The organism is Enterococcus sp. DIV0294 (genome assembly GCF_050558155.1).
Taxonomy (GTDB): Bacteria; Bacillota; Bacilli; order Lactobacillales; family Enterococcaceae; genus Enterococcus; species Enterococcus faecalis.
The window spans coordinates 1,052,843-1,110,513 of sequence record NZ_CP187889.1; the positions used below are offsets into that span (position 1 = coordinate 1,052,843).

General features: G+C 37.0%; 58 protein-coding genes (2 of these 58 running past the window's edge). 50 read left to right on the forward strand and 8 right to left on the reverse strand.

All coding sequences use genetic code 11. The features are described from left to right. The 8 genes from IGJ20_RS05270 to IGJ20_RS05305 all read left to right on the forward strand — a co-directional run. Positions 1-456, forward strand: partial view of a class II fructose-bisphosphate aldolase gene (locus IGJ20_RS05270; RefSeq protein ID WP_002357972.1) — the 3' portion only. The gene continues 414 nt to the left of window position 1, outside the view; 456 of the gene's 870 nt are visible here — the last part of the coding sequence; the start codon falls outside the window, past its left edge; its stop codon occupies positions 454-456. 173 nt (positions 457-629) lie between these two features. Beyond that, positions 630-1,922: a UDP-N-acetylglucosamine 1-carboxyvinyltransferase gene (locus IGJ20_RS05275; RefSeq protein WP_002357969.1), complete on the forward strand. Its 1,293-nt coding sequence runs from the start codon at positions 630-632 to the stop codon at positions 1,920-1,922. Next, positions 1,919-3,211, forward strand: coding sequence for a transcription termination factor Rho (gene rho, locus IGJ20_RS05280; protein ID WP_002357968.1), 1,293 nt, complete (start codon positions 1,919-1,921; stop codon positions 3,209-3,211). Before IGJ20_RS05275 ends, rho begins: the two co-directional genes overlap by 4 nt. Before the next feature lie 100 nt (positions 3,212-3,311). Then, a complete protein-coding gene (locus IGJ20_RS05285; protein WP_002357967.1) occupies positions 3,312-3,581 on the forward strand; it encodes a type B 50S ribosomal protein L31 in 270 nt (89 codons plus the stop codon). A gap of 237 nt (positions 3,582-3,818) precedes the next feature. After that, the gene (locus IGJ20_RS05290) at positions 3,819-4,883 is read left to right on the forward strand and encodes a DUF916 and DUF3324 domain-containing protein (RefSeq protein WP_048737768.1); all 1,065 of its coding nucleotides are present in this window, start codon (positions 3,819-3,821) and stop codon (positions 4,881-4,883) included. Beyond that, the gene (locus IGJ20_RS05295) at positions 4,876-5,088 is read left to right on the forward strand and encodes a hypothetical protein (protein WP_002357965.1); all 213 of its coding nucleotides are present in this window, start codon (positions 4,876-4,878) and stop codon (positions 5,086-5,088) included. The genes IGJ20_RS05290 and IGJ20_RS05295 overlap by 8 nt, the downstream gene beginning before the upstream one ends. Positions 5,089-5,314: 226 nt before the next feature. Then, positions 5,315-6,193: a fructokinase ScrK gene (gene scrK, locus IGJ20_RS05300; protein WP_002363736.1), complete on the forward strand. Its 879-nt coding sequence runs from the start codon at positions 5,315-5,317 to the stop codon at positions 6,191-6,193. Positions 6,194-6,283: 90 nt separating this feature from the next. Continuing rightward, positions 6,284-6,532, forward strand: a complete 249-nt coding sequence (locus IGJ20_RS05305; protein ID WP_002357962.1) for a YtxH domain-containing protein — start codon at positions 6,284-6,286, stop codon at positions 6,530-6,532. Between the two features lie 57 nt (positions 6,533-6,589). On the opposite strand, the gene nfsA is transcribed toward IGJ20_RS05305, so the two are convergent. Both nfsA and IGJ20_RS05315 read right to left on the reverse strand, forming a co-directional pair. Continuing rightward, a complete protein-coding gene (gene nfsA, locus IGJ20_RS05310; RefSeq protein WP_202522455.1) occupies positions 6,590-7,324 on the reverse strand; it encodes an oxygen-insensitive NADPH nitroreductase in 735 nt (244 codons plus the stop codon). Between the two features lie 83 nt (positions 7,325-7,407). Continuing rightward, entirely contained in the window at positions 7,408-7,866 is a 459-nt protein-coding gene (locus IGJ20_RS05315; protein ID WP_002357960.1) for an S-ribosylhomocysteine lyase, read from the reverse strand. Positions 7,867-8,072: 206 nt separating this feature from the next. Between IGJ20_RS05315 and IGJ20_RS05320 the strand changes: the two genes are divergently transcribed. The 17 genes from IGJ20_RS05320 to IGJ20_RS05400 all read left to right on the forward strand — a co-directional run bounded on the left by IGJ20_RS05320 (position 8,073) and on the right by IGJ20_RS05400 (position 25,469). Then, positions 8,073-9,140, forward strand: a complete 1,068-nt coding sequence (locus tag IGJ20_RS05320; RefSeq protein ID WP_202522456.1) for an aspartate-semialdehyde dehydrogenase — start codon at positions 8,073-8,075, stop codon at positions 9,138-9,140. A 33-nt stretch (positions 9,141-9,173) separates the two neighbouring features. Continuing rightward, the gene (gene dapA / locus IGJ20_RS05325) at positions 9,174-10,046 is read left to right on the forward strand and encodes a 4-hydroxy-tetrahydrodipicolinate synthase (RefSeq protein WP_002361644.1); all 873 of its coding nucleotides are present in this window, start codon (positions 9,174-9,176) and stop codon (positions 10,044-10,046) included. Between the two features lie 30 nt (positions 10,047-10,076). Continuing rightward, the gene (locus IGJ20_RS05330) at positions 10,077-11,765 is read left to right on the forward strand and encodes a ribonuclease J (RefSeq protein WP_002357956.1); all 1,689 of its coding nucleotides are present in this window, start codon (positions 10,077-10,079) and stop codon (positions 11,763-11,765) included. 124 nt (positions 11,766-11,889) lie between these two features. Further along, on the forward strand, positions 11,890-13,272 hold the full coding sequence (locus tag IGJ20_RS05335; RefSeq protein WP_202522457.1) for a bifunctional metallophosphatase/5'-nucleotidase: 1,383 nt from the start codon (positions 11,890-11,892) through the stop codon (positions 13,270-13,272). 34 nt (positions 13,273-13,306) lie between these two features. Then, on the forward strand, positions 13,307-13,936 hold the full coding sequence (locus IGJ20_RS05340; RefSeq protein ID WP_002357954.1) for a YutD family protein: 630 nt from the start codon (positions 13,307-13,309) through the stop codon (positions 13,934-13,936). Between the two features lie 5 nt (positions 13,937-13,941). Beyond that, positions 13,942-14,712, forward strand: coding sequence for a TIGR01457 family HAD-type hydrolase (locus IGJ20_RS05345; protein WP_002357953.1), 771 nt, complete (start codon positions 13,942-13,944; stop codon positions 14,710-14,712). Beyond that, on the forward strand, positions 14,700-15,353 hold the full coding sequence (locus IGJ20_RS05350; protein ID WP_080279888.1) for a TIGR01906 family membrane protein: 654 nt from the start codon (positions 14,700-14,702) through the stop codon (positions 15,351-15,353). Before IGJ20_RS05345 ends, IGJ20_RS05350 begins: the two co-directional genes overlap by 13 nt. A gap of 126 nt (positions 15,354-15,479) precedes the next feature. Then, a complete protein-coding gene (locus IGJ20_RS05355) occupies positions 15,480-16,049 on the forward strand; it encodes a DUF1836 domain-containing protein (RefSeq protein WP_202522458.1) in 570 nt (189 codons plus the stop codon). Further along, on the forward strand, positions 16,042-16,902 hold the full coding sequence (locus IGJ20_RS05360) for a DegV family protein (RefSeq protein ID WP_002357950.1): 861 nt from the start codon (positions 16,042-16,044) through the stop codon (positions 16,900-16,902). Before IGJ20_RS05355 ends, IGJ20_RS05360 begins: the two co-directional genes overlap by 8 nt. Before the next feature lie 117 nt (positions 16,903-17,019). After that, the gene (locus IGJ20_RS05365; RefSeq protein WP_202522459.1) at positions 17,020-17,721 is read left to right on the forward strand and encodes an MIP/aquaporin family protein; all 702 of its coding nucleotides are present in this window, start codon (positions 17,020-17,022) and stop codon (positions 17,719-17,721) included. Positions 17,722-17,894: 173 nt separating this feature from the next. Continuing rightward, entirely contained in the window at positions 17,895-18,599 is a 705-nt protein-coding gene (yycF, locus tag IGJ20_RS05370; RefSeq protein ID WP_002357947.1) for a response regulator YycF, read from the forward strand. Between the two features lie 6 nt (positions 18,600-18,605). Next, positions 18,606-20,435 (forward strand): cell wall metabolism sensor histidine kinase WalK, encoded by a 1,830-nt coding sequence (walK, locus tag IGJ20_RS05375; protein WP_002419179.1) that lies wholly within the window; start codon positions 18,606-18,608, stop codon positions 20,433-20,435. Continuing rightward, positions 20,432-21,742 carry a YycH family regulatory protein gene (locus IGJ20_RS05380; protein ID WP_002385989.1) on the forward strand — a complete coding sequence of 437 codons (1,311 nt, stop codon included), beginning with the start codon at positions 20,432-20,434 and terminating at the stop codon, positions 21,740-21,742. Before walK ends, IGJ20_RS05380 begins: the two co-directional genes overlap by 4 nt. Beyond that, complete coding sequence (locus IGJ20_RS05385; RefSeq protein ID WP_002365516.1) at positions 21,742-22,596, forward strand: two-component system regulatory protein YycI; 855 nt, start codon at positions 21,742-21,744, stop codon at positions 22,594-22,596. The genes IGJ20_RS05380 and IGJ20_RS05385 overlap by 1 nt, the downstream gene beginning before the upstream one ends. Before the next feature lie 56 nt (positions 22,597-22,652). Continuing rightward, on the forward strand, positions 22,653-23,459 hold the full coding sequence (locus IGJ20_RS05390) for an MBL fold metallo-hydrolase (protein ID WP_002357943.1): 807 nt from the start codon (positions 22,653-22,655) through the stop codon (positions 23,457-23,459). A gap of 210 nt (positions 23,460-23,669) precedes the next feature. After that, positions 23,670-24,584, forward strand: coding sequence for a permease (locus IGJ20_RS05395; RefSeq protein WP_002379342.1), 915 nt, complete (start codon positions 23,670-23,672; stop codon positions 24,582-24,584). 18 nt (positions 24,585-24,602) lie between these two features. After that, positions 24,603-25,469 (forward strand): TIGR03943 family putative permease subunit, encoded by an 867-nt coding sequence (locus IGJ20_RS05400; protein WP_202522460.1) that lies wholly within the window; start codon positions 24,603-24,605, stop codon positions 25,467-25,469. Between the two features lie 51 nt (positions 25,470-25,520). On the opposite strand, the gene IGJ20_RS05405 is transcribed toward IGJ20_RS05400, so the two are convergent. Together IGJ20_RS05405 and IGJ20_RS05410 are read right to left on the reverse strand one after the other, a co-directional pair. Beyond that, entirely contained in the window at positions 25,521-26,021 is a 501-nt protein-coding gene (locus IGJ20_RS05405; RefSeq protein ID WP_002382172.1) for a threonine/serine exporter family protein, read from the reverse strand. Positions 26,022-26,026: 5 nt separating this feature from the next. Next, on the reverse strand, positions 26,027-26,779 hold the full coding sequence (locus IGJ20_RS05410) for a threonine/serine exporter family protein (RefSeq protein ID WP_202522461.1): 753 nt from the start codon (positions 26,777-26,779) through the stop codon (positions 26,027-26,029). A gap of 435 nt (positions 26,780-27,214) precedes the next feature. Here IGJ20_RS05410 and ireB point away from each other — a divergent pair, with 435 nt between their 5' ends. From ireB to IGJ20_RS05430, 4 genes are all read left to right on the forward strand, one after another. After that, entirely contained in the window at positions 27,215-27,484 is a 270-nt protein-coding gene (gene ireB / locus IGJ20_RS05415; protein ID WP_002357937.1) for a regulatory phosphoprotein IreB, read from the forward strand. Then, positions 27,481-27,903 carry a Holliday junction resolvase RuvX gene (ruvX, locus tag IGJ20_RS05420; protein ID WP_002357936.1) on the forward strand — a complete coding sequence of 141 codons (423 nt, stop codon included), beginning with the start codon at positions 27,481-27,483 and terminating at the stop codon, positions 27,901-27,903. The genes ireB and ruvX overlap by 4 nt, the downstream gene beginning before the upstream one ends. A 37-nt stretch (positions 27,904-27,940) precedes the next feature. Next, on the forward strand, positions 27,941-28,246 hold the full coding sequence (locus IGJ20_RS05425) for a DUF1292 domain-containing protein (protein WP_202522462.1): 306 nt from the start codon (positions 27,941-27,943) through the stop codon (positions 28,244-28,246). Between the two features lie 500 nt (positions 28,247-28,746). Next, entirely contained in the window at positions 28,747-29,595 is an 849-nt protein-coding gene (locus IGJ20_RS05430) for a helix-turn-helix domain-containing protein (RefSeq protein ID WP_002382173.1), read from the forward strand. Between the two features lie 72 nt (positions 29,596-29,667). On the opposite strand, the gene IGJ20_RS05435 is transcribed toward IGJ20_RS05430, so the two are convergent. Both IGJ20_RS05435 and IGJ20_RS05440 read right to left on the reverse strand, forming a co-directional pair. Next, complete coding sequence (locus tag IGJ20_RS05435) at positions 29,668-30,837, reverse strand: NAD(P)-dependent malic enzyme (RefSeq protein WP_202522463.1); 1,170 nt, start codon at positions 30,835-30,837, stop codon at positions 29,668-29,670. Between the two features lie 31 nt (positions 30,838-30,868). After that, on the reverse strand, positions 30,869-32,194 hold the full coding sequence (locus IGJ20_RS05440; RefSeq protein WP_002357930.1) for a 2-hydroxycarboxylate transporter family protein: 1,326 nt from the start codon (positions 32,192-32,194) through the stop codon (positions 30,869-30,871). 147 nt (positions 32,195-32,341) lie between these two features. Between IGJ20_RS05440 and IGJ20_RS05445 the strand changes: the two genes are divergently transcribed. The 3 genes from IGJ20_RS05445 to IGJ20_RS05455 all read left to right on the forward strand — a co-directional run bounded on the left by IGJ20_RS05445 (position 32,342) and on the right by IGJ20_RS05455 (position 36,093). Then, positions 32,342-33,892 (forward strand): Spo0B domain-containing protein, encoded by a 1,551-nt coding sequence (locus tag IGJ20_RS05445; RefSeq protein WP_430605264.1) that lies wholly within the window; start codon positions 32,342-32,344, stop codon positions 33,890-33,892. Then, a complete protein-coding gene (locus IGJ20_RS05450; protein WP_202522465.1) occupies positions 33,873-34,565 on the forward strand; it encodes a response regulator in 693 nt (230 codons plus the stop codon). The genes IGJ20_RS05445 and IGJ20_RS05450 overlap by 20 nt, the downstream gene beginning before the upstream one ends. Positions 34,566-34,749: 184 nt before the next feature. After that, positions 34,750-36,093 carry an NADH peroxidase gene (locus IGJ20_RS05455; protein ID WP_202522466.1) on the forward strand — a complete coding sequence of 448 codons (1,344 nt, stop codon included), beginning with the start codon at positions 34,750-34,752 and terminating at the stop codon, positions 36,091-36,093. A gap of 52 nt (positions 36,094-36,145) precedes the next feature. On the opposite strand, the gene IGJ20_RS05460 is transcribed toward IGJ20_RS05455, so the two are convergent. Continuing rightward, entirely contained in the window at positions 36,146-37,057 is a 912-nt protein-coding gene (locus tag IGJ20_RS05460; RefSeq protein WP_002397190.1) for an LCP family protein, read from the reverse strand. A 277-nt stretch (positions 37,058-37,334) separates the two neighbouring features. Here IGJ20_RS05460 and alsS point away from each other — a divergent pair, with 277 nt between their 5' ends. The 3 genes from alsS (at position 37,335) to IGJ20_RS05475 (ending at position 40,943) form a co-directional block, all read left to right on the forward strand. Then, entirely contained in the window at positions 37,335-38,987 is a 1,653-nt protein-coding gene (alsS, locus tag IGJ20_RS05465) for an acetolactate synthase AlsS (protein WP_202522467.1), read from the forward strand. Positions 38,988-38,998: 11 nt separating this feature from the next. Then, positions 38,999-39,703: an acetolactate decarboxylase gene (gene budA, locus IGJ20_RS05470; RefSeq protein ID WP_202522468.1), complete on the forward strand. Its 705-nt coding sequence runs from the start codon at positions 38,999-39,001 to the stop codon at positions 39,701-39,703. A 157-nt stretch (positions 39,704-39,860) separates the two neighbouring features. Next, positions 39,861-40,943, forward strand: a complete 1,083-nt coding sequence (locus IGJ20_RS05475) for a PA2928 family protein (RefSeq protein WP_202522469.1) — start codon at positions 39,861-39,863, stop codon at positions 40,941-40,943. A gap of 113 nt (positions 40,944-41,056) precedes the next feature. On the opposite strand, the gene IGJ20_RS05480 is transcribed toward IGJ20_RS05475, so the two are convergent. After that, on the reverse strand, positions 41,057-41,818 hold the full coding sequence (locus IGJ20_RS05480; RefSeq protein WP_016615732.1) for a WxL domain-containing protein: 762 nt from the start codon (positions 41,816-41,818) through the stop codon (positions 41,057-41,059). A 230-nt stretch (positions 41,819-42,048) separates the two neighbouring features. Here IGJ20_RS05480 and IGJ20_RS05485 point away from each other — a divergent pair, with 230 nt between their 5' ends. The 15 genes from IGJ20_RS05485 to IGJ20_RS05555 form a co-directional block, all read left to right on the forward strand. Continuing rightward, entirely contained in the window at positions 42,049-42,429 is a 381-nt protein-coding gene (locus IGJ20_RS05485) for a hypothetical protein (RefSeq protein ID WP_002392180.1), read from the forward strand. 207 nt (positions 42,430-42,636) lie between these two features. Further along, entirely contained in the window at positions 42,637-43,473 is an 837-nt protein-coding gene (locus IGJ20_RS05490; protein ID WP_016615734.1) for an ABC transporter permease, read from the forward strand. Then, a complete protein-coding gene (locus IGJ20_RS05495) occupies positions 43,466-44,245 on the forward strand; it encodes an ABC transporter permease (protein WP_002357916.1) in 780 nt (259 codons plus the stop codon). The genes IGJ20_RS05490 and IGJ20_RS05495 overlap by 8 nt, the downstream gene beginning before the upstream one ends. A gap of 38 nt (positions 44,246-44,283) precedes the next feature. Then, a complete protein-coding gene (locus IGJ20_RS05500) occupies positions 44,284-45,324 on the forward strand; it encodes an ABC transporter ATP-binding protein (RefSeq protein WP_116593061.1) in 1,041 nt (346 codons plus the stop codon). Between the two features lie 26 nt (positions 45,325-45,350). Further along, the gene (locus tag IGJ20_RS05505; protein WP_002357914.1) at positions 45,351-46,415 is read left to right on the forward strand and encodes an ABC transporter substrate-binding protein; all 1,065 of its coding nucleotides are present in this window, start codon (positions 45,351-45,353) and stop codon (positions 46,413-46,415) included. Next, positions 46,391-48,175, forward strand: coding sequence for an adenine deaminase (locus tag IGJ20_RS05510; RefSeq protein WP_202522470.1), 1,785 nt, complete (start codon positions 46,391-46,393; stop codon positions 48,173-48,175). Before IGJ20_RS05505 ends, IGJ20_RS05510 begins: the two co-directional genes overlap by 25 nt. Beyond that, positions 48,159-49,487 (forward strand): amidohydrolase, encoded by a 1,329-nt coding sequence (locus IGJ20_RS05515; RefSeq protein ID WP_142957213.1) that lies wholly within the window; start codon positions 48,159-48,161, stop codon positions 49,485-49,487. Before IGJ20_RS05510 ends, IGJ20_RS05515 begins: the two co-directional genes overlap by 17 nt. Positions 49,488-49,671: 184 nt before the next feature. Next, a complete protein-coding gene (locus IGJ20_RS05520; RefSeq protein ID WP_002382193.1) occupies positions 49,672-50,562 on the forward strand; it encodes a helix-turn-helix domain-containing protein in 891 nt (296 codons plus the stop codon). 219 nt (positions 50,563-50,781) lie between these two features. Next, a complete protein-coding gene (locus IGJ20_RS05525) occupies positions 50,782-51,717 on the forward strand; it encodes an FAD:protein FMN transferase (RefSeq protein WP_202522471.1) in 936 nt (311 codons plus the stop codon). A gap of 26 nt (positions 51,718-51,743) precedes the next feature. After that, complete coding sequence (locus tag IGJ20_RS05530) at positions 51,744-52,352, forward strand: NADPH-dependent FMN reductase (protein WP_002357907.1); 609 nt, start codon at positions 51,744-51,746, stop codon at positions 52,350-52,352. 18 nt (positions 52,353-52,370) lie between these two features. Continuing rightward, the gene (locus IGJ20_RS05535; protein ID WP_202522472.1) at positions 52,371-53,627 is read left to right on the forward strand and encodes an NADPH-dependent oxidoreductase; all 1,257 of its coding nucleotides are present in this window, start codon (positions 52,371-52,373) and stop codon (positions 53,625-53,627) included. 411 nt (positions 53,628-54,038) lie between these two features. Continuing rightward, entirely contained in the window at positions 54,039-55,529 is a 1,491-nt protein-coding gene (locus tag IGJ20_RS05540) for a helix-turn-helix domain-containing protein (RefSeq protein WP_002361663.1), read from the forward strand. Next, positions 55,480-56,154 (forward strand): hypothetical protein, encoded by a 675-nt coding sequence (locus IGJ20_RS05545; RefSeq protein ID WP_161971885.1) that lies wholly within the window; start codon positions 55,480-55,482, stop codon positions 56,152-56,154. The genes IGJ20_RS05540 and IGJ20_RS05545 overlap by 50 nt, the downstream gene beginning before the upstream one ends. A 257-nt stretch (positions 56,155-56,411) precedes the next feature. After that, on the forward strand, positions 56,412-57,302 hold the full coding sequence (locus IGJ20_RS05550; RefSeq protein ID WP_202522473.1) for a metallophosphoesterase: 891 nt from the start codon (positions 56,412-56,414) through the stop codon (positions 57,300-57,302). A gap of 291 nt (positions 57,303-57,593) precedes the next feature. Beyond that, a protein-coding gene (locus tag IGJ20_RS05555; RefSeq protein WP_002382199.1) for an ABC transporter permease crosses the window boundary here: on the forward strand, positions 57,594-57,671 show its start. Its footprint extends 834 nt past the window's final position; the window shows 78 of its 912 coding nt (coding positions 1-78); the start codon lies at positions 57,594-57,596; its stop codon lies beyond the right edge, outside the window.

The window sequence follows — 57,671 nt, forward strand, 5'->3', positions numbered from 1 at the left end:
TCAATCGGTGGTGAAGAAGACGGAATCATCGGTACTGGCGAATTAGCTGATATCGAAGAATGTAAACAAATGGTTGCTACAGGTATTGACTACTTAGCATGTGGTATCGGTAACATCCATGGTCAATATCCAGAAAACTGGAAAGGTTTAGCATTTGATCACTTACAAGCGATTGCTGAAGCTGTCGGTTCTGATGTACCTCTAGTATTACACGGAGGTTCTGGTATTCCTCAAGAACAAATTGAAAAAGCAATTTCAATGGGTATCTCAAAAGTTAACGTAAATACAGAATTCCAATTATCATTCGCTAAAGCAACGCGCGAATATATTGAAGCTGGTAAAGATTTAGAAGGTAAAGGATTTGACCCTCGTAAATTATTAGCACCAGGTAAAGCTGCAATCATCAAAGATGCAGAAGAACACATTGATTGGTTCGGTTCAGCTAACAAAGCTTAATCAACTAGTTACGTTAAAGACAGCCACAGCACGTGGCTGTCTTTTTTATTTTTTGTTATTTTTTCATTCTATTAAAATACCTGAGAAGTTTTCTTTTTTCTTAAGCTTGATTATGATAGAATGATTGGGTAGTTTATTTAGAAAACGTATATTACAGATAGGTGAGAATATAAATGAAAAAAATCGTAATCAATGGGAATCGTCCATTAAAGGGCGAAGTAACCATTAGCGGCGCTAAAAATAGTGTGGTCGCTTTAATTCCAGCTGCTATTTTAGCAGATTCGCCCGTGACTTTAGATGGCGTTCCTGATATTCAGGATGTTCACTCATTAATTGAAATTTTAGAAATTATGGGTGCTAAAATTACTTTTGAAAATAATACATTAATTATTGATCCAACAGAAGTTGTTTCTGTGCCAATGCCAAAAGGAAAAATCAATAGCTTACGTGCGTCCTATTATTTTATGGGCTCACTTCTTGGTCGATTTGGGGAAGGCGTTGTCGGCTTACCTGGCGGTTGTTACTTAGGACCTCGTCCAATTGATTTACATATCAAAGGATTTGAAGCATTAGGCGCTCATGTAACCAACGAACATGGGGCGATGTACTTGAGAACAGACGAAGCTGGCTTACAAGGAACCCGAATTTTTATGGATATGGTATCTATTGGCGCTACAATCAATGTCATGTTAGCCGCAGTTAAAGCCAAAGGCAAAACGATTATTGAAAATGCTGCGCGTGAGCCAGAAATTATTGATATTGCTACATTATTAAATAACATGGGTGCAAAAGTCCGAGGAGCTGGAACGGACGTTATTCGGATTGAAGGTGTCGAAGAATTACATGGTTGTCGTCACTCGATTATTCCAGATCGAATTGAAGCTGGGACTTATTTAGCTATGGCAGCAGCTATGGGTGAAGGAATCAAGGTTCGAAATGTTATTTATGAGCATTTAGAAAGCTTCATTGCGAAATTACAAGAAATGGGCGTTAAGATGACAATTGAAGAAGACATGATTGAAGTTCATCCGTCACATGATCTGAAAATGACGACGGTGAAAACCTATCCGTATCCTGGGTTTGCCACAGACTTGCAACAACCGTTAACGCCATTACTTTTAAAAGCGCAAGGAACTGGTGAAATTATTGATACGATTTATGCTCAACGAAATAAGCATATCCCTGAGTTGGTGAGGATGGGGGCCGATGCTTCGGTTGAAGGCAATATGATTATCTTAAATGGCCCAAATCAATTGCACGGTGCAGAAGTAGTCGCCTCTGATTTACGGGCAGGCGCTTGCTTAGTCACTGCCGGCTTGATGGCTGAAGGTACGACCACAATTTATAATGTAGAATATATTTTACGTGGGTACGACCACATTATCGAAAAGTTAACTGCTTTGGGCGCTGATATTCAAATGCTAGAAACCGAAGAACAAGAAGGTCCGTTTGAGGTGGATCAATGAGCGACTATTTAACAATGGCTGAATTGGAAAACAGTACGTTAAAAGATATTTATGCGTACGCGAAAGAGTTTAAAATTCCTTATTATAGCCAAATGAACAAAAAAGAATTGTCTTTAGCTGTGATTCGTGCACAAGCTGAGAAGCAAGGGTTTTTCTTCATGGAAGGAATTTTAGATATTGTTTCTCAGGATGGTTATGGCTTTTTGCGGCCAATTAATTATGGACCAAGTGCAGAAGACATTTATATTTCTTCTTCTCAAATTCGTCGTTTCGGATTGAGAAATGGGGACAAAGTAGCTGGCAAGGCGCGTCCGCCAAAGGAATCAGAACGTTACTATGGACTCATGCATGTTGAAAGTGTCAATGGGAAAGATCCTGAAGAAGCGAAAGAGCGGCCACATTTTCCAGCGCTAACGCCGTTGTATCCTGAAAAACAATTAACGTTAGAAACAACGGCTGGCAGATTATCAACACGAATGATTGATGTATTTGCACCAATTGGTTTTGGGCAACGTGGTTTAATTGTAGCGCCGCCAAAAGCGGGAAAAACAAGTGTTTTAAAGGAAATTGCTAATGGGATTACAGAAAATCATCCTGATGTGGAATTGATTCTGTTGTTAATTGACGAGCGTCCTGAAGAAGTGACTGATTTAGAGCGAAGCGTTAAAGGAGATGTGGTTTCTTCAACTTTTGATCAACAACCACAAAATCATACGCGAGTTGCTGAATTGGTTCTGGATCGAGCAATGCGCTTAGTTGAAGACAAACGGGACGTAGTTATTTTAATGGACAGCATCACTCGTTTAGCAAGGGCCTATAATTTAGTGGTCCCGCCTAGTGGTCGAACCTTGAGTGGCGGAATAGATCCAGCTGCGTTTTTCAAACCTAAACGATTTTTTGGCGCTGCCAGAAATATCGAAGAAGGGGGCAGTCTAACTATTTTAGCCACGGCATTGGTGGATACAGGTAGCCGAATGGATGATGTCATCTATGAAGAATTTAAAGGCACAGGCAACATGGAGCTCCATTTATCTCGTGAATTAGCAGAGCGCCGTATTTTCCCAGCAATTGATATTAAAAAATCAAGTACGCGAAAAGAAGAGTTGTTAATGACACCAGAACAACTAGAAGAAACGTGGAAATTGAGAAATAATATGTCAGGAGACTCGCTGGAATATACGGATCAATTCATAAAAATGTTGAAACGAACCCAAAATAATCAACAATTATTTGAAGTTTTCCATGATGTTTCGTTTGGCAAACAAATTAAAAGAAATCCAAAAAGATAATTGCATACCAACTGAAAACATGGTAAGATAGCATTGTTGTATACCGACAAAATAACTCTGATACAGCAAATGGATCAGGGCAAAGGAGCGAAAAAAACGTATGAAACAAGATATCCATCCAAATTACCAACCAGTAGTATTCATGGATTCAACAACAGGTTTCAAATTCCTTTCAGGTTCAACTAAAGGATCTTCAGAAACTGTTGAATGGGAAGATGGCAACACTTATCCATTATTACGTGTTGAGGTTACTTCAGACTCACACCCATTCTACACTGGTCGTCAAAAATTCACACAAGCCGACGGACGTGTGGACCGTTTCAACAAAAAATACGGTCTCAAAGACGAAAACGCAAATCCAGACGCATAGTCTTTCAAAACATTGTTATGACAAGGTTTATAGAGGTTTTCCACTGTGGTGGGAAACCTCTATTTTTGCGTTAAATATGTAGTTTTAATTCAGAGAAAAGAAATAAAGCAACTTACCAATCTTTTCTTCTTTCTTTTCAAGATTATCCTTCCCAAAAGTCAAAGATTGATCAGCATTGTTTCGCTGATTTGTTAGACTAGTAAGTACATTCAGCTTTATAAAGGAGATCTTGAAGAAATGAGTAGAAAAAAAGTCGGTGTTTTCTGTCTATTTCTGTTTTTCACATTTTTTATTATTGTTCCAAAAGTAGAAGCTACAGAAGAAATGAAGACTAAATTTACAGTAACGCCTGTTTTACCAGAAAATCAAGTGTCAGGAACATCTAGTTATTATGATTTAATTCTGGCACCAAAGCAATCTTCCACTATTGTCTTAGACATAAAAAATAAGACAGACGAAAAATTGTCCATTGTATTGACTCTAGCAAATGCATCAACAAATGATAATGGGTTGATTGTGTACAATGATTTTGATAAATCACTTGATTCATCGTTAAAGGTTCCGCTGACAGACTTGGTTACTTTAGAAAATGAGGAAGTGAGTGTGCCGCCTCATCAAACAGTATCAGCAAAGATGAAGGTGAAGGGACTTGATCAGCCTATCAAAGGAGTTGTGTTAGGCGGGGTTTATGCGCATCTCAAAGATGAAAAAACAGAGGAAGAGAACCAAACAACGGGATTAACCAGTCGCTACGGGTTTAATGTTGCGATTGCCATGAGGAGTGCTGAGAATGCTCCTTTAACAGAGGTGAACCAACTGAAATTAGCGAAAGTAACACCTACAATTGCTTTAGGGGCCAAATCGCTAAAGGCGGTCATTCAAAATCCGTATGCTGCTATTTTTCCAGAAGTTCGTTTAGAAGGTCAAGTGATAAAAAAAGGATCCTCTAAAAAAATTGCACAACGGACACTAAAAAATGTTCGCTTTGCCCCAAATAGTTCCATGAATTTTCATCTTGATTTGGGCAAACAACCGCTAGATGCTGGGACTTATATATTTACAGGACGTGCTATTTTACAACAAGATGAACAACAGTCTTGGCCTTTTCAACAAGAATTTACGATTAACACTCGTGAAGCAAAAAAATTGAATCAAGAAGCTACGGTCAAATGGGTCCTACCTACATGGTGGTTACCGACTTTCTACACGTTGTTAGTAATCACAATTGGGGCAATTTATAGTGTCATTTGGCGCAATAATTATCAAAAAACAAGCGAAAAGGAGAGTGAGAATAATGGCTAGTTGGTTTTGGTTGTCTGGCGGTTTAGCGGTCATTTGTTTTATGTTTTTCCTCTTTTCTTTGTTGACTAGTATGAGTTTTATTCAGCATGCAAAAGAACCCAGAAGTATTCTAAAAGAAACGCTTTTAAGTTGGTTAATGCTTTTACTTAGTGGTGGGTGGATTACAATAGGACTATTGTTATATTTTTCGCTAAAGAATCAATAAACAAAAAACGAGCATTCAATGTTAGATAACCGTGAATGCTCGTTTTTTTGTTTTAGGAAAATGCTCTTTAGCAACTTGCCAGATTTCATTGGGCAACCTGACTGAAATTGTTAAATTGTTCTGTCGAAACGACAAAAAAGTGGTAAACTAAACGTGTATGTTAGTTATTTAATCAAAAGTAATGTATCCGCTTACTTATAAAATGGAAACGAAGGAGCATATTGCAATGACAGAAAAACTTTTAGGAAGTATCGAAGCCGGTGGCACAAAATTTGTATGTGGCGTTGGGACAGATGATTTGACCATTGTGGAACGTGTCAGTTTTCCCACAACAACCCCAGAAGAAACAATGAAAAAAGTAATAGAATTTTTCCAACAATATCCTTTAAAAGCGATTGGGATTGGTTCGTTTGGTCCGATTGATATTCACGTTGATTCTCCTACGTATGGTTATATCACTTCTACACCAAAATTAGCTTGGCGTAACTTTGACTTGTTAGGAACTATGAAACAACATTTTGATGTGCCAATGGCTTGGACAACGGATGTGAATGCTGCGGCATATGGTGAGTATGTTGCTGGAAATGGGCAACATACATCTAGTTGTGTATATTATACAATTGGAACTGGTGTTGGCGCTGGAGCGATTCAAAACGGTGAGTTTATTGAAGGCTTTAGCCACCCAGAAATGGGGCATGCGTTAGTCCGTCGTCATCCTGAAGATACGTATGCAGGAAATTGTCCTTATCATGGAGATTGTTTAGAAGGGATTGCAGCAGGACCAGCAGTTGAAGGTCGTTCTGGTAAAAAAGGTCATTTATTGGAAGAGGATCATAAAACTTGGGAACTAGAAGCTTATTATTTAGCACAAGCAGCGTACAATACTACTTTATTATTAGCGCCAGAAGTGATCATTTTAGGTGGCGGCGTCATGAAACAACGCCATTTGATGCCGAAAGTTCGTGAAAAATTTGCTGAATTAGTCAATGGATATGTGGAAACACCGCCTTTAGAAAAATACTTGGTGACGCCTCTTTTAGAAGATAATCCAGGAACAATTGGTTGCTTTGCCTTGGCAAAAAAAGCTTTAATGACTCAAAAATAACCATTTATTCGCAGTTCATGCATTATATTTGAAGGAAATGGCTAAGAATGATACTCTTATTATGTAATTAATTATTTAGGAGGGATTAGCATGGCAGATTTAAAAGGACGTTTTGACGATGCAAAAGATAAAGTAGAAGGTACTGCAAAAGAAGCGCAAGGCAAAGTTACGGATGATAAAGGCAAAGAACTTGAAGGAAAAGCTCAATCAACCTTTGCTGACGTAAAAGACAAAGCACGTGATGCCGGCGACGACCTTAAAGAAGGCGCTGAAAAATTAACTGATAAAGTTAAAGAAGGCTTTGAAGACTTAAAAGACAAATTTAGTAAAGATAAATAAAAATTAACAAAAGAGCGTGGGCTTACGTTATTTCAACGTAAGCCCACGCTCTTTTGTTTAGACATCAAATCCTTGTTTTTGCAAGAAAATTTTTACTTCTGGGCGACGATTATAAGAAAAATAGGACAAAGATTTCTGTGACCAATCCGCTGTTTGGGCGTTACTTGAGCGGCTGGCATAATAATCTTTTAATAATTCATCATATGTGTGCATATCTGTCAATTTGTCTGATTGGTAGTGATTTTCGCTTAAAATATTTTCAAAAGGCATCCGTGTTTTTACACCATTTAACGTTTCTGGTACACCGATTGTTAATCCGAAAAGTGGTACAGTTAATTCAGGCAAAGATAAGCGTTTGGCTACTGTGTCTAAGTCATTTCGAATGCCGCCAATATAACAAATCCCTAAATCCATAGATTCAGCCGCAATGGCCATGTTTTGCGCAGCAATCGTTGTATCAACGGCAGCTACTAATAATGATTCTGGTGTCTTTAAGGGTTCTAATGATTGCCCCTCTTTTGACAAAATCGTTGCATGACGATACAAATCAGCAACAAAAACATAGAACACACCAGTGTTAACGACATAGTCTTCACAATTCGCTAAACGTCCCAATTCTCTGCGTAGCTCAGGATCTTTGATTTCTATAATTGTATAAGCTTGTAAAAAATTGGAGCTTGATCCTGCTTGAGCTGCAGTAATTAACTGTTGTTTCTGCTTGTCCGTTAACGCTTGCTTTTTAAAATGACGAACGGAACGGTGACTTAGTAATTGTTCGATTGTTTGATTCATAAAAAACCTCCGTTTAAATTAAGAAAGAGAACAGAAAAACCCACAGCTTAATAGTGGGTTTCTCTGTCGTTAATTGCTAAAGATTACAGAATACGTTCAAATGGATCTAAACTAATTCCTTGGTCTAAGACGATTTTTGCGTATTCTTTCGCTGCAAATAAAGAATGATCTTTGTAGTTTCCACACTCTTTTGCAGAGACTGCTGGAACAACTTCTGTATTGATTACTTTGTTTAAAACGTTGACTAATGCATCACGGATTTCTTGTGGTGAATGTTGATCCCACATAATCATATAAAAACCAGTGCGGCAACCCATTGGCGAAATGTCAATGATTCCTTTTAATTCATCACGCATGTTAACTGCTAATAAATGTTCCAACGTGTGTAATGCGCCTGTTGGTAGGGCATCTTTGTTTGGTTGTAAGAAACGTAAGTCATATTTTTCGACTAACGCATCACCATTTTGTTCTGTGCCAGCAAGGCGAACATATGGTGCTTTTACTGTGTTGTGATCTAATTCAAAACTTTCTACGCGTGCCATGAAATTTCGCTCCCTTTATAATTAAATTCGTTTTAACTATAACAAATTTAAGTCAAAAGTCAATGGATAGTCCTTTGATGGGTAATAGTTTTAAAATATCATGGGAAAATAAAAAAATCATTTTTTTGACTATGTAGGTTTTTTCAATACTATGGTAAAATAGGACAAGTAGCTTTTACAAGAAGGTAAGAGGGGAGTATGAAAATATGGGAAAAGAATATCATGTTGCCGTGGTAGGAGCAACAGGTGCTGTCGGGACAAGAATGATTGAATTGTTAGCAGAAACAAGTTTGCCAATTGCCAGTTTGAGGTTATTGGCGTCTAAGCGTTCTGCTGGACAAGAGATTCAGTTTAAAGGACAACCTCTTATCGTGGAAGAATTAGTCCCGGAATCATTTGAAGGAATCGATTTAGCACTATTTAGTGCTGGTGGGAGTATTTCCGAAAAGTTTGCACCAGAAGCAGTTAAGCGCGGAGCTGTTGTTGTTGACAACACTAGCCATTTTAGAATGGCAAAAGATGTTCCTTTAGTTGTTCCAGAAGTGAACCCGGAAGCCTTGAAAAATCATCAGGGAATCATCGCAAATCCCAATTGTTCTACAATTCAAATGATGGTGGCCTTAGAACCAATTCGGCAAGCGTTTGGCTTAGAACGAATCATCGTTTCAACGTATCAAGCTGTGAGTGGCGCAGGTATCCGTGCAATTAATGAGCTAAAAGAACAAGCTGAAGATTTTTTAGAGGGAAAACCTGTCAGCGAATGGTCAGCTGAAATTTTACCAGCTGGCAGTGATAAAAAACATTATCCAATTGCTTTTAATGCGTTGCCTCAAATTGATGTTTTTTCAGAAGCAGGGTATACCTACGAAGAATGGAAAATGATGAATGAAACAAAAAAAATCATGGGAGACAACAAGCTAAAAGTCGTTGCCACCTGTGTCCGTATTCCGGTAATTTCAGGACATTCTGAGTCTGTTTATATAGAAGTGAAACAAGCAGATGCATCGGTCTCAGCCATCCAAGAATTAATGGCGCAAGCTCCAGGTGTAATTTTGCAAGATGAGCCAAGTGAACAACTATATCCACAAGCGCTAAATAGCGTCAACCAGAAAGAAACATTTGTCGGCCGTATTCGTCAAGACGTTGACGTGAAGAACGGTTTCCATTTATGGATTGTGTCAGACAACCTATTAAAAGGAGCTGCTTGGAACTCGGTCCAAATTGCTGAAACGCTACACGAAATGAATTTGCTTCGTGTACCTGAAAACGACTAGAAGGTTTGTATTGTATACTCGGGAGGGAATAGGATGGATTTAACGAATGCAACAATTATTACGGCAATGGTTACGCCGTTTCAAGAATCGGGAGAAATAGATTTTGATAAACTACCGCAATTGGTAGACTATTTATTGGCCAATCATACAGAAGGCGTTATTTTAGCAGGAACAACTGGTGAATCACCCACGTTAACTCATGAAGAAGAATTACAATTATTCCAGCGAATTATTGAACTGATCGATGGACGTATTCCGATTATTTGTGGTGTAGGTACGAATGATACACGTGACTCAGTCGCTTTTGTGAAAGAGTTAGCGACAATCGCTGGTATCGATGCTGTTTTGGCGGTTGTTCCTTATTATAATAAACCAAATCAAGAAGGTATGTATCAACATTTTAAAACCATCGCAGAAGCAAGTGAACTACCAATTATTTTGTACAATGTTCCTGGTAGAACGGCTGCATGTCTAGAAGTGGAAACTACTTTGCGCTTAGCACAATTGGAAAAAATTGTGGCGATTAAAGAATGTGCAGGGTTAGATGCAATTACTGAGTTGATTGAAAGAGCGCCAAAAGACTTTCTAGTGTATACTGGAGAAGACGGGTTGGCTTTTGCCACCAAGGCACTTGGCGGACAAGGGGTTATTTCGGTAGCCAGTCATGTCTTCGGTTCGTCAATGTATGAGATGTATCAAGCGCTGGAGCAGGGGAACTTGCCGGAAGCGGCTAAAATTCAACGACAGTTATTACCAAAAATGAACGCCTTGTTTTCAGTGCCTTCGCCGGCACCCGTGAAAGCGGCCTTAAATCATTTAGGTATTCCTGTTGGAAATTTACGTTTACCTCTAGTTGCTTGTACACCAGAAGAAGAGCAAAGAATTATTCGCACGTTAGAGATTTAAAGAACGTGTAATCATAGAGAGGTGAAAAGAGTGAGTACAATAAAAATCGTTCCATTAGGCGGCGTTCGTGAAAATGGAAAAAATATGTACGTTGCTGAAGTGGAAGATGAAATTTTTGTACTGGATTGTGGATTACAATATCCAGAGAACGAACTTTTAGGAATTGACGTCGTCATTCCGGATTTTACGTATTTAGAAGAAAATAGTGAACGAATTGCAGGGGTCTTTTTAACACATGGCCATGCAGATGCAATTGGGGCCTTACCGTATTTGCTTTCAAAAATTCAAGTGCCTGTTTTTGGGACAGAATTAACGATTGAACTAGCAAAACTAAGTGTCAACAGTCATGCGGAAACGAAGAAATTTAAAGATTTCCATGTGATTGACCCGCATACAGAAATTGATTTTGGTCAAGCAACGGTGAGCTTCTTTAAAACAACGCACACCATTCCAGATTCGATTGGTGTTAGCATCAAAACAAAAGAAGGTAACATTGTTTATACTGGTGATTTTAAATTTGATCAAAGTGCGATTGAGATGTATCAAACCGATTATGGCCGCTTGGCTGAAATTGGGAAAGAAGGCGTCTTGGCGCTACTTAGTGATTCATCAAATGCTGAAAACCCAGCCCAAGTTGCATCGGAAGCCCAAATCGCTGATGAAGTGTTCGACACGATTCGCTATTGGGAAGGACGAATCATCGTGGCATGTGTGGCAAGTAATTTGCAACGGGTTCAACAAGTATTGAATGCAGCGGATCGTTCTGGTCGTAAAGTCGTTTTGACAGGCCAAGATTTTGAACGGATTATTCGGACGGCGATGAAATTGGAAAAATTACAATTGCCAAGCGAAGATCTATTAGTGAAACCAAAAGAAATGAAAAAATATGCACCCGAACAGTTATTAATTTTAGAAACAGGCCGGATGGGAGAACCGATTAAGTCACTTCAAAAAATGGCTAATAATACACATGGTGTCGTTCGAATTGAAGAAGGCGATTTAGTTTATATTACAACAACGCCGACAACGGCCATGGAAACAACGGTTGCCAAAACAGAGGATATTGTCTATCGGGCCGGTGCTACGGTGAAGCAAATTTCCGACAATTTACGTGTGTCTGGTCACGCTAATCCGAATGACTTGCAATTGATGTTGAACTTAATGAAACCAAAATATTTCATTCCTGTCCAAGGTGAATACCGCCAGTTAGCTGCGCATGCGGACTTAGCACACGAAATTGGCATGCCTTATAAAGATATCTTTATTACAGGTCGTGGGGACATTCTAGAGTATACAAAAGGTAGAATGTCGGTAGCTGGCAGCACAACGGCCGAAAATATTATGATTGACGGAATTGGTGTCGGCGATATTGGTAATATCGTTTTACGGGATCGTCGTATTCTTTCCGAAGATGGTATTTTTGTGGCTGTTGTGACAATTAATCGTCGAGAAAAACGAATTGTTTCACCAGCTAAAATTACTTCTAGAGGTTTTGTTTACGTTAAAACAAGTAAAGACCTAATGAAAGAAAGTAGCAATATTGTTACAGAAATTGTTGAAAAACATTTAGAAAGTGACGATTTTGAATGGAGCAAACTGAAACAAGAAATCCGCGAAAACTTAAGCCGTTATTTATTTGAACAAACCAAACGTCGTCCTGTGATCTTACCAGTTATCATGGAAGCGACGCAACGCAAGCGTCCCAAAAATAACGCATAGTTCGTCCTGATAAAAGCAGGTGATTTTAGGAGAAATTCTTCTAAAGTCATCTGTTCTTTTTTGTAACTTTCTTCTATAAATATGGTACTATTAATCAGAGCGCTGAATAAAGGAGGCGATTTTAGTGGAAGAGATTGTGTTGTTCCATACCAATGATCTTCATTCTCACTTTGAAAATTGGCCCAAAATACGGCGTCTGGTTAAAGCCAAACGTTCGCTGTACCAAAAAGAGGGCAAAACAGTCGTAACCATTGATTTAGGTGACTTTTCAGATCGGTGTCATCCTTTGGCCGAAGCAACAGATGGTCGAGCAAATGTAGCTATAATGAATACATTAGCGTATGACCTGGTTACAATTGGAAATAATGAAGGAATCGGCAATTCAAAGAAACAATTAGAGCATTTATATGATCAGGCAACATTTGAAGTGGTCTTAGCTAATTTAGAAGATCCAAAAACCCAAATGTTACCAGATTTTTGTCAAGCATATAAAATTATGACAACTAAAGAAGGCACAAAGTTAGGGTTTATTGGCTTAACCGCACCATTTCCTTTAACGTATAATCCCAATGGCTGGACAATCAAACAAGTGGAAGCAGTCCTTCCTCAACTGATTACAGAAGTTGCGTCTCAATGTGATGTTCTCATTTTGCTTAGTCACTTGGGGATAGATACTGATTTTATGATTGCGGCGAATTATCCTGAAATTCAAGTGATTTTAGGTTCCCATACACATCATTTATTTAAAGATGGTGAAAAAATTAATCATGTGCAACTAGCAGCTGCTGGCAAATATGGACAGTATATTGGTGAAGTGCATCTGTTTGTGGATGCCGACACGAAGCAAGTCACAAGTTATGCAAAAACGATGGAAACAGCAAGTTTAGAAGAGCAAGCAACTGATGCCAAGGAAATTGCGGGTTACTTAACGGAAGGTCATCGACTATTGCAAGCGCAGCAAATTGCACAAATCCCTGAAACCTTGTCAACGGACTTACGGCAACCGCATGCCTTTATAACTGTTGCCTTGAAAGCGTTAAAAGAAGCGGGGCAGACCGAAGCGGCTGTGTTAAACAACGGGTTATTTTTAGCAGATTTACCAGAAGGAATAATCAATGCAGACCAATTACATGAGGCCTTGCCTCATCCAATGCATTTAATCAAGGTTACCTTGAAAGGGTCAGACATGAGCCGTTTGATTCGTGAAATGGAAAAAAGTCGTCAATTTCTGCGGAAATTTCCGATTCGCGGGATGGGCTTCCGCGGGAAAATTTTTGGCGAATTATGTTATGATGGGATTCGTTTTGAGCGAAATAGCCAGACCGTTTTTTGGCAAGGGAAACCTATTCAGCCAGAGCAGAAGTATACGCTGACAACAGTGGATCACTTTCAATTTGTTCCGTTTTTCCCAACGATTGAGTTAGTTGGAGAAGTCGAATTTTTATTTCCAGACGTTTTAAGAACTGTCGTGGCGAACTATCTGCATGCCCACTATCCAATCAAATAAAAACAAGGTATAATAAAAACTAGGTGGTGAAAAAATGACAGACAAAAAGACAACCGAAAAAAAAGAAACAGAAACTGCTGCAACCTTTACAGAAGAACTAACAGCAGTTCTTGAAGAAATAAAAGAAGAACCTGTAAAAGAAAAGAAAAAAGGGGAAATTGTCACCATTGTGAATGAAACAGATATTCAAATTGGTGAAAGAGAGTACCGAATTGTTAAAAATCATCGTGATGCCTTTGATCCTGAACGCTTAGGTGAACGGTTTAGTGAAGTATTAGCGCGTTATGATTATATCGTAGGAGACTGGGGCTATGAACAGTTACGCTTGCGTGGCTTTTTTGATACTTCTAATCGTCGGGCAGCGCCGGATCAACGCATTGATACACTAGAAGACTATTTGTATGAATATTGTAATTTTGGCTGTGCCTATTTTGTAATTGAACGAACAGGGGAACGTAAAGAAAAAACAACGCATCGTCGTCGTCGCCATAAAAAGAATAATCGTTCTAACGCGTTTGTCGAGGAAAAGAGTGCGCCCGCTAATAAAAATAGCAAGCCAGTGATTCGTACGCGAAAAGAAGAAAATAAAAAAACGACTACACCCAAACAGCCTAGTCCCAAAAAATCTGGCAAAGGCTTTACGATTCGTCAACGTGAGGAGTAAACAGAGTGAAAAAAGACTATCAAGGATATTTAATTGATTTAGATGGAACGATTTATTTAGGAAAAGAACCAATTCCAGCTGGAAAACGTTTTGTCGAGCAGTTACAGGAAAAAGATTTGCCTTTTTTATTTGTAACGAATAATACCACTAAATCTCCTGAAACAGTGGCACAACGTTTAGCAAATGAATTTGATATTCATGTCCCAGCATCCCTTGTTTATACAGCGACTTTAGCGACGATTGATTACATGAAAGAAACCAATCGGGGCAAGAAAGTCTTTGTCATCGGCGAGGCTGGTTTAATTGACTTAATTTTAGAAGCAGGTTTTGAATGGGATGAAACAAATCCTGATTATGTTGTCGTGGGACTTGATACAGAATTATCTTACGAAAAAGTGGTTTTAGCTACCTTAGCCATTCAAAAAGGGGCGTTGTTTATTGGAACCAATCCAGATAAGAACATTCCGACAGAAAGAGGCTTATTACCTGGTGCAGGTTCAGTTGTGACGTTTGTGGAGACAGCTACTCAAACAAAACCAGTTTATATTGGCAAACCAAAAGCGATTATCATGGAACGAGCGATTGCGCATTTAGGCGTGGAAAAAGAGCAAGTGATTATGGTTGGAGATAATTATGAAACCGATATTCAATCAGGGATTCAAAATGGTATTGATAGCTTGTTAGTTACATCAGGTTTTACCCCTAAGTCAGCTGTTCCAACTTTGCCAACGCCGCCAACCTATGTTGTTGATTCCTTAGATGAATGGACTTTTTGAGTATGATGAGGTCGAAATTGCGTTTAAGGGAAACGCTTGGACTCATTTGTTTGTTTTTAACGATTGTGGCTTTAAGTATCACGATCACGATTAATTTTCGTCCATTGTATCTTTTTGATATCCAACACTTAAATATTTTAAAAGACGTAGAGGTTGATCGTGTGACCTTGATTAAAAATTACGATCATTTAATGATGTACTTAAACAATCCTTTTGAAAAAACATTAGTATTTCCTGATTTTCCAATGTCTGATAGCGCGGCTTTTCATTTTTATGAAGTAAAAAAATTGTTTTTATTGTGCTATGGCGTATTACTAGTTACGTTGTTGCCTAGTATCCTTTATTTAAAATATTTGGTAAAAAATCAGCGTTTATGGACATTGATACGGCCATTTCAGTGGGGAATGTTTTTGCCTGTGCTCTTTGGCTTTTTCATGCTGATTGGCTTTGATCAATTTTTTATTGCGTTTCATGGATTATTTTTTAACAACGATGCTTGGTTATTTAATCCGCTGACTGATCCGATTATCAATGCCTTGCCTGAAGCCTACTTTATGCATTGTTTTATCTTGTTTTTTGTTTTATTAGAAGTCCTGTTTTTGATAGGTGTTTTAATCGGAAAACGTTCTTTAAAAAAATAAAGAGAGAAAAGTGAACAATTCCAAAATTGCTCGCTTTTCTTTTTTATTCAATCTAGTTTTAAAAACTAGATTGAATAATTGTCAAAAGTATGATATTCTTTTTTAGAAATGGTTAGGAGGGTTTTTATGGACGAGATAGAAAAATCACTACAAGATTGGGGCCAACAATTGGAAAACGTTCATTTGCCAAGATGGCATGAGTTACCAGACATTGAATTATATATGGATCAAGTGATTACTCTGATAGAAAAATACTTATCCCCATTGATTACACTGGAAAAACATACTTTGTTAACGTCCTCAATGGTTAATAATTATGTCAAACACGGGTTAATCCCGTCCCCAGTGAAAAAGCGCTACAATCAAAAGCATTTAGCGTTTTTAATTGCGATTACGTTGTTGAAACAAGTGTTAACATTGCCAGAAATTAAGCAAGGCATTTTATTCCAAGGAGCCACGGTTGGTATTCGTGAAGCGTACAATTTATTTTGTCAAGAACAGGAACGAGCGATTTATGTGATTGCTGCTCAAGCGCAAGAAAAAGAAGTTCAGGCCAAATCACAAGAACCTATGGGGATTGAATATTTGGCTGTAAAAGCAGCGACAATGTCTTTTGCTACTAAAATGTTTAGTGAAAAAGTGATTGAATTGGAACAAGAATACTTAAAAGAAATGGATGAGATGACACATGAATAAAGAAAAGATCGCACTACTGGTTGATTCTGGGACAGATGTTCCAGAGGCATTAGTCAAACAATACGGCATGTATGTCTTGCCCTTACAGATTATTTATCCTGAAAAAACCTATACAGATAAGGTAGATATTACACCAGAAGAAGTGTATCAACGTTTAGAGAAAGAAATACCTAGTACTTCATTACCTGATGGTGCAACAATCCAAGCTATTTTTGACAAAATTAAAGAAGCGGGTTACGAAAAAGTCTTAGCGGTGACCATTTCTAGTGGTTTAAGTGGAACCTATAATGTGGTTCGCTTGCTTGGAGAACAAACCGAAGGACTAGATGTATTTGTTTTAGATACAAAGAACATTGGTATCGGGGCTGGCATTCAGGCGATACGAGCAGCAGAATTAATTGAAACAGGATTAGGCTGGCAAGAATTACAACAAAAATTAACAGAAGAAGTAGCCAACGCAAAAGTATTTTTTAATGTAGCCACTTTAGAATATTTACAAAAAGGTGGACGAATTGGTTTAGTCACTTCTATTTTAGGGAATGCGCTAAAATTAAACCCCATTATTTCTTGTAATGAAGAAGGCATTTACTATACGGTGGCTAAGTCTCGCGGCCGTAAAAAAAGTCTTGATAAAACGTTTGAGTTGGTGACGAACTTTATAGGTGAGGCACCCCGTTTTCGTTTGGCAGTCGCTCACGGTGCGGCAGAGGAAGAAGCAAAAGCAATGATGGAACGCTTGAAAGCGGCTTTTCCACAAGCAGAAGAAATTTACTTTGGAACGATTAGTCCGGCATTAGTTGTTCATACAGGACCAGGACTTTTAGGTGTTGGCATACAGTTATTAAATGATTGATTAAATGAAAAATCCTCTCAAATTTTTTTGAGGGGATTTTTCATTTAAGATTTCTCTTTTTCATAGAAATATCATTTTACTGGAAAAACAACGAAAATTATATTGAAAATTTCACGAATGTGTTACAATTCATCTACAAAGGGGGAATTTTTTGTGAAAAAAGCAATAGCAGAATGTTTAGGAACATTTATTCTTGTCTTTTTTGGGACAGGAACAGCCGTTCTAGGAAATGGTATGGAAGGGATTGGAACAACGGGGATTGCCTTAGCATTTGGCTTAACAATCGTTGCTGCTGCCTATAGTATTGGCACAATTTCAGGTGCACATCTAAATCCAGCTGTTTCTTTAGGAATGTGGCTTAATAAACGAATAACAACAATGGAACTAATCTACTATGTAGTGGGACAAATTGTTGGTGGCTTGATTGCCTCATTTGCATTATTAAGCATTCTAAAAGGTGCTGGTAAAAGTATTGAGAACTTAGGTCAAAATGGCGTAGGGGAATTAAGTGTTGCTGGTGCATTGACAGTCGAAATTATTTTAACATTTATTTTTGTTTTAGTTGTCATGACAGTTACAAGTGCTAAGAAAGGCAATGCTTCATTAGCAGGAATCGTAATTGGGTTAACACTAACAATGATTCACTTAGTCGGCATTCCTTTGACAGGAACTTCTGTCAACCCAGCTCGTAGCATCGCGCCAGCCGTTTTTGCGGGTGGTTTAGCGTTATCTGAGTTGTGGATTTTTATCGTTGCGCCATTAATTGGTGGATTATTAGCCGCTCTTGTAGCAAAATTCGTCTTAGATACGGAAGAATAGATTAGCGGAAGAAGAATCTTTGATAACAAGCGTCAATTGTTGTCAGAGATTCTTTTTTTGTTATACTAGGAGAACCTGAAGGCGCATTTTTAGCTAAAGATGAAAACATCATCAAAATAAGGTATAATAGGAAAGTATCAAATAAGATTAGAAGGAAAAAGAGGTGTCTCTTTGTGAAGAAAATTTTAGTAGTTGATGACGAGAAGCCAATTTCAGAGATCGTTAAATATAATTTGGTTAAAGAAGGATATGAAGTATTTACTGCTTATGATGGAGAAGAAGCACTTGAAAAAGTGGAAGAAGTGGAACCAGACTTAATTATTTTAGACTTAATGCTCCCTAAAATGGATGGCTTAGAAGTCGCGCGAGAAGTGCGCAAAACACATGACATGCCAATCATTATGGTGACTGCCAAAGATTCTGAAATTGATAAGGTTTTAGGATTAGAATTAGGCGCTGATGACTATGTAACGAAACCATTTTCAAATCGTGAATTAGTTGCTCGTGTAAAAGCCAATTTACGGCGAGGTGCAACCAATGCGAAAGAAGCCGAGGTGACAACGCAATCTGAATTAACGATTGGTGATTTAACCATTCATCCTGATGCATACATGGTCTCAAAACGGGGTGAAAAAATTGAATTAACCCACCGTGAATTTGAGTTACTTTATTACTTAGCAAAACATATCGGACAAGTCATGACTCGTGAACATTTATTACAAACCGTTTGGGGTTATGATTATTTTGGGGATGTGCGGACAGTGGACGTAACCGTACGTCGTTTAAGAGAAAAAATTGAAGATAGTCCAAGTCATCCAACGTATTTAGTTACTCGTCGTGGGGTTGGTTATTATCTAAGAAATCCTGAACAGGAGTAATCAGGTATGAAGAAAAAAGTTCACTTTTTTCAATCTGTTAATTTTAAGATTGCTTTATCATTTATTCTGCTGTTACTGATTGCGATTCAAATCATTGGTGGCTATTTCATTCGTGAATTGGAAGCCACCACGATTTCCGATTTTAAGAAAAATATGGATTCTCAGGTTGTCCAATTGTCAAATACGTTAAGTACGCAGATGAGCAACAAAGATCTCGAACGTAGTGATGTTGATGCAAATTTAAAAAAAGCGTTATCGGATTTTTCAAATGCAGATATTTCTGAAGCGAGAATTGTCGATGATAAAGGGATTATTCGGGCAACCAATGATTTAAATCAACAAAATATTATTGGGAAAAAGAATGATTATCGTGATTTAAATGACTTTACGAGTAAAAAATATCAAGCTTTAGATAATGATAAACGCGTGTATGTGAATGTCCAGCCGATTCAATCGCCTACTGGAGAAACAGTGATTGGTGTCCTTTATGTGAAAAGTAATTTAGAAAATAAATACCAAGAAATTACCAACACAGCAAGTATCTTTTTCACTGCTTCTATTATTGCCGCAGCAATCTCGATTATTGTGACCTTACTGATTGCACGATCAATCACGAAGCCGATTGGGGAAATGCGCGAGCAAGCCCTTCGAATCGCTCGTGGTGATTACGCTGGAAAAGTAGAAGTCCATGGAAAAGATGAATTAGGCCAATTAGCAGAAACATTTAATCAATTATCAGAACGGATTGAAGAAGCACAAGAAACAATGGAAGCAGAAAGAAATCGTTTAGATAGTGTCTTAACGCATATGACAGATGGCGTCATTGCGACGGATCGCCGCGGAAAGGTGATTACGATTAATGAAATGGCTCTTTCATTATTAAATGTAAAAAATGAAAATGTGATTGGGACCTCGTTATTAGAGTTGTTAGATATTGAAGAAGATTACACATTGCGGAAGCTGTTAGAAGAGCCAGATGAACTGCTGATTGATCGCTCAACGTCTGATCGTGAAGAAGACCAAATGATTATCCGGGTAGACTTTACGATGATTCGTCGGGAATCAGGATTTATTACTGGCTTAGTTTGCGTACTTCATGACGTCACAGAACAGGAAAAAAACGAACGGGAAAGACGGGAATTTGTTTCCAATGTCTCTCATGAGTTGCGAACGCCTTTGACAAGTATGCGTAGTTATATAGAGGCTTTAAGTGAAGGGGCTTGGGAAAACCCTGAGATTGCGCCGAACTTCTTAAAAGTCACGTTAGAAGAAACCGACCGGATGATTCGTATGATTAATGATTTGTTGAATTTATCTCGGATGGACTCTGGGAATACACATCTTCAATTAGAATATGTGAATTTTAACGAATTGATTAATTTTGTCTTGGATCGCTTTGATATGATGATTGAAAATGAGCAAAAAAATTACAAAATTCGCCGTGAATTTACTAAACGCGATTTATGGGTAGAGTTAGATACAGACAAAGTAATTCAGGTTTTAGACAACATTTTGAACAATGCGATTAAGTATTCGCCAGATGGCGGCGTCATTACCTGCCGACTAGTTGAAACACATAATAATGTCGTCTTTAGTATCTCGGACCAAGGTTTGGGCATCCCTAAAAAAGATCTCGGGAAAGTCTTCGAGCGTTTTTATCGTGTGGATAAAGCACGTGCGCGAGCACAAGGTGGGACTGGTTTAGGTTTAGCAATTTCTAAAGAAGTAATTCGGGCCCATAACGGGAGTATTTGGGTGGAAAGTACAGAAGGTGAAGGATCGACTTTCTATATTTCACTACCATATGAACCTTATGAAGAGGATTGGTGGGAATGATGAAATTATCAGAATGGATTACAAGAATTGGCTTGATTTTGATGGTCATTTTAAGTATATATTTTTCAGTCAATATCTGGCTGAATTCTGCCAAAAAAATACCAGAAATGAAGTCGGGAAGCCAAGTCACAACAGCTGTCAATGAAAAAGCCATTGGCGATGTCTATTTACCTTTGCAATTGATTCGAATAACTGATGGAAAAGCGATGCAAAGTAATCGTGAAACATTAATTAGTAATGTTCAAAATGATATTAAAATGGCTACTTTTGGTAAATTGACACAAGTTGTGACAAAAAATGCAGAGCAACTTAAGCGCTACAACCAAATGGAACAAGGCATTGAACTTCTTTATCAAGGTCCCTTTTTAATCTCGGACTATGCTTCGATTTATAATCTATCCATTAATTTTACTAACTTTAATGAGTTGACGGACCAGTATTTTACGAAAATTCAATTGGATTTTAACGAAAATAAGATACGTTTTTTAGATTATGATCAAGCCAACGTCTATGAAGCGCCCATGACTGTCAATAAGGCGCGCTTAATGGGAATTATCAATAAAGAGGGATTGCAATATCAAGACGTTTCCGAAAATACGCTAACCAAACAAGGACAATGTTATTTAACCAATGATATGAAGTTGAAAAAGTACAGTTATATCTTAGCTTCGCAACCAGTTACTCGTTTTAGGAATGCTTTTTTCAATGAAACGGAAGATATCCAAACCAATGAAGACAGTCAAGACTTAACCTATACGAGTAAAGAAGAACGATTGTTTGCAGAAGAAAAACTGGGGAAAATCGATTTTAAAGGGACCTTGCCAGAAGAGAATAAACGGGACTCAATCTATAATCAAAGCTTTTCTTATGTAAAACGTTTAGGAACCAATATGGGGAATTTACGTTACTTTGATCGAACGAAAGATAGTGTCAATTATCGGACTTTTGTGGAAGGTTTCCCAGTGTTCAGTAATGATTTAAAAGGCCAAGTGGATATTCGCATCACGAACAACGATGGTGCTGCGCCAAGCGTAACCATTAACACAAGTGTGAATACGATCCAAGTGCCGATCCCTTCAGAAGAAGAAGTGACGCTGGAAAGCACGGAAAAATTGATTAAGCGTTTAGAAACAGCTGGTGCTAAAAAGGAAAAAATCCAATCGGCTGTTATCGGTTATACGTGGCAGACAATTGAAGAAGTCAAACAAGTCGTTGATTTAAGTCCGGAATGGTATGTCCTTTATAACAACAATTGGTACACTGCAACGGACTTGGTAAAACAATTACCAAGCTTGGAGGTGGGCTAATGGATTTTAAACGAATTGAGTGGATTTTCTTCTTAGCATTTTTAGGATTAAATATCTTTTTATTTGGAATTTATCGGGAAGGTCAACAAGAGGAGAGCAACGTCTCTTCTTCCAGCCAAACAGAATCGATTGAAAGTCGGTTGGAAAAAGATAACATCTCGTATAAAGGGACACTTTCTTCAGAACGATTGGAAGGCTATTATTTAAGTGGCGAACAAACCAATTTTTCTGCTGCTTTAAAAATCCAACGTGAAAAGAATAAAAACTTTTTGAGAAATGGGCTGCAAATTGCGGATAATACTTTAACGAGTGTGCCTAGTAAAAACTATTTTATTGATCCTAAGAAAATTGATAAAGATTTAAGTACTTTTTTAAATGAAAAAAATGCTTTATTATTCGGAGACGAATATCAATACTTACCAGAATTTTCTCATTTAAAAGAGCCGACGGCAGAAATTGTGGCTGCACAATCGTATAAAGGAATTCCCTTTAGAGATGACACGGCAAAATTAAGTATTTTAGCAGATACGTCAGGTGAATTATGGAAAATTAGTAAATATTCGCAAACGCACATTGAAAATATTGAAGAATTACGAGACAAAACGGATTTATATTCCAATCGTGATGCGATAGACACGCTCTATATGAATAACCGCATTCCTAGTAATTCCAAAATAACATTCATTAAATTGGCCTATTCAAGAATTTATAAAATTCGTGAGAAAAATGTATACGTTCCAGTCTGGTTTGTAGGAATTTCTACTGGTGAAGATTCAGTTGAAATTGAACAGGTGAATGCCGTAAGTAATACCATCATCACAAATAATACTGTGCCAAAGGTGGAAAAACATTAAGGTCCGTTGTATAATGAAACACGTTAATGTTGTAATGTAGAAGGGAAGAGTTTTAAATGGATTCAGAGTTTGCTTTTAATATCAGTGTTCTTGCCAGTGGCAGTACAGGCAATTCCCTTTTTATTGAAACCAACCAAAAGAAAGTATTAGTAGATGCGGGTTTAAGTGGCAAAAAGATCACTTCACTGTTAGCAGAAGTCAATCGCAAACCAGAAGATTTAGATGCGATTTTAGTTACACATGAACATCGGGATCACATTCATGGCGTTGGCGTGTTAGCGCGAAAATATAAGTTAGATGTCTATGCCAATGAAAAAACGTGGCAAGCGATGGATCCCATGATTGGCAAAGTCGATGTCGCTCAAAAACATATTTTTGAAATGGGCAAAGTTTTGACCTTGGGAGATATGGACATTGAAAGTTTTGGTGTCTCACATGATGCGATTGCGCCTCAATTTTATCGTTTTCATCGCAATAATCGTTCCTTTGTTGTTCTAACGGATACAGGTTATTGTAGCGATCATATTCGTGGTACGATTGAAAATGCAGATGCTTATTTAGTCGAAAGCAATCATGAAATTGAAATTTTGCGAGCAGGACCTTATCCATGGAGTCTTAAACAACGGATTTTAGGAGATAAAGGCCATTTATCCAATGATGATGGTGCTCTTGTGATGGCGGATGTGTTAGGTGATAAAACAAAACGCATTTATTTAGGTCATCTTAGCAAAGAAAATAATACGAAACTTCATGCGCGAATGGCAATGGAGTCTACTTTGAAGCAAAAGGATTTAGGCGTCGGTGAAGCATTTAAGGTATATGATACAGACCCCGATTCAGCCTCAGAGTTATTTCAAATTTAGAATAATGGTGGTTTATCAGTTTTTGAGCGTGGAGCAAAAATCCAAAGTGATTTTTGTCCCATGCTCATTTTTTGTTCTTTTATCCAGTTGGTTTGACAGAGACATCGGTGATAATACTTTTAAACTCTTAGTTAATTTTTTGACAAATACTTGTGTTTGTCTGGTGTTAGGAGTATAGTTAACTAGATTTTTACTAGTGGGAGGTCTATGATGTTTCAATTTTTACCAAACTCTGTTTTACAGATGAGCACTATTTTTCTTTCGATTATTATCGAAGCATTGCCTTTTGTCATGTTAGGTTGCTTGATTTCAGGTGCTTTACATGTTTTTTTAACACCAGAACGAGTAAAAAAAGTGTTACCTAAAAATAAATTTTTATCAATTTGTGTAGGGAGTTTCCTAGGTTTTTTCTTCCCTTCTTGTGAATGCGGGATCGTCCCAATTGTGCATCAATTTGTTAAAAAAGATGTACCAACACATACCGCTTTTGCTTTTATGTTAACGGCACCAATCATTAATCCAATTGTGCTATTCTCAACATACGTAGCTTTTAGTGGCGCAACAAAATTTGTGATTTGGCGAGTTTTAGGCAGTATGATTGTCGCGTGGGTTATCGGCATTTGGTTAGCTTATTTTCGAAAAGAATCAATTTTAACAGAGAAAGAGTTGGCGCAGATTAAAGAAGAGCAGGTTGCTCATACGCATGAACACGTTGATGAAGTTCGTTCATTTTGGAAAAACGGCTGGTCAGCGTTAACCCATAGTATTGATGAATTTTTTGATACGGGTCGTTATTTAATTTTTGGTTCTTTGTTAGCAGCAATCATGCAAACCTATATTCCAACTGGTGCGCTTATGCAATTGGGCCATTCAAAGATTTTAGCGATTCTAGTCATGCTAGTCATCGCTGCCACTCTATCACTTTGTTCAGAAGCAGATGCATTTATTGGTTCTTCTCTTTTGAGTTTGTTTGGAACAGGACCAATTGTCGCCTTCCTAGTTTTTGGTCCAATGGTAGATATTAAAAATTTATTGATGATGAAACGTTATTTTAAGATGTCATTCATTGTACAATTTGTTTTGATAGTGGCGCTTGTCGTAACTATTTATGCGGCAGTAGTTTAGAAAGGAGGCCTACAATCGATGATACGATTTATTATTTTAATTGGATATATGGGGTTGATGATGTATCTTCAAATTTCAGGTGAACTGAACCAATATATCAATATTCATTATAATTACTTAGCTGTTTTATCAATGGTTTTAGCTTTTATTATGGCGATTGTCCAATTGATTTTGTGGAACCAAGCAGATCCATCAATGCAAAAAAAACATGAAGACATGCACCAACATGGGGGACATGAACATCATGGCCATCAGCATAATTTGGAAAAACCCAGCCAAAGAGGGCTTGCCTATTTACTACTTTCTTTACCGTTGATTGTTGGCTTATTATTTCCGACAGTTAGTTTAGACACAACAATTGTTGAAGCAAAAGGATTTAACTTTCCAGTAAGTAAAGAATCAGTAGGGGATCCTGATATGCAAACGCAATATTTGAAACCTGATACAAGTATGTATTTCAATAAGACGGATTATGACAAGCAGATGGCAAAATCCATGAAACAATATGATGGCCAATCTGTGATTTCAATTACGGATGAAAACTATTTGGAAATTATGGAACTAATCTATAATTATCCAAGTCAATTTGCAGGGAAAAGGATTTCTTATAAAGGCTTTGTCTATAATTCAAAAAGAGAAGAAAGTGTTGACCAGTTTGTCTTCCGTTTTGGGATTATTCATTGTGTCGCTGATTCTGGCGTTTTTGGCTTGTTGGTTCATTTTCCTGAACATACCCAATTTCAAAACAATGATTGGGTAACGATTACCGGCACGGTTGAGTTGTCCTATTATCCACCGTTTAAACGACAAATACCAACTGTGCAAGTGGAGAAAGTCAAAGCAGATCAAGCACCAAAAAATCAATATGTCTATCGTTCCTTTTAAAAAAAGTTGGTTGCTTCCTTATCAAATGGAAGCAACCAACTTTTTTGCTGTCTATTTTTTAATTTTGTTGCGTTTACGACGAATAAAACCCAAAGATTCTCTTTTTTCCCGAAAGCTGCGGATATTCTGATTGAAAACCTCAGAAGCGACTAAGCCTAACGCAATTGCCCCAGCAATCATTACAGCTTGCACGGTAAAATAGGCACCTTTTTCATAATTGCCAATTACAATATTCCGAACAGCTTGATAAGCTAAGCCACCAGGTACCAATGGAACAATACCAGGAATATTAAAAATCGTGACAGGCATTTTCAATATTTTTGAGAATAGGTAGCTTACTGCCGCAACACCGACAGCACCGATGAGGGAACCTAATGCTGCATTTCCACTAAAAACTTCAACGATTACCCAATAAAGCATCCAGCTTACACTACCAGTTAGACCACAAGCCACCAGTGATCGTCGAGGAACATTAATAATAATCGCAAATGCCGCAGAAGCTAAAAAACTAAAGATAAATTGTACCAAAACGATTCCTAGCAAGTAAGTCACTCCTTTTAATAGAAAAGTTGAAAGACAAAAGCAATGCCAAAACCAATCATTCCTGAAGTCATTAATGCTTCAGTCCCACGAGAAACACCCGATAAGTAGTGTCCAGCTAGCAAATCGCGAAGAGCATTGGTAATTTGCACACCAGGCACTAAAGGCATGACACAACCAATGATGATTAAATCTTGTGATTGTCCGAGTCCCAATTTGACTGAAAGAATAGCGGCTGCACCAATGAACAGCGAAGCTAAAAATTCAGATAAAAATTTAATCTTGAGAAACTTTAAACTAAAATAATAAAGACTATAGCCGCAACCACCAATCAGAAAAGTCAAGAATAAATCGGACCAGACGCCACCAAAAAGAATCATAATTGTAGCGCTGACAACGGCCGCACTAACAATGCGTGCGCTAATTGGAAAATGGCGGTGTTCACTATCAATCACTTTTAGTTTATTCAGTAATTCCTCTAAAGAAAAATCACCAGCCACATAAGCACGAGACAGCTGATTCACACGAGAGATTTTTTCTAAATCAATACCACGTTTCATTACTTGAACCATACGAATCGTGGAGGTTCCATCTATGCCAACAAATAGCCCGGTTTGTGTCACATAGCTAACCATTCGATAGTTGCCAGAAGTAAGCGCAATTCGGCTCATTGTATCTTCAACACGGTACATTTCTGCATCGCTTTCTATCATAATTTTACCAGCTAACAAACAGGTTTCTAAAAGTAAATCCAAATGAGCAGGAGTCATTGAGCAAGCCTCACTTTATGTATTTTCTTCTAGTGTACTACAAACGAACCAAAAAGAGGAAATAAATAACAGCTGCAATCGAAAATTTACATCGTAAACAGATTGTTAGCGAATTGTAACATTAAAAGGCTGATATTATTTAATCATAGATATTTAAAAGTTTTCAAAAGAAAAACGTAGATTTTTTCGCAAAATGAATTGAAGGGAAAGGTGATATTCTGGCGTTTTAGCAGACCTTTATTCTTGTTTTATAAAGTTGTGTATTTGTTTTTATAATTTTAAAATTATCGATGGCTGTCATTTTTTTGCGGAGTCTTTATTAATAAAAGACTAAGAAATAACAAAAAAGAGAGAAGGAGAAGAAATTTTGTTTGTAGTTTCGGTTCTTTTCTAGTAAAATGAAATTGTATAAAAGTAGAAGTGAGGTGTAGTAAAATGGGTTTTACAGACGAAACAGTACGCTTTGATTTTGATGATAATCGAAAAAAAGCAATCAGTGAAACGTTAGAAACCGTATATCGGGCATTAGAAGAAAAGGGATACAATCCTATTAACCAAATAGTAGGGTATTTACTTTCTGGGGACCCGGCTTACATTCCTCGTTATCAAGATGCTCGAAACTTAATTCGTCGTCATGAACGTGATGAAATCATGGAAGAATTAACCAAATATTACTTAGCGAACCACGGAATCGATATCAAATGAGGATCATGGGGCTAGATGTAGGTTCACGGACAGTCGGTGTGGCTGTTAGTGATTTATTAGGTTGGACAGCACAAGGCATCGAAATTATTCGCATCAATGAAGAGGAAGAGAACTTCGGTTTTGAGCGATTAGGTGAATTGGTGAAAGAATACGAAGTCACGAAATTTGTCGTAGGTTTACCGAAAAACATGAATAATTCCATCGGTCCTAGAGCTGAAGCATCCATGGCATATGGTGATAAGATTCAAGAATTATTTCAATTACCTGTTGACTATCAAGATGAACGATTAACAACTGTCCAAGCAGAGCGTTTCTTGGTGGAGCAAGCAGATGCTTCAAGAGCCAAAAGAAAAAAAGTCATTGATAAACTAGCGGCAGTAATGATTCTACAAAATTATTTAGATGCACATAGCCGATAATTATCGAGCTTTGAATACATCAAGGGAGAGAAGAAGAATGACAGAACACAACCACGATCATGATCACGAAGGACATGAACACATTACTTTAGTAGACGAACAAGGAAATGAAACATTATACGAGATCTTACTAACTGTTGACGGTCAAGAAGAATTCGGTAAAAATTATGTTTTATTATATCCAGCAGGAATTCCTGAGAATGAAGATGTTGAATTGCAAGCTTACTCATATGTGGAAAACGCAGAAGGTACAGAAGGCGATTTACAGCAAATCGAAACAGATGCTGAATGGGATATGATTGAAGAAGTTTTCAATACATTCATGGCTGAAGAAGAAGAGTAAAACTGTAACGAGAGAAGCGCTACTTCTCCTATTGAGAAGTAGCTTTCTTAATAATAATTGTTATAATGTACATGTTGTTTCTATCATAAGATACTATCGCTATCATTGAGTGTGGTGAATAAAGAAGAACAGTAATGTCTAGTTTTACAAGATGTTGTAAAAACGTAACATCCTTGTAATGACGTTAATTTGGTAACTATCTAGCATAATTTATAATTTGTGTTATACTAAGTATGAGGTTTTGGAAATACTGTTAATTTTATAATATTAAATAAAAAAATGGCTCCACCTACTGGCATAGGTAGAGCCGTCAGAAATTCAGTTAAACAAACACGTAATTATTGGTGTGGTGCATTGCCACGAACTGAAATTCCAGTTAATAAAGCAAGTAAATCAAACATATATTTCACCTCCTTTATTATGATAGCTTCATTATAACATTATCTGTAAAATGATGGTATGTTTAATACAAAAAAAATAGAAAGATTGGAGTTTTGACTGTGAGAGTAGCGGGAGAAAAAATCAAAACAGCGCGTAAAAAGAAAAAATTATCGCAAGCTGAATTGGCAAAAGGAATTTGTACACAAGCAACAATTAGTAACATTGAAAACAAAAATGTGTGTGACAGTTTAGACATTTTCTCATCTGTATGTCTACGTTTAGACTTACAAGTAGAAGAATGTATCGAAGGTTCTAGTGAGAAAAAACTCGAAAGCTTATTAAATAAAGTAGAAGAATTATGCTTTTACTTTAAGCACGATGAAGCCTATGATTTGTTGAAAGACTATCCAGATGATATCGAAAGTTCAAACAGAATTTTAGAAACAAAATTTTTCTATTATAAAGGAATTACGAGTTTATTAGGTAAGAAAAATAATAGCGAAGCATTGTTCTATTTACATCGTGGTTCTGAAATTAGTCGTGATATTAATATTTATAATATTTTGAGTATGAATGCGATCGGTATTTTATATGAATTAGAAGATGATATTGAAAAAGCAAAAGTTTATTACGATAAATCTTTACAATTGCTAAGCGAATTCAAATTAGATTATCCATTAGAGCAATGCCGTATTTATTATAATACCGCAAAATTCTATTCATTAATTAAAGACTATGCAAAGAGCATTGAATTAAGTGATAAAGGAATCGAAATTAATCGGACACACAGTTCTATTTACTCTTTAGATTGCTTATTATACGAAAAAGCGTTTAATAAACAAATGCTAGGACTAGATGCTGTTGAAGATTATCGTATTGCGTACTACTTTACACGTTTCTTTGAAAATAAAAAATTACTTGCTTATATTGAAAAAGATATGCAAGAGTTTAACATCAGTTTTAAATAATAAATTATTGTTTCAGATTTTAAAAAGAACAACCTAACTCAAGAGGAGTTAGGTTGTTCCTTTTTTCTCTTTTTAATTTGTTTCTTTGACAGCGTTACGGACGCTTTCGGCGACGACTTTTGCGACTCCTTCTTGGAATGGATCGGGAATAATATTAGTCGGCGTGAGTTCATTATCGGGAATCAATTTTGCAATACCTTTGGCAGCGGCAATTTCCATTTCAATCGTAATCTTTTTCGCCCGAGCATCTAAGGCACCACGGAAGATACCAGGGAAGGCTAACACATTATTAATTTGATTCGGAAAGTCACTACGACCAGTTCCGACAATATAAGCGCCTGCCGCTAAAGCTTCATCAGGAAAAATTTCAGGAACTGGGTTAGCCATTGCAAAAATAACTGGCTGCTCATTCATCTGTTGAATCCACTCAGGTTTTAAAACACCTGGTGCCGAAACACCAACAAAGACATCAGCGCCTTCAAGAGCAGTAGCTAAATCACCGGTACGGTGTTCCCGATTGGTTAGCTTCGCAATTTCTGCGTGGTGTGGTGGCAGAGCTGTATCTGTTTCGCTCAGAATCCCTGCACGGTCAACAATGATAATATGTTTTACACCAGCAGCTAAAAATTTTCTTGTGATCGAAAGACCAGCGGAGCCACCGCCGTTGATTACCACATGAATGTCCTCTATTTTCTTGTTGATTAATTTTAAGCTGTTGTACAAAGCCGCTAGAACAACAATCGCTGTCCCGTGTTGATCATCATGGAAAACGGGAATATCTAGTTCATCGATTAAACGCTGTTCAATTTCAAAACAACGAGGAGCGCTGATATCTTCCAAGTTAATTCCCCCAAAGGTTGGAGCCAAAAACTTCACTGTTTGAATAATTTCTTCGGTATCTTGTGTATCTAAAACAAGGGGAATCGAATCCACACCAGCAAAGCGTTTAAACAATGCAGCTTTTCCTTCCATGACAGGCATCGCTGCTTCAGGACCAATGTTACCTAAACCTAAAACTGCTGAACCATCACTGATAACGGCGACGGTGTTTTTCTTTGTCGTTAATTCGTAAGCGCGTTCTTTTTTTTCATGTATGGCAGAAGAAACAGCCGCAACACCTGGTGTGTAGGCAATTCCTAAATCTGCTTTTGTTTCAATCGGAACTTTAGGGCAGACTTCTAATTTCCCCCCAAATTTTTTTGCTTGCTCAATCGCTAATTCTTTTACATCTTTTGTTGACATATCATTTTCCTCCTAAATAATTCACTTATAGTTAAAAAAGCATTCTAAAAATAGCAGTCATTGTTATTACTGTAATGGCACCGCCTAATCGTGTCGCAACTTGTGCAAACGGCATTAAGTTCATTCGATTGGCTGTACTTAAAATAGCCACATCGCCAGTCCCACCCATACCACTCTGGCAAGCGGAGACAATGGCAGCCTCAACGGGATTCATATTCATGAAGCGTGAAACGAAAAATCCTGTAGCAATAACAGTGAAAACGACACTAATTACCACAACAAAATATTGCCAGCTAAGCATTCCTACGACATCTTTTAAAGGAATATATAACATACCTAAGCCGACCATTAACGGGAACGTAAAATTGCCAGAGATAAATTTATAAAGCTGTTTTGATCCGCGTTGGGTTTCTTTCGGTACTACATTTAAGTATTTTAAAAAGGCTGCGACAACAATCATCAAAACAGGACCAGGAAAGCCTGTTAAGTGTTGCAATAAACCGCCTGTAATAAATAAGGTACACGCAATTAAAACACCAGCGCCCATTAATTTTACATCAATTGGTGCTTTGTCTTCTTCTAAAGCATCACTTAAATCATCTGAATTGGTAATTTTGATCAACTGACCTTGTCCAGAAAGTTCAGGGCGTTTTTCTCCTAAACGACTAAGTAAACCTGAACACATGATAGCAAAAAAATTACCAATAATGGTTGCGGGAATTAATTGCCCCACTAATTGTTCACTTGGCAATCCAGTAATGGCACTATAACCAAGGGATAAAGGAAGAATGCCTTCACCGATTCCACCAGCTAAAACAGGAGTGACGATATAGAAAAGGCTATGTTTCCAACCGAGACCTAACAGCGTTCCAACAAGGGTCCCAACGCCCATTGCTAAAATCATTCCTAATGCCATCGGGACAATCATGCGCATTAAACCTTGGACTAAAATTTTGCGGTTCATTCCAAGGATACTTCCACAGACCAAACATGCAATATAGAAATAGAGAAAGTTTGCTTGTTTCATTAAAATATCTGTTGAGTCTAAGACATTTTGGTTGAGTAAATTGAAAAAGACCATAATTGATGGTACTAATAAAGATAAAATTGCGGGACCGCCAAAATGTTTCAAAATAGGAATATTTCCACCAATTGTTCCAAGTAACCAACCCATTGTTAAAATTACGGCAAAACCACCTAACATATTGACTGGTAGTTGTTCTAATAGAGCCGTAACAAGAATAATGCTAGCTGTTACAAGATAAACAGGTAACGTAACCGAACCAATCCTCGTTTTGGTTAATTTGTTGCGCCAATCTGTTTCGTTAGCAGCTGTTGCGTGCAATTTCTTTTCCATGCTATTTCCTCCTATAACTTTAATCTATATTCATCATAATGTAAACGTTTTCTGTAGAGTAGATTATTTAATTAATTTAACTAAAGAAAAGTTTTTTAACCAAATCTTCCTATGCTATACTTTATTTGAAGAGAAAAGAGGGATGGAATGAAGCGTGGCGGGAAATTATGGTGCTTCTTATCAGTGATTTTTATTGCAACATTAATTATTATGATTACTTTTTTTTACGGAGTAACGACGGTCCAAACAATTAAAGAAGTTCGTAAAAACCAAGAGCAAGCACTTTTAGCCGTCGGGGAACAGTTGGCTATTGAACCGAATGTTATTGAAGCCTTAAAGAATGATCACTATTCAGATGAATTGGAAGCGTATACGGTTCGTTTAGGGAAAATCCATCAGTTGGATTTTATCGTGATTATGAATATGCAAGGGATTCGTTTAACACATCCTGATCGCCAAAAAATAGGTAAGCATTTTGAAGGTGGCGATGAAGTGCGAGCATTAAAAGGGGAGGAACATTTATCTGTTAGTCAAGGGAGTTTAGGAGAATCATTACGAGGTTTTGTCCCAGTCTATGATCAAGGAAAACAAATTGGGGTTGTGGCAATGGGCATTAAAATGACCTCGCTTTCACAATTGATTGAACGAACAAAAAATGATTACACAGTGAGTGTCCTTTTAAGTGTTGGTTTTGGCTTTATATTAGCCATCGTAGTTTCTTATTATTTAAAAAAACAACTACACGATTTAGAACCAAGAGAAATTGCTCGTCTATTAGAAGAGCGAAACGCCATGCTTGAGGAAACGAAAGACGCAATCCTTGTGATTGATACCGATCAAAATATTTTATTAGCAAATATTGAAGCAACTAAAATGTATCATAATATAACAAATAGTGAAGAAAATTTACTAGGAAAGAAACTTTCAGCATTGGTTTTATCTCCTGAAAAATTAATCGTACATTCAAAAACAGAGCAATTCTATCGTCAAAATGGCCAGGATTATTTCGTCTCAATCGCCCCGATTAATGTCCGTAAAAAAACAATTGGGCATGTTATCTTTCTGAAAAATGCGACGGAAACGTTTATTGTCGCAGAACAGCTTGTCAGCACAACAACATATGCTTCGGCATTACAAAGTCAATCACACGAATTTATGAATAAGATGCATGCCATTTATGGCTTAGTCGATTTAGAAGATTATGAGGCGCTAAAACATTATCTAGCCGATTTATTGAAACCAGAAAAGGAATTTGCACAGCGCTTAGCTATTTTGGTTAGGAATCCTATTCTAGCAGGTTTTTTAAGTGGGGAAAGAATCAAGTTTGCAGAAATTAAAACACAATTAGCTATTGAAATTTATCCAGAAATTCCACCAAATAAACGAGATGAAGATACACAAAATTTGATTGCTATCTACCGTTATATTCATCGTTTCCTGATGGAACAACCGTTACCAGAAGAGATCATTGAAACCATTGATTATCAGCCAGGAAGTTTAACGACTACTTATTCGTTTGCTTATCCAAAAGAACAACTGGAACGCTTTGAGCAAGAGTTTTTCACTTCTTATTTGGCAAGATTATTAGAGAATGCGGAAGCGACATTGACTTGGGAAAACCAACAAAACAATTGGCTTGTCCTTCGCATAAATGTTCATTACGAAGGAGCAGAGGAAAATGAACCTATTGATTATTGAAGACGATCCTATGGTTGCATATATACATCAAAAATATCTTGAAAAATTAATTCACCAACCGACTATTTTTACGGTTGCAACAATTGCTGAAGGTCTACAACTAACGAAAGAAAAACAACCAGTACTTGTTTTATTAGATGTTCATTTAAAAGATGGCAATGGCTTGACCTATCTGGCAACAATTAGAGATGAAAAAATTGATACAGAAGTCATCCTGATTACGGCTGCCAACGAGTTGGAAAATGTTAAACGAAGCTTACATTTAGGCGTTTTAGACTATTTAGTTAAACCCTTTTCTTTTGAGCGATTTCAACAAAGTATCGAAAACTATCAGAAAAAAACTGCTCAATTCACGCTGGAAACGAAGGAGCTTTCGCAAACAAAAGTGGACCAATTATTTCATTCTTCACAGACAAACGCACGTAAAAATGAACAAGATCTTCAAAACCTGTCCTTAGAAAAAGGACTAACACAAGCAACATTACAATTATTGTTAAAAAAAATAGACGAATTTACCGACTATTTTACGATTCAAGAATTATCAGAAGCGAGTCAGCTTTCACATGTTTCTGTTCGTAAATATGTGTTGTTTCTAGAAAAAAATAACCTTTTAGAAAGTAAAAATAGCTATTTAAAAGTGGGGCGTCCCTATCAATCGTATCGGAGAATTTAGTATTTTTTATTTTTTAGTAAATTAAAAAGTAATTGAAAAGTGGCGAAATACAGAGGATACTCCTTTTTATTCTCATTTAAAGAACTTAATTGAGAATGGAAAAGAGGATATTATTTGTTATTTTTTGAGAATATATGATATTCTTTATTATGTAAGAAATAATATTATATGGGAGGAACGAGCGATGAAAGTTATTGTTTTAGGATCATCACATGGAGGTTATGAAGCGGTAGAGGAATTACTAAATCTTCATCCTGATGCAGAAATTCAATGGTATGAGAAAGGTGATTTTATCTCATTCTTGTCTTGTGGCATGCAGTTGTACCTAGAAGGAAAAGTGAAAGATGTTAATTCTGTTCGCTATATGACTGGCGAAAAAATGGAGAGCCGTGGTGTAAATGTCTTTTCTAATACTGAAATTACAGCGATTCAACCAAAAGAACATCAAGTGACAGTGAAAGATTTAGTGTCAGGTGAAGAACGTGTTGAAAATTATGATAAATTAATCATCAGTCCCGGAGCTGTCCCATTTGAATTAGATATTCCAGGTAAAGATTTGGATAATATTTACTTGATGCGTGGTCGTCAATGGGCCATTAAATTAAAACAAAAAACAGTAGATCCAGAAGTCAATAATGTGGTTGTGATTGGTAGTGGTTATATTGGGATTGAAGCTGCCGAAGCATTTGCAAAAGCCGGCAAAAAGGTTACTGTTATTGACATTTTAGATCGTCCATTAGGGGTATATCTAGATAAAGAATTTACAGATGTTTTAACAGAAGAGATGGAAGCTAATAATATTACCATTGCAACTGGTGAAACAGTTGAACGTTACGAAGGCGACGGTCGTGTGCAAAAAGTCGTTACAGATAAAAATGCGTACGATGCTGATTTGGTCGTTGTAGCGGTTGGTGTCCGTCCAAACACTGCTTGGTTAAAAGGTACCTTGGAATTACATCCGAATGGCCTAATCAAGACGGATGAATACATGCGGACAAGTGAGCCGGATGTATTTGCAGTAGGGGATGCTACGTTAATTAAATACAATCCTGCAGACACAGAAGTAAATATTGCCTTAGCAACGAATGCTCGTAAACAAGGTCGCTTTGCTGTGAAAAACCTAGAGGAACCAGTTAAACCTTTCCCTGGTGTTCAAGGATCTTCTGGCTTGGCCGTCTTTGATTATAAATTTGCTTCAACAGGGATTAACGAAGTCATGGCTCAAAAATTAGGAAAAGAAACAAAAGAGGTGACAGTAGTAGAAGACTACTTGATGGACTTTAATCCAGACAAACAAAAAGCTTGGTTTAAATTAGTGTATGATCCTGAAACAACACAAATTTTAGGCGCTCAATTAATGTCAAAAGCAGATTTAACTGCAAACATTAATGCTATTTCATTAGCGATTCAAGCCAAAATGACGATTGAAGACTTAGCCTATGCGGACTTCTTCTTCCAACCAGCGTTTGACAAACCTTGGAACATTATTAATACAGCGGCTTTAGAAGCGGTGAAACAAGAACGTTAATAGAAGAGAAAATAAAACCCATGAGTATTTATAGTACTCGTGGGTTTTATTTTTATTTTGTATTCAATTGATTTTTCAACTCTTGTTGGACACGAGTTAATTCTTGTTCATCCACACGTTGATAGGAAACACCATCTTGCATAAAACCAGTACCTTGAAGTTGGTCTTGTTTCACTTTACCAAAGGCACTGCGATAATCTAAGGCAATTTTTTTCATGTCATCAAAACTTAAATCTGTCTTCATATTATCAGAAACAGCTGTTAAAATTTGTTGATAGTTGCTCACGCTATTAAGACTTAAGACTTTTTGGACGATGCCTTCAATCACTTTTCTTTGACGTTCTTGGCGGCCGTAGTCACCATTAGGATCTTCGTAACGCATTCTTGAATAGGAGAGTGCTTGTTCACCATCCAATGAAATTTTACCAATCGTAAAATCATATCCGTCTTGTGAAAAAGTCAGATTATTGTTCACTTCGATTCCGCCAACCGCGTTGACTAATTCTTTTAAACCAGCCATATTAATTGAAACATAATGATTAATAGGTATGTTTAAATAGTTTTCAACTGTATCCATTGCTAAAGATGCCCCACCAAAAGCATAGGCGTGATTCAATTTATCTTGTTTTCCTTGACCTGGAATATCAACATAGGTATCGCGAGCAAGACTGACTAAGGTTGTTTGCTTGTCACGAGGATTAACTGTTGCAACAATTGTTGTATCCGAACGACCTTGCTCGACACGCCCATCATCGCCTGTATCAATCCCTAATAATAAAACAGAAAAAGGCTCCTTATTGTTTAAATTGACCTGACTTTTTTTAGATCGTTCTACTGTTTCATAGGTTTTATCCATTGATTTAGAAACATCCCAATAAAGTTTTGCTCCCATTCCAACAACTGCAAGAAATAGAACCAAGATAATCCCAAAGATAATGGCAAAAATTTTCTTCCCTTTTGACATATTTTTCCTCCAATAATTTATCACAGGTTGTGATTTTTTTCTTATAGGTTAATCTTACTAATTTTTAGTGAAGAAGTATATAATAATTGTTGAAAGACTATAAAACTTTAAGGTATTTTGCATTATTTTTGCTTAATCTTTTGAAATATCTCAATTCTATTAAAATATGCGAATTAGTATATTACATGTTTTCAAGGTGTTTCATTGTTGATTAATTAGAATTTTAGTGGTATTTTTGTATTTGTAATTAGTACAGATTTTAATCGGAGGTATAACAGTGAGTAAAAAAGGATCAGATATCATAGTAGAAAGTTTAATCAATCACGAAGTGCCCTATATTTTTGGGATTCCCGGTGCAAAAATTGATGGGGTTTTTGATGCATTAGTTGACAAAGGTCCAGAATTAATTTTAGCTCGACATGAACAAAATGCAGCCTTTATGGCACAAGGGATTGGTCGTTTGACGGGAGAGCCTGGCTTAGTTATTGCAACTAGTGGACCTGGTGCCAGCAATTTAGCAACTGGGTTAGTAACTGCGACTGCAGAAGGGGACCCTGTTTTAGCATTGGCTGGACAGGTGAAACGGTCCGATTTGTCAAAATTAACTCACCAAAGCATGAATAATGCTGCATTATTTAGTCCAATAACAAAATTCAGTACAGAAATTCAAGATCCAGAAACATTATCTGAAAATATTGCCAATGCTTACCGTATCGCCAAAACAGCGAAAAAAGGCGCAACATTCTTATCGATCCCACAAGATGTCACAGATAGTCCGGTGACAGGCGAAGCAATTAAGCCTTTGTCGGCTCCGAAACTGGGCCATGCATCAGCAGAAACAATCGCAGCTTTAGCTGAACGAATCAAGCAAGCGAAATTACCTGTTTTACTTTTAGGAATGCGGGCCTCTGCACGAAAAGTTACCGCAGCCATTCGTGAATTGGTTGCTATAACTGGTTTGCCAGTCGTGGAAACGTTCCAAGGAGCAGGAATTATTTCAAAAGAATTAGAAGAACATTTCTTTGGGCGTGTTGGTTTATTTCGAAACCAACCTGGGGATCGTTTGTTAAAAAGAAGTGATTTAGTGATTGCGATTGGTTATGACCCAATTGAATATGAGGCACGTAATTGGAATGCAGAAAAAGATGCGCGCGTTATTGTTATTGATGAAGTTCAAATGGAAATTGACCAATATATGCAACCGGAAGAAGAGCTAATTGGTGATATGTCTAAAAATATTTTGAAATTATCAGAAGCATTTAGTGAACCAATATTAACAGAAGATGCGCAAGATTATTTAGAAACGCTTCAAGAAAAATTAACGATTAAAGAAGTAAAAACAAGTACAATTGAAAATCGATTACATCCATTAGAAATTGTTCAAACGCTTCAAGAAAAAACCACGAATGAAATGACAGTTACTGTTGATGTAGGGAGCCATTACATTTGGATGGCTCGCCACTTTAGAAGTTATGAACCGCGTCATTTATTATTTAGTAACGGTATGCAAACATTAGGTGTCGCTTTGCCTTGGGCAATCTCGGCTGCGCTGGTTCGTCCGAATACACAAATTATCTCTGTTTCTGGGGACGGCGGTTTCCTATTTTCGGCGCAAGAATTAGAAACAGCGGTTCGTTTAAAGCAAAATATCGTGCATATTATTTGGAATGATGGTAGTTATGATATGGTTAAATTCCAAGAAGAAATGAAATATAATCGATCCTCTGGCGTAGATTTTGGTCCAGTTGATTTTGTGAAATATGCTGAAGCTTTTGGAGCCAAAGGGGTTCGAGTACATTCACAAGCAGAATTTGCCGCAGCTTTAGGAGAAGGAATGCAAACAGAAGGCCCAGTGATTATTGATGTTCCTGTGGATTATTCAGATAATCAAGAATTAGGTAAAACATTGTTACCAGATCAACTTTATTAGGAGATGGAAAAATGAGCGAACAATATGTTTATCAACATGGTACGCTAGGCGGTTTAATGGAAAGTTTGATGGCAGGAACGGCAGAAATTGGTACGTTACTCACGCAAGGTGATTTTGGAATTGGGACATTAGAAGGCTCAAATGGCGAAATTATTTTATTGGACGGTACATTGTATCATGCAAATCAAACTGGCGAAATTGCTATTCTAGAAGGCGAAGAATTAACGCCATATGCCGCAGTTACTCGTTTTCAAGAAGATGGCGCATTCCCTGTATCAACAGAAACCGATGAAAATATTAAAGCACAAATTTTAGAAAAAATTAGTCCTAATTTTTTTGCGGCAATTAAAATTAGCGGTCTTTTTGCGAAGATGCATGTCCGTGTGGCACCTAAACAAGAAAAACCGTATCCACCATTTGTAGAAGCAGCACGCAATCAACCTGAATTTACAGCGGAGAATATTCAGGGAACAGTTGTAGGGTTCTTTACACCTAAATTATTTCATGGTGCCTCTGCCGCAGGGTTTCATTTGCACTTTATCAGTGAGGATCACCAATTTGGTGGGCACATTCTTGATTTTGGCATTAAACAAGGGACTGTTTCGTGGATGGAAACAGCTGAATTGCGGCAGCATTTTCCAGTTCATGATGCTGATTATCGGAATAAAGAAATTGATATTGCAAAAGCTTTGTCCGCAATTGAAGAAGCGGAATAACTGAATAACAAGGCACATTTCTCCACGCCCATTCAAGTTGACCTAGTTAGTCAACTTGAATGGGCTTATTGCTGTTCGTCGCTTTTTGTTGTTGTTTTTCAAAAAAAAATAGTATCCTTTTTATAATAAGCAAATAACAATTGGAAAGGATGGCGTAATGGACACACTTTATAGAAGTTGGCAATTGTCTGGTTGGCTCTATCATGATATTTTTGTTATCATTGTAGCAATTATTTTTATAGTAATTAGTGGTATTTTGGTTATTTCCTTAATAAGAAGGCGGAGTACAAGGAGACTGGTTCCCTATGCGTTAATTTTGTTGGTTTATCTTGCAGTGGTACATTTTGCTGGTTTAATCTTTTTCGGAATGTTTCGTTCAGTAACGATTGAAGAGAAAAGTGCGACGTTTTATTCTGAAAAAACGAAAGGCTTAACTTCAATCGAGCGAATGATTATTCCAAATGGACGAACGAATGGCATTAGCACCAGTAACTCATTGTTCCAAGTGATTTCTGTTAATAGTCAGACGGGCGAACGAATGTGGAGTAAACGTTTAGGTTGGCGTGATTATTTAATTGGTCAAACAGATCAATATGTGGTTTTGAATAATGCTGATAACGAGGCCATTTACTTACTAGATACAAAAACAGGGAAAAAACAGTTTTCTGAAGCGGATTTAGTGAAGAAATTCCCTGAATTAAAAGACTATTTAAGCTCTGATTTCGTTGATTATCGTTTTATGGATAATCGCTATCTCTATATTTATGGATTAAACAATCGATATTATCAATTAGATTTGAAAAATTGGCAGTTAAAACAAGACCCAACTTTCAAAGAAGTCTTTCAAACACAAGAAGCGCCTAAATGGACGGTAGATTCAAATGAGAGTAAAATTGGTCAAGAGCTGTCATCGGAAGAGCGTACAACAGTGCAAGGAAAACTAGAAGAGCAACTAATAGCACCAGTTTTATTAGGCAAGAAAGATGAAGCAAATTATTATGTTCTGTCATACAAGAAAAGACAAAGTAATCAAGCGATAGTTGGCTTATACAATTGGCAGAAAAAAACATACGAGTGGCAAACACCGTTGCTTTTAACTAAAGAAAATGTACCTATTGAAGCTTTTCAAGTAGAGGATGCGTTATTCATTAAAGTCCCGCGTTATTTATACAAAATTAACCTGAATAATGGTAATCAAGAGTATCAGTTTGATTACCGTTGGGGCCAAGTGATTCGTTAAACGAAAAGTGGTAAAGCATGCTTAGACAAATAGAAGGAGCAAATAGTCCTTATGATATAAAAAAACGCTTAGAAGAGTAGTGATTCCGCTAGTTTTCTAAGCGCTTTTTTATTTTATGCAGGTCCAGAGATTAAATTCCAGATAATCGAACCTGTATATGCACCAGGAAATAATTGTGAAACAGGGGTTTGGATTGCAAGAGAAATATCGGTCATGCGGCCGCTCCACATTCCTTGTCCTTTTCTATCACCAGCGTTACTCATTAAAGTCGCACCGTTACCGATAATAATTGGGTTGGTCGGGAAGTCGGGTGCAGCAGGATCTTCTGAAAAATCCAGTCCATACATTGTATTTGTCATAAAGAAACGCCTTAACGTTTTGTCATAGCGAGCATAGCCGCCTGTTAATTGAAACGTAATGATGCCTAGTAAAGAATGAGCTTCGTTTCGCATGTGTGGGATTTCAGCAGTGACATGCCAACCAGTTAAGGCTCCGCGAACATCCCCCATCCCGAAGTGTCTCATTGTATGAGTATTGCCTTCAGAAGGTCGTATAGGAACTGCCGTTAAATCACCAGAAATCGCTTGGGTTTCAAAAGTAAATTCTTTCGGAATAAAGAGCAAGTCAAAACTAGTGTTAGGATTTTCTAAATCAGGATAAATGGCATCGTCAACCGATTCATCACCAGGCAGCCCTCCAATTTCTAGTTCAACTGAAACGGGCGTTTTTCCAGAACGGGTGGCAAAAGAAACCGATGGGTCAAAACTAAAGAGACTGAATACTAGCAACAAGGCTGCAAGTGATTGATAAGTGAGTAGATTTTTTTGCTTCAAGAAAGTTCCTCCTTTAGGGGCTGATAATATAAGTATACGCAAAAGGAGCTGTTTTTATTTATCAGTAATTTACAGGAAATTCGAAAATATTGAGACAGATAGTGTTTAATATTAGTAGAGAAAGATGAGTCGACAATTTTTACTTGTTGATTCTGTCTTTTTTGAGCACAATTCGTTATATCAAGCATGCTAAAATATAAAAGAAATCATCAAGTATCACTAATCAAAATGGAGAGGAGGAGAAAACTTTGAGTAAGTGTTTCGGGTTGTTGATGATTTTATTTGTATTATCTGGCTGTTCAGGAAGTAGGAATTCGCAACAGGAAGTCGTTATAGAAAAGTCTGCTAATAATGACAAAGCAAGACAATTTGTTGATCAAAAAAATCCGCATTTAGGAACGCAATTAGAAGCAGAATCTTATACTAAACAGGAAGCGATTGAATTTTTACAAAATGGTTTAGGGATACCAACGAATGACTCGGCGTTTCATTATACGTTTAAGCAGTCAAATAAAGGAAGTTATGTTGTTCAAATTATATCTGAAAAGAATAGTGTCTCAAAAGAGAATGAATTGTTCGGATATTATCAGGTGTATCAAGATGGTATTATAGTGAAAATGATGGAAAAGGATCAAACGTTCCAAGAAAATTAAGTGATAAATAAAAAAGTTGACAAAAAACACAAACAGTCTTGTTTGTGTTTTTTTGTTTAATGTTCGTGTTTTATTTTTTAATAACCTTTTTCGAAAAAATATACGAACGTTCGGGTTTAAAAACGAACAAAAAGATGAAAATGTGTTGAAATATACGTTTTCCTTGCGTATACTGATGAAGTGAAAAAACGAACGAGGAGTGTACGAATGAACAAGAAAGTTCCTTATTTAATTGTGGCACCGGGGCTAGTACTATTATTATTTTTCTTAATGATTCCATTAATTACTAGCATTTTGCCAACCATTTTTACTGATCATGGCTTGACACTAAATCAGTATGTTACTTTTTTTAAAGATGACTATAATGTTTCAATTTTCTGGCGAACGATAAGAGTTTCGTTAATTGTGACGGGTATTTCAATCGTGTTGGGCATTCCAACGGCATACTTTATTGCTGGGGTTTCCAAAAAATGGCGTGGCTTTTTAATGGCTATGACCTTGTTTCCACTATTAACCAATTCAGTTATTCGAAGTTTTGCTTGGATTAACATTTTAGGAAAAAACGGTGTAGTGAATACGTTGTTATTAAAAACAGGCTTAATTGAGCAACCGCTGAATTTATTGTATACAGAATTTGCAATTGTTATCGGTTCAGTGTATTTATTTTTACCGACAATGATTATGACCTTAGTTGGGGTTATGGAAAACATTGAAGGAGAAATGCTAGAAGCGGCTGAGACGCTAGGCGCCAATCCAATGACGGCTTTTCGGAAAATTGTTTTACCTTTATCAATTCCAGGCACCATTGTAGGAAGTATATTAGTGTTTACAGGAACTTTAACGGCTTATACGACGCCACAGCTGTTAGGTGGTAACCAAAAAATGATGATGTCGACCTTCTTATATCAAAAGGCTAATACTTTAGGTGATTGGCAATCGGCGAGTGTTCTTGCATTTATTATGATTTTAACGACATTAATTGTGATGAAAGGCCTAGACATGGTCGCTAAGAAAGTAGATCGGAGAGAAGCAAATCATGCGTAAGCAAAAAGGACTATCTGTTATTGCAATTCTAGTTTTTCTGTTTTTATTTTTACCATTATGTTTGATTGTGGTGACTTCTTTTGGAACAGCCGCAGCGATTCAATTTCCGATTAAAGGATTTACTTTAGATTGGTACGCCAAAGCCTTACAATCGGAAACGTTTATGGACAGTTTTAAGTTAAGTTTGTTGATTGGGGTATTAGCGACTGTTTTAGCATTAATAGTAGGGATTCCGGCTTCCTATGCGCTGGCACGTTATTCCGTTCGCGGGCGCAACTTTATTAAAAGCTTTTTCTTATCCCCAACTGTGATTCCAGGAATTGTGGTCGGGTATACGTTATTTCAATATATTGTTATTAAATTAGGTTTGCCTGTCTTTCAAGGATTGTTAATGGGGCATTTTTTAATTAGTTTGCCTTATATTATTCGAGTGGTTGGATCAAGTATGGAACAACTAGATTATTCAATGGAAGAAGTAGCTTGGACATTAGGTTGTACAAGATTGCGAGCTTTTATTCAAATTGTTTTACCCAATGTGTCTTCAGGAATTTTTGCAGCCTTTATGTTAGCATTTGTCAATTCGTTTAACAATGTTCCTGTATCGATGTTTTTATCAGGTCCCGGTGTGACGATGCTGCCTACTTCTTTATTAAGTTATATGGAATACAATTATGATCCAACTGTTTCAGCAATTTCTGTATTGTTGATGCTACTAACAATGGGCTTAATGTTTTTAATTGAAAAAACGTTGGGACTAGCTTCCATTGCCTAAAACATGGAAGAAGCACGAGATAGAAAGAGGAGAAAATTTTGACTTTTGTAGATTTAAAAGATATTCGCGTCAGCTATGACGGAAAACAAGATATTTTAAAAGATTTAAATATTTCAATGGAAAAAGGAGAGTTAGTTTCTTTATTAGGACCGAGTGGTTGTGGTAAAACGACTACGCTAAGAGTGATTGCTGGATTAATTAAGCCAAACGACGGACAGTTTTTCGTTGACCAAGAAGAACTAACAAAGGTTCCTGTCCATAAAAGAAACTTTGGGATGGTTTTTCAAAGCTATGCGTTATTTCCCCATTTAACGATTGCAGAAAATGTCGCTTTTGGGCTGAAATTACGCAAAGAAAACAAACAAACCATGGACCAAAAAGTCACGGAAATGCTAAAAGTATGTGGTTTAGAAAGCTTGGGCGACCGTTATCCAAAACAATTATCTGGTGGTCAAAGACAGCGGGTTGCGCTAGCACGTGCTTTGATTATCGAACCTAAACTATTACTACTAGATGAACCGTTGAGTAATTTAGATGCAAAATTGCGAGTGGCAATGCGGATTGAAATCAAACGGATTCAACAACAATTAGGCATTACGACTGTTTTCGTCACACATGACCAAGAAGAGTGCTTTTCTATTTCAGATAAAGTGGCCATTATGAATAATGGCGTGATTGAACAATATGATTCACCAGAAACGATTTATCGTTTGCCTCGTACTAAGTTTGTCGCTGAATTTATCGGTTTTGAAAACTTTTTCTCTGTCGAAAAAATGGAAGCCGGTCATTATCGGACACAAACAAATCAAATAGTGAAAACGACTAATCCTGAACCAAATGTTACAACGACGGTGGCAACGATTCGTCCAGAGGACATTGAGATTGTTTCAGAACCTGCTACTAATACTGTCGCAGGTACTGTCGCTGTCCGAACATTTTTAGGGAAAAGCTATCAATATGAAGTGGAAACAGCGCTAGGTACATTGCTGGTTAATGGAACAAGTGAACAGTTATATGAAACAAACGAAACCATTCACTTGGCTTTTCCAGCTGAGAAATTAGTTATTTTAGAAAAATAAAAACCATTTTGGAGGAAGATTTAAAAATGAAAAAACGCGTAATTTTAGGAACATTAGTCGCTGCAACGTTATTAATGACTGCTTGTGGAAACAGCGAAGCAACTACGAAAAGCGAGAGCAAAGGTGGAAGTAATGCTTTAGTCGTTTCAACTTTCGGATTAAGTGAAGATATTGTCAAAAAAGACATCATCGCTCCATTTGAAAAAGAGAATGAAGCGAAAGTTACCTTAGAAGTAGGCAATAGCGCAGACCGCTTTACGAAATTAAAAAATAATCCCAATGCGGGAATTGATGTCATTGAATTAGCACAAGCAAATGCTGCACAAGGTGGAAAAGAAGGGTTATTTGAAAAAATTACAGAAAAAGAAGTACCTAATTTAAGTCAGTTAACACCAGGAGCAAAAGAGGTTTTTGAAAGTGGTGCTGGCGTACCAATCGCTGTAAACAGTATCGGTATTGTTTACAACAAAGAAAAATTAGGCAAAGAAATTAAGAACTGGGATGACTTATGGTCAGCTGATTTGAAAGGTAAAATTTCTGTTCCAGACGTTGCCACGACGGCAGGTCCTTTAATGTTATACGTTGCTAGTGAACATGCTGGTCAAGATATTACAAAAGATAACGGGAAGGCCGCTTTTGAAGCGATGAAAGAATTAAAACCAAACGTTGTTAAAACGTATTCAAAATCGTCAGACTTAGCTAATATGTTCCAATCTGGTGAAATTGAAGCAGCTGTGGTTGCTGATTTTGCGGTTGATATTATTCAAGGCGCAGCAGAAAACGTGACGTATGTCGTCCCAGAAAGCGGCACGTATGCCAACTATAATACAGTCAATATTCCTAAAAAAGCACAAAACAAAGAAACCGCCTTTAAATTTGTTAACGCACGGATTAGTGAAGAATCACAAAAGGCCAAAGCGATTTCATTAAATGAAGGACCTACAAATCAACAAGTAACGCTAAGCGAAAAAGAAGCGAAAAATAAAACATATGGTGCCATTGCTGAACGTGCCAAAACAGTCGATTTTAATTTTATTAATAGTCAACTAGCGGATTGGATTGATCAATGGAACCGGACGATGAATCAATAGTTTTAGAAAAGAGGAACAAAATGAACGTCGATGTACTACTAAAAAATGTGTGGCTGTATCAAACAGTCACTCAAACATTCGTTCAACGAAATGTTGCGATTAAAAATGATAAATTTTATTACATTTATGAAGAAGAGAACGTCAATTTGCAGCCCAAAAAAACAATTAATGCCGAGAATCAATGGATGATTCCCGGCTTAATTGATGCACACATGCATATTGAAAGTTCCATGACGACACCTACTATTTTTTCCAAAGCAGTAGTGCGTTACGGTGTGACAACGGTGATTGCCGATGCCCATGAAATGGCTAATGTATTTGGCTTAGAAGGCTTAAAAGCTTTTATGGCCGCTGAAACAGAACTAGATATCTTTCACGCAATTCCTTCCTCGGTTCCTTCGACCACTCCCGAATTAGAAACAACTGGTGGGATTATCGGCTTAGCAGAAGTAGCAGAATTACTCAAAGAGCCAAAAGTGATTTGTTTAGGGGAAGCCATGAATTTTAAAGGGATTTCCTATGAGCCAGATTCTTTAATTCGTCAAATTATCGATTTGTGTCAAAAACAACGACCAACCATGCCTTTAGAAGGCCACTGTCCTAAAATCGAAGATCAAGAGTTAGCAGATTTTCTATATAGCGGTATCACTTCAGATCATACCCATCAATTTCCTAAAACGTTAAAAGAAAAAATTGAAGCGGGCGTCTTTATTCAATTTCAAAATAAATCAATCACTCCTGAAAACATTCAGGTGATAGTAGACAATGACTTCTACAATTATGCAAGTATTATCACGGATGACGTGATGGCTGATGATTTGCTAAAAGGTCATCTAAATGAAAATGTCAAAAAAGCCGTTCATGCAGGATTGCCTATCGAAAAAGCCATTTATATGGCAACTTATACGCCGGCCAAACGAATGGGTCTCCATGATCGTGGCGAAATTGCACCTGGTAAAAAAGCTGACTTTTTGTTATTAAATAACTTAGAAAGTTTTGATATTACTACGGTTTATAAATCTGGAAAGGTCGTTTTTGAAAAAGGTGAGCCCTTCCATTATCCAGAAAAAATTGAAGAGTTTCCAGCCGCTTACCAACAAACCATCCAATGTAAAAAGTTAACAGAAGAAGATTTACTTTTAAAGGTGGCTACAACAAAAGAAACAGTTCGTTGTAATGTGATTCAAAAACAAGAAATTGGCACATTTACAGAGCGAATTACAAAAGAAATTCCTGTTGAAAATGGATTGTTACAATGGCAAAAAGCCAACTGTGCCTTATTAATTGTGATGGAACGTTACGGAAAAAATGGCAATATTTCTTTTTCTTTAATGGATCAACCACTTTCCGAGAAAGGAGCCATTGCGACAACCTGGGCCCATGATCATCATAATTTAATGGTGATGGGTAATACGATTGAGGATATTCTGTTAGCGCAGAATGAATTATTAGCGATGCAAGGCGGCTATTTGGTTGCTTCGGATCAGCAAGTGATGGCAACTTGTCCTTTACCAATTGGTGGGATTTTATCGCAAGCACCGATTGAACAATTAGGCGCTTCTTTACAAAAAGTCCGACAAGCTATGCAAGCGTTAGGCTATCAAAATATGAATGAAATCATGTCCTTTTCCACACTATCATTGCCTGTCTCGCCAGCCATTAAAGTGACAGATTTTGGGATGATGGATACGAAGTCACAACGTTTCTATCCATTAGTTTTTCCAGAGGATGGAGTTCTTTTGCATGAAAACACTCATTAAAAATGTGCATATACTAACAATGGATGAGCAATTTTCAGAAATCAAAGCCGGCTATTTAGTGATTGAAGAAGACACAATTGTGGAATTAGCGCCAATGACCACACTTGATGAAAAGCGAATGGCTGCAAATCAAGTAATCGATGGTCAAAATGGAATTTTAATGCCTGGGATGATTAACACCCATACCCATGTAGGCATGATTCCGTTTCGTTCGTTAGGAGACGATGTGCCAGATCGACTCCGGCGTTTTCTTTTTCCATTAGAACAATTCATGACAAAAGAATTAGTAGGATGCAGTAGTGATTATGCAATTGCTGAAATGTTACTGAGTGGTATTACGAGCTTTTGTGATATGTATTATTTTGAAGATGAAATTGCTAAAAGTTGTGAAAAAATGAGTGTTCGTGCTTTGCTCGGAGAGACGATCATTGATATGCCCACTTGTGATAGTCCGGAACCTTCAGGCGGTCTTTTTTACGCGGAAACCTTTATTCGCAAGTGGCAAGGACATCCGTTGATTACGCCTATGCTTGCGCCGCATGCACCGAATACCAACTCACCAGAAGTGTTAGCAAAAATTATTGAACTTAGTCGGCGATACCAAGTTCCTGTGACCATGCACGTTGCTGAAATGACTTATGAAATGGCTGAGTTTGAAAAAGCCTATCAAAAAACACCAATTGCTTTCTTAGAAGAACTGGGTTATTTGAGCGAGCCGTTTATTTTAGCTCATTGTATTTTGGCAACAGATGAAGATCTTGCGAGTTTAGCTGCTACTAATGGAAAAGCGCGTGTCGCTCATTGTATCGGTGCGAATACTAAATCAGCCAAAGGCGTAGCGCCGATTAAGCAAATGCTTGATCAAGGGATTATTGTCGGTTTAGGCACGGATGGACCTAGCAGTGGGAATACATTAGATTTATTCACCCAAATGCGCATGGTTGCGAATTTTCATAAGACAACACACCAAGATCGCTCCTTGTTTCCTGCGAAAGAAATTGTTTATCTGGCAACGATGGGGGGCGCTAAAACGTTAGGCTTGGCGGAGCAAGTCGGCTCATTGGAAGTGGGCAAAAAAGCGGATGTAACATTAATTGAAACGCAATCAGTTAATATGTTTCCGATTTTTGATGCCTATTCAGCGTTGGTTTATTCAGCAAATGCTAGCAATGTTGAAGCCGTTTGGGTGAACGGTCAACAGTTAGTTGCCAATAAAGAATTACAACAAGCTAATCTCAAAGAAATCAAGGAAAAATTATATCAGGCCATGAATACGTTTGTGAAAGAAGCTAAAAAAAGAGCTGCTCTCTAAACAGAGCAAGTAGGACGTATCGGATTGATTAAATAACGCTGAATTGACGTTTAGTGATTCAGGTTCTAATAGAGCGCAGACAAACTTTTAATGAAAGAGTTGTCTGTGTTCTTTTTTGTTATAAACATTTTTCTTTTTCTATATATATTTTTAAGGTAAGTTGTATTATAGTAAGTTTGAGAAGATGAGAATGAGAGGAAAAGCAATGAATATACAACGGTTTATAGAAAAACGCAAAGCACGTGGTTTGTCGCAAAGTGAATTGGCTAAAGGGATTTGTACGCAAGTCACGGTTAGTCGCTTTGAAAAGAATGGTCAAGTCCCAACTTTAAAAATATTGATCCAACTATGTAATCGTTTAGAGCTACCTTTGGGGGAACTCTTCCCGCGCGTAGGGATTAAACAACCTGAAATTCTTGAAAAAATGGAAGAAGCAGAATTCTTCTTGATTACCAGCGAACATGACCAATTGCAAACAATTTTAAAAAATATTCCTTTTGATGAAATCAAAGATTCCCAACTGTTATTAGAATATTATTATTTACAAGGCTTTGTCATGATTTTTCAAAATGCTTCGTTGATGGATTGCTTATTTACCTTTGAAAAACTTCTGTTTGAAGAGCAAAAATACACGAGCGATATTTACCGTTTGTTAGCTTTTACTGGAATTGGCATGGCCTATGCCAAAGAAGGCGAAATTGAGAAAGCCGAATTTTATTTCAATAAGGTCTTCAAGGAAATTTATCTTTATACTATTCAATCAATGGAAGATACTTGGCGAGTATTAAATGTTGTCTTTCACTGTGGTGTTTTTTATGCAGAAAAAGGCGATTTAGAAACAAGTGATGCTTTGTTAGAGTATGCGATTTCCATCTGTTCTGATAATCACGTCACGTATTACTTGGCAAGAGCAGCTTTCCAGCTTGCGAAAAATGCCTTAGCTGAAGAAAAGCCGCAAGAGCAAATTTTAGAACTACTACAAGATGCCCGCGCGTATGCAAAAATCAATAAAAACCGCATCTTGTTGGAAGCAATTCAAACATTGAAAGAAACAATTTTATCTAAGAATAATTAGTTTATATAGAAAATTATATACTTATTTTTAAAATATAATAAAAAAAGCGTTTTTTAAAAGAGTTCAAGACATGTTACGACCTTAAATGAAAATTTTAAGGTCGTTATTTTATATAAAAAAATATATAAACGACTTGACTGGCATCAAATAAAGGCGTATGATTCATTTGTAAATAAATGTGAAATAAAACACAATCTTTCGTGGAGAGGAAGTCTTGAGGTGCAACAAAGTCAAACTATTTATTTGATGGGCACAGTAATAGATGTATTTGTAGACCATGAAGAACCTGAAAAAATTCTAGAAAAAGTGCATCAACGATTGATCACTTATGAACAACGTTTTAGTGCAAATGATTCAACTTCGGAACTGATGGCTGTCAATCAACAAGCTGGGCAAAAACCAGTCAGCGTTCATCCAGAGTTGTATCAATTAATTGCATTAGGGAAAAAACATAGTTGTGATCCAGCTAGTCATTTGAATGTTACCATTGGCCCGTTAGTTCAAACATGGCGAATCGGTTTTAAAGATGCCCGTGTCCCGTCAGAAGAGGAAATTAAAGCCTGTTTGAAAAAAATTAATCCAGAAAAGATTCACTTAAATCCCTTAAAACAAACGGTTTTTTTGGAAGAAGAAGGAATGAAATTAGATCTGGGGGCTTTAGCAAAAGGCTATATCGCTGATTTACTAATTGCCTATTTGAAAGAAGTCCATGTTACGTCTGCTTTGATTAATCTGGGCGGCAATATTGTGACGTTGGGGCCCTCTACGCATCAAAACAAAAAATGGCGAATTGGTATTCGCAATCCGCAAGAATCCAGAGAAACAATCAGCTTACTTGTCGAAGTGGCTAATCAATCGGTTGTGACGTCGGGCATTTATGAAAGAAGTTTAACCGAAGCTGGGCGAGTCTATCACCATTTGTTGGATCCGACAACCGGATACCCATTGGAAACTGAAATGGCCAGCATCACAATTATCTCGGATGCTTCAGTGGATGGTGAGATTTGGACAACGCGTTTATTTGGTTATCCAATTCCAGAAGCGCTTGAAATCCTCAATCAACTAGATGGGATTGAAGGAGTCATCATTACACAAGACCAGCAAATTTTATATAGCAGCGGGTTAGCAGATACTCTTCACATTATCCATTCATAGAACCGAAAAAGAAAGGACAGCTCATTATGAAAAAAATTATCGGCTTAGTAGGAACGAACTCAGAGCAATCAACCAATCGTCAACTTTTGCAATTTATGCAACACTATTTTGCGCAGGAGGCTGACATTGAACTAGTTGAAATTGTTGACTTTCCTATGTTTAACAAGCCAGAAGACAAAGTTTTACCAGAAATAGTTAAAACGGTTGCTGAGAAAATTGAAGCAGCAGATGGCGTCATCATCAGTACGCCTGAATATGACCATGCGGTGCCGGCTTCTTTGATGAATGCCCTAAGTTGGTTATCTTACGGGATTTTTCCGTTTGTTGATAAACCAGTTATGATTACTGGTGCATCCTATGGCACGTTAGGTTCCTCTAGAGCACAAGCGCATCTGCGTCAAATTTTAGATGCTCCTGAATTGAAAGCACGAATTATGCCAAGCTCTGAATTTCTATTAGCGCATTCCTTACAAGCTTTTGATGAAAACAATGCGTTAAAAGATTCAGAACAAATAGATAAACTAGCTGGTTTGTTTGCAGATTTTTGTGTATTTATTGAAATTACAGAACAGCTGAAACATGCGCATGCGCAAAACAAAAAAGAAGCAGAAAATTTCTCATGGGAAACGATTTAACGAAATGGAGTGAATAAAATGAAATTAATTGGGATCGTCGGATCAAATGCTGATTCTTCTTATAATCGGATACTACTGCAATATATTGGCAAAGAGTTTTATAAAATGTTCGACTTGGAAATTTTAGAAATTAAAGATATTCCAATGTTTAATCAAAGTAAGGATCAAACGAACAGTGTCTTGATTCAGAATATGAATCGCAAAATTTTACAAGCAGACGGCGTAATTATTGCGACGCCCGAACATAACCATACCATTCCTGCCGGTTTGAAAAGTGTGTTAGAATGGTTATCTTTCAAAATTCATCCGCTGGAAAATAAACCAGTAATGATTGTTGGTTGCTCTTATTATGATCAAGGAACCTCGCGTGCGCAATTACATCTCCGTCAAATTCTTGATGCACCTGGTGTCAATGCAATCGTGATGCCTGGAAACGAGTTTTTATTAGGAAAAGCTAAAGAAGCATTTGATGAAAACGGCAACTTAATTGCGGAGGGAACACGTCAATTTTTAGAAAGCACATTACAAAAATTCGTGGAATTCATTGATGTGATTTCAAAATTAGAAGGGGCTAAGCCAAAAGACTTACCTGAGGATTTACATGCAAAAGGAACCATTGAAACAACGATCGAAGGGGTTGATATGGCAGCAGATGATTGGGTAGAACAAGCAGCAGAAGCGGTTCAGGCTGTGGAAGGCGACACATATGTAAAATTAGATCGAGGCATTTTAACCGTAGATCAGCTAAATTATTTCTTAAAATCAATGCCAATGGAATTGACTTACGCAGACAGTAACAATCAATTTTTATATTACAATAAAAAAATGGCTGCTGAAGAAATGTTTGCTAAACGGCAACCAGGACAAGTTGGTAATCCATTAGCGAATTGCCATCCACCAAAAGCATTGAAAAATGTAGAATGGGTGATTCAACAATTACGGTCAGGAAAAACAGATGCTATTCGCGTTCATGTTCCAATGCACGGACCAGATACCTATGTAGTGCATAACTATCAAGCGATGTATGATGATAATGGAAATTACGCGGGAATTAATGAGTATATTTTAGACTTTAAACCAATTGTTGATTGGTATTTAAAACAAACTGGGCAAGAATTAATCGGTGGAAAAAACGTCGATGCAGTCAGTGGTGCCTCCAAAAAAGAAGCGCCAGAAACGGCAGATAGTGTCTCAAGTGCATCAGTCCATGAAGAAGAGTCAGCGACCGAAAAGCCAACAGTTGACAGCGTTTCTAGCGCTTCAATTAAAGAGTAAAATAACAGTAAAAAATAGCGGCAACAAGTAGTCATATTGTATTCAGATTAGCAATGCCAAATGAGGACTTTTATTGACAGAAGCTGATACTTAAAAGAGTAAGAACTTTATAGGAAGATAGTATAGAAGACGAACCAAAAGTTTCAATCATTTTTGACGAATAGGCTAGAAAAGAAACAGAAAATTAGTCAAACAAATCAGCTTTTCTTTAAATTTAAAGTAAAAAAATAACAAAAAAAGCCTCCTTGGTGACGCAAGGGGGCTTTTTTTGGTTAAAATAATACTTTTCTATGAAGATTCCTAAATATTGAAAGAATCATTTTTAAATTTGTGGAAAAAATAAGCAAGATTGACACTCACGTCTTGTTAAAAAAATAGATACTTAAGGCGTGATAGTTTGGAGTTGAAAATGTGACTACTTTGTTAGATGAATTATTAGACCAAGAATTCCGAGATAAATTACTTATTTATCAAACTTTTATGAATAGTGAAGGTCCATTATTAAAAGAAGAATTTTATGGATATTTTGATTTATCCACTCAAAAGTTAGAATCGTTGTGCCGTCAAATAAATTATGAATGTACACAGATTTCTTCAAGGAGTCAAATTCTTTTTCCAGCTAAAGGACTGATTAGTGCGCAAAAATTATCGCAAATTGATTATCAAGCCTTAAGAAAATATTATTTTGATCAATCACTAATGGCCAAGTTACTTCTTGATGTGGGCCTCTATCAAAAGCATACGATTCAAGAATTTTCTCAAATTCATTTTATGAGCAAAAGCAAAATTTATGCCTTCTCGTATAAACTAAATCTGATTTTAGCTAATTGGCGTATTAAATTAAAGTCAACAGGCTTGGTTGGAGAAGAGAAAAATATCCGAAGTTTTTGTTTTCAATGTTTGTATTATTTTTATGGAAGTAATCAAGAAAGGCTGCCTAACATTTTGCTGGAAAATAGTCCTGGCATTAAGCGATTTATAAACGATTTACAACTGATGTATCAAAGAACGTTTAGTCTTAATCAAAGCGCACAACTATTTATTCTTTTAACGATCCAACGTTTTCGTGTATTTTCTGATCATGTAGTGGACTCTTTTACGGAAGTTCATGTGCCTAGCTGTTTACAGCATGCATTTGAAAAAATTTATACAAGCGAAACCCCTCTTTTTAAAGAGGATTTTGGCAAAGAGACTTCATATATTTTTCTTTTTTTAAGTTTAAATGAATACATTGATAGTCCGATTGTTTTTCCAGATAAGTTAACCATGTTAGACGAATTTATTGATCATATGAATAGTGTTATTCCTTTCTTTGAAAAGCGAATTACGGTGGAAACAAAAGAAAAATTAAAGTTGATTTGTTATCGCTGGGACCGCCTATACTTTTCAGTGGCTGCATTTATTCCCGCCAAGCAGAGCAGTTTCTTTGAAGAGCGGTTTCCTCAAATTCATCGCGCCTTAGATGGTTTTATACAAAAGACAGAGTCGCTGCATCAAAAACGATTTTTAATGTATGAACGCGTGCATCTATATTATGATTTTATGTTTTGTTTGTTAAATGATCGGTCTTTTTGCGCAATTGAAAAAACGATTCATGTATTTGTTGATTTTTCTGGTGGGGAGGATTATAACCGCTTTATTGCAAAAATTATTGCTTCTTTCAATTATATGGATGTCATGATTGATCACAAATTAACCTTAGAAACCGATTTGTATTTGTCCGATTTTTATAGTTCGAAAGTACGGTGTCGTCAATTGACATGGCGTCATTTGCCGGAAACAAAAGATTGGCAAGTATTTGCTGAGGTGGTCAGAGAACTAAGAAAGGGAGAGACTCAGAAAAATGAGCACTATGAGAGAGACCCAATCGAGATGTGGCGAGAACAAGAATACGAAGGATAGTCAATTGAGACAAGCAGGTAACTATAAAGATTTAACTGGTCAAAAGTTTGGTGAGTTGACAGTAGTAGCACCAACGGCAAAAAGAAAAGAAGGGCTGATTGTTTGGGCCTGTCGCTGTTCTTGTGGGAGCTATGCAGAAGCTTCAAGAAGACAACTAATTCGTGGGTATCGAACGAAATGTGCTCACCATCGCTATCAAACAATGTTGAAAAAAAACTATCATGAATTAGTCGTGGTACGGATTGAAAGTATTCAACAGACAATGAAAGCGTATTGTCTGTGTTCGTGCGGACAATCTTGCTGGGTTCGCTGTGAAAATTTGTTGAATGGCCATACCAAAAGTTGCGGTCATCGTAAAAAGAAGGATTACCGACAAAGAGTTGCTGGTGTAATTCCAGGGAAGTTGCAAAGTAAACGCCCTAAAAATAATAGCAGCGGACACAAAGGAGTGAGCCAGACCGCTTCTGGGAAATGGCTGGCTTATATCTCTTTGAAAGGCAAGCGCCATAACTTAGGTATCTTTACGAAAAAAAGTGAAGCAATTTTAGCAAGAAAATTAGCAGAACGTCGTCTATTTCAACCAATTTTACAACAAGAAATAGTGACTACAAATAAGGAAGTTTAGCAACAGAGAGGATGCGAAAGATGTTAGCAGGCTTATTTTCAGTAACTGGAATGATTTTATTGGGGATTTTATTTTGCTTAATTGGTTATCAAACGTTTCGAAAACATCATCATTAAGAGAAGAATGTTCTAGCTAGATAATTTCATCGACAGATGAAATTATCTAGCTTTTTTTATAAAAAAGCTAAGAAAAGGATAAGAGATTGTGGAAATTCTTTAGGTTGTTTAACAAAGCCTTAATTTCCTTTGTTTTAGATTGTGGTTAAGAAGATTTTTCTCTATACTAAGTCTTCGGAAATCAAAGAAAAGAAAGGAGCGAGTGATGTGGTTAAAAAAATTGGTTTAAGTATAATGCTCTTATTTTTTTTCTTAATTATCGCACTCCCAATCTATGCGTGGAAGATTGAGCCGAATTTAGTTCACGTTAATCAGGTGACTTTGGGAAAGAAAAATCAACGAGAACCATTGAATGTTGTGCAACTTTCGGATATACAAGTTTCAGAATTTTATGAGACGAAGCGGTTAGATAAAGTCATAAAAAAAGTCAATCGTGAAAAACCAGATATTATCGTTTTTACAGGTGATTTATTTGACAATTATGCCAAAAATCCGCAACAAAAAGAACCGATGATTGAAAAATTAAAACAGTTGCAAGCGACAATTGGAAAATATGCAGTTTGGGGAAATCATGATTATGGTGGCGGTGCTTCTGCGGTGTATGATGAAGTCATGGAGGCCAGTGGCTTTACCGTTATGAAAAACCAAGGAGAAACAGTAAGCCTAGCAGATGGACGCCGTCTTTTTATTGGTGGTTTAGATGACTCGTTATTAGGAAATCCTTCCGTTTCAGAAACATTATCCTATCGAGAAACGTATGACTATGCGTTATTAATGACTCATGAACCAGATGTCGCGGATGCATTTATTGGTACGGGTACACAGTTAGTTTTAGCAGGACATAGCCATGGCGGACAAATTTGGATTCCTTTTTATCCAATCACAAATGTTTTAGCTGAAAAGTATACCAGAGGATTGTATCAGTTGGACCAAGAAACGCAACTATATGTTAATACAGGCTTAGGGACGACCGCCATTCATGCCCGTTTTGGGGTGATCCCTGAAATTACACATTTTACTATCTATATTTAAAAAGTCTGGTCAATCCGACCAGACTTTTTTCTGTTATTTAACAGAATTATTTTTAAGAAAAAGATGTTCATATTTTGGTGAAACGTTTCTATAAAATGCTTTAAAATATCTAGAAAAGAGTATTTTTATGGAAAAAGAAGCAGGGAAAATAATTTCTTTATAAATGGTCTATAGCGCTTTTTAATGCTGTTATTTTTAAATAAAACCATAATGTAAGGGTTTACAACCGTTTGAAGTGAATGTATAATCTGTTTGTAGAAACGTTTCACTAAAAAGAAAGGAACCCTGCTTATGAAAAAACTAAAAAAGTTTTATGATCAGCGGCAATTGCATTGGATGGTACTTCCGGGTGTAGCATTCATGATTGTC

What these genes read in the sequence shown, in the direction of transcription:
- IGJ20_RS05460 (WP_002397190.1), bottom strand. Translation starts at nt 37,057, where the DNA reads ATGTCAAAAGGGAAGAAAATTTTTGCCATTATCTTTGGGATTATCTTG.
- walK (WP_002419179.1), top strand. Translation starts at nt 18,606, where the DNA reads ATGAAGAAAAAAGTTCACTTTTTTCAATCTGTTAATTTTAAGATTGCT.
- IGJ20_RS05495 (WP_002357916.1), top strand. Translation starts at nt 43,466, where the DNA reads ATGCGTAAGCAAAAAGGACTATCTGTTATTGCAATTCTAGTTTTTCTG.
- IGJ20_RS05515 (WP_142957213.1), top strand. Translation starts at nt 48,159, where the DNA reads ATGAAAACACTCATTAAAAATGTGCATATACTAACAATGGATGAGCAA.
- budA (WP_202522468.1), top strand. Translation starts at nt 38,999, where the DNA reads ATGAGCGAACAATATGTTTATCAACATGGTACGCTAGGCGGTTTAATG.
- ruvX (WP_002357936.1), top strand. Translation starts at nt 27,481, where the DNA reads ATGAGGATCATGGGGCTAGATGTAGGTTCACGGACAGTCGGTGTGGCT.
- IGJ20_RS05400 (WP_202522460.1), top strand. Translation starts at nt 24,603, where the DNA reads ATGATACGATTTATTATTTTAATTGGATATATGGGGTTGATGATGTAT.
- IGJ20_RS05360 (WP_002357950.1), top strand. Translation starts at nt 16,042, where the DNA reads ATGAATAAAGAAAAGATCGCACTACTGGTTGATTCTGGGACAGATGTT.
- dapA (WP_002361644.1), top strand. Translation starts at nt 9,174, where the DNA reads ATGGATTTAACGAATGCAACAATTATTACGGCAATGGTTACGCCGTTT.
- IGJ20_RS05295 (WP_002357965.1), top strand. Translation starts at nt 4,876, where the DNA reads ATGGCTAGTTGGTTTTGGTTGTCTGGCGGTTTAGCGGTCATTTGTTTT.
- IGJ20_RS05350 (WP_080279888.1), top strand. Translation starts at nt 14,700, where the DNA reads ATGGACTTTTTGAGTATGATGAGGTCGAAATTGCGTTTAAGGGAAACG.
- IGJ20_RS05285 (WP_002357967.1), top strand. Translation starts at nt 3,312, where the DNA reads ATGAAACAAGATATCCATCCAAATTACCAACCAGTAGTATTCATGGAT.
- IGJ20_RS05355 (WP_202522458.1), top strand. Translation starts at nt 15,480, where the DNA reads ATGGACGAGATAGAAAAATCACTACAAGATTGGGGCCAACAATTGGAA.
- IGJ20_RS05545 (WP_161971885.1), top strand. Translation starts at nt 55,480, where the DNA reads ATGAGAGAGACCCAATCGAGATGTGGCGAGAACAAGAATACGAAGGAT.
- rho (WP_002357968.1), top strand. Translation starts at nt 1,919, where the DNA reads ATGAGCGACTATTTAACAATGGCTGAATTGGAAAACAGTACGTTAAAA.
- IGJ20_RS05535 (WP_202522472.1), top strand. Translation starts at nt 52,371, where the DNA reads ATGAAATTAATTGGGATCGTCGGATCAAATGCTGATTCTTCTTATAAT.
- IGJ20_RS05440 (WP_002357930.1), bottom strand. Translation starts at nt 32,194, where the DNA reads ATGGAAAAGAAATTGCACGCAACAGCTGCTAACGAAACAGATTGGCGC.
- IGJ20_RS05385 (WP_002365516.1), top strand. Translation starts at nt 21,742, where the DNA reads ATGGATTTTAAACGAATTGAGTGGATTTTCTTCTTAGCATTTTTAGGA.
- IGJ20_RS05450 (WP_202522465.1), top strand. Translation starts at nt 33,873, where the DNA reads ATGAACCTATTGATTATTGAAGACGATCCTATGGTTGCATATATACAT.
- IGJ20_RS05395 (WP_002379342.1), top strand. Translation starts at nt 23,670, where the DNA reads ATGTTTCAATTTTTACCAAACTCTGTTTTACAGATGAGCACTATTTTT.
- IGJ20_RS05455 (WP_202522466.1), top strand. Translation starts at nt 34,750, where the DNA reads ATGAAAGTTATTGTTTTAGGATCATCACATGGAGGTTATGAAGCGGTA.
- IGJ20_RS05320 (WP_202522456.1), top strand. Translation starts at nt 8,073, where the DNA reads ATGGGAAAAGAATATCATGTTGCCGTGGTAGGAGCAACAGGTGCTGTC.
- IGJ20_RS05505 (WP_002357914.1), top strand. Translation starts at nt 45,351, where the DNA reads ATGAAAAAACGCGTAATTTTAGGAACATTAGTCGCTGCAACGTTATTA.
- nfsA (WP_202522455.1), bottom strand. Translation starts at nt 7,324, where the DNA reads ATGAATCAAACAATCGAACAATTACTAAGTCACCGTTCCGTTCGTCAT.
- scrK (WP_002363736.1), top strand. Translation starts at nt 5,315, where the DNA reads ATGACAGAAAAACTTTTAGGAAGTATCGAAGCCGGTGGCACAAAATTT.
- IGJ20_RS05510 (WP_202522470.1), top strand. Translation starts at nt 46,391, where the DNA reads ATGGAACCGGACGATGAATCAATAGTTTTAGAAAAGAGGAACAAAATG.
- IGJ20_RS05305 (WP_002357962.1), top strand. Translation starts at nt 6,284, where the DNA reads ATGGCAGATTTAAAAGGACGTTTTGACGATGCAAAAGATAAAGTAGAA.
- IGJ20_RS05410 (WP_202522461.1), bottom strand. Translation starts at nt 26,779, where the DNA reads ATGACTCCTGCTCATTTGGATTTACTTTTAGAAACCTGTTTGTTAGCT.
- IGJ20_RS05275 (WP_002357969.1), top strand. Translation starts at nt 630, where the DNA reads ATGAAAAAAATCGTAATCAATGGGAATCGTCCATTAAAGGGCGAAGTA.
- ireB (WP_002357937.1), top strand. Translation starts at nt 27,215, where the DNA reads ATGGGTTTTACAGACGAAACAGTACGCTTTGATTTTGATGATAATCGA.
- IGJ20_RS05425 (WP_202522462.1), top strand. Translation starts at nt 27,941, where the DNA reads ATGACAGAACACAACCACGATCATGATCACGAAGGACATGAACACATT.
- IGJ20_RS05520 (WP_002382193.1), top strand. Translation starts at nt 49,672, where the DNA reads ATGAGAATGAGAGGAAAAGCAATGAATATACAACGGTTTATAGAAAAA.
- IGJ20_RS05530 (WP_002357907.1), top strand. Translation starts at nt 51,744, where the DNA reads ATGAAAAAAATTATCGGCTTAGTAGGAACGAACTCAGAGCAATCAACC.
- IGJ20_RS05390 (WP_002357943.1), top strand. Translation starts at nt 22,653, where the DNA reads ATGGATTCAGAGTTTGCTTTTAATATCAGTGTTCTTGCCAGTGGCAGT.
- IGJ20_RS05435 (WP_202522463.1), bottom strand. Translation starts at nt 30,837, where the DNA reads ATGTCAACAAAAGATGTAAAAGAATTAGCGATTGAGCAAGCAAAAAAA.
- IGJ20_RS05290 (WP_048737768.1), top strand. Translation starts at nt 3,819, where the DNA reads ATGAGTAGAAAAAAAGTCGGTGTTTTCTGTCTATTTCTGTTTTTCACA.
- IGJ20_RS05380 (WP_002385989.1), top strand. Translation starts at nt 20,432, where the DNA reads ATGATGAAATTATCAGAATGGATTACAAGAATTGGCTTGATTTTGATG.
- IGJ20_RS05445 (WP_430605264.1), top strand. Translation starts at nt 32,342, where the DNA reads ATGAAGCGTGGCGGGAAATTATGGTGCTTCTTATCAGTGATTTTTATT.
- IGJ20_RS05365 (WP_202522459.1), top strand. Translation starts at nt 17,020, where the DNA reads ATGTGTTACAATTCATCTACAAAGGGGGAATTTTTTGTGAAAAAAGCA.
- IGJ20_RS05340 (WP_002357954.1), top strand. Translation starts at nt 13,307, where the DNA reads ATGACAGACAAAAAGACAACCGAAAAAAAAGAAACAGAAACTGCTGCA.
- IGJ20_RS05490 (WP_016615734.1), top strand. Translation starts at nt 42,637, where the DNA reads ATGAACAAGAAAGTTCCTTATTTAATTGTGGCACCGGGGCTAGTACTA.
- IGJ20_RS05485 (WP_002392180.1), top strand. Translation starts at nt 42,049, where the DNA reads ATGATTTTATTTGTATTATCTGGCTGTTCAGGAAGTAGGAATTCGCAA.
- IGJ20_RS05315 (WP_002357960.1), bottom strand. Translation starts at nt 7,866, where the DNA reads ATGGCACGCGTAGAAAGTTTTGAATTAGATCACAACACAGTAAAAGCA.
- IGJ20_RS05475 (WP_202522469.1), top strand. Translation starts at nt 39,861, where the DNA reads ATGGACACACTTTATAGAAGTTGGCAATTGTCTGGTTGGCTCTATCAT.